Below are 57,671 nucleotides of genomic sequence, written 5' to 3'. Positions count from 1 at the left end.
TGCGATAACTGCTGAGAAAAATCAGACATTAATTTGTTCCGAGACCTTTATGCGACAAATTCACGCTTATTTTGTCTCAATGGCAATACAGTAATCAACTTCTCTCTGGTTTGCGCGATTAAATCTTCTGTGGTTTTCCAGTCAATACAGCCATCGGTGATCGATATGCCGTATTCCAAGTCAGCAAAGGCCACGCCGTCAGACTTTTGATTACCAGCATTCAAATGGCTTTCTAACATCACACCAATAATAGACTGGTTACCTTCGAGAATTTGATTCACCACGTTCTGACAAACCAAGGGTTGGCGACGATAATCTTTTGCCGAGTTTGCGTGGCTGCAGTCAACAACCAAACCGGCACTTAAATTCGCCGCTTGCAACTCTTCTTCGCATTCAGATACGCAAACTGAGTCATAATTTGGCTGTTTACCACCACGTAAAATAATATGGCCGTCGGGGTTACCTTGAGTTTGAATAATACTCACTTGGCCTTGTTTATTAATTCCCATAAAGCTATGACCAGATGCCGCAGATTTTAACGCGTTAATGGCAATACCTAAGCTGCCGTCGGTGCCATTTTTAAAGCCGACAGGCATCGACAAGCCACTGGCCATTTCACGGTGTGTTTGCGACTCTGATGTACGCGCCCCAATCGCACTCCAGCTAAACAGCTCGGCAAGGTATTGCGGGCTGATAGGATCAAGTGCCTCGGTAGCAACAGGTAGTTCAAGTTCAGCAAGCCAAATCAACAGCTCTCGCGCTTTGCGTAAACCCGCTTCGATATCAAAAGTATCGTTAATATGTGGGTCGTTAATCAGGCCCTTCCAGCCTGTAGTTGTGCGCGGTTTTTCAAAATACACGCGCATAACGATAAACAGGGTATCTTTGCACTGTTCATGCAGCTCTTTTAGGCGCAATGCATATTCTTTGGCCGCTTCAATGTCGTGAATGGAACAAGGGCCGCAGATCACCAATAGGCGATGGTCTTTGCGATGAATAATGTCAGAAATGATATCTCGCGACTGCGCAATAACATTTAGGGCATGCTCTGAAACGGGCAACTCATTCGCCAGCTCTTCAGGTGTCACCAGTACTTCTTCAGCACTGACATGACGATTATTTAGGGTGTCCTTTAACATGTTTCTCTCTCTGTTTAACACTGCGAAAAGGTCGCGAAAACTATAAACGAATAATGAGAGTTTTTGATTCTCGGCCAAGCTGTAAAGTTTAGCTTACATCACGTTATTTTTATTATTCTCACTCTGCGTTGACTTTTTAACAAGTTTTGATATGCGAAGCAAGCAAAAACCCACATAACTAAACAAAAGTACGATAAAGTCCAATGGCTGCTAACCACAGTGTGAAATAACTTGTTACAACTCAATGCGATATGACTCATTAATACAGCGCTAGGTAACCTAACCGTCTGTTGTAAATCGTATTTCTCTAGACTAAAGTAACCTTCAATAACAAAAATAATACACATTATCTATTTGTGAGAAAGGATTCATGCTCGAACTCAATCATATCCGAAAGTGTTTTTCTAACGGTGATGAGACCGTCGTCGCCCTCAATGACGTATCACTATCTATTAAAGCTAATGAATTCATTGCATTTATGGGAAGTTCAGGCTCGGGCAAGTCTACTCTCATGAACATTCTAGGTTGCTTAGACACCCCCAATGCTGGTGAATACGTGTTAAACAATCAGAACGTAGCCTCAATGACAGATGAAGCTCTGTCAAAAGTACGCAATGAACATATTGGTTTTGTTTTTCAAACCTTTCATCTGCTACCCAAACTCGATGCTATCGGCAACGTTAAATTGCCATTGCGCTACACCCAAATCAGCGATCACGATGCAGACCAGCGCGCCATTGAAATGCTAGACAAAGTGGGCCTATCGCACCGACTTTATCACCGCCCTTTTGAAATGTCGGGAGGCCAGCGCCAGCGCGTTGCCATCGCCCGAGCACTGGTAAACAAACCTTCAGTGATCCTCGCCGATGAACCCACAGGTAACCTCGACAGCAAAACATCTGATGAAATCATGCAGCTATTAACCGAGTTACATCAGCAGGGGCAAACTATTGTGATGGTCACTCACGAAGAAAATATCGCTGAGTACGCCCAACGGGTAATCACGATGAAAGACGGTGAAATTGTCAACGAGGTGCATAAACACGCATGAAAATTCGACCTTTATCACATTTAATTACACTCACTACGACCTTGTTGATGAGTGCGAGTGCGTTCGCAAACAGCCCGTTATTAATTACCGGTAAAATTGCCTCGTCAAAGATCCAATATGTTACTGCCCCCAAAACCGACCGCTTTCAAATTCAAATTCAATGGATGGCCGACGAAGGTACAATGGTGGATAAAGGCGAATTAATTGCCGTTTTTGATTCAGGTAGTACAGACAGCCAACTCGAACAAAATGAAGAAAACCTGCAAACTCAGACGCTGGAGTTAGAGTCTCAAACCATAGAATTAGACCAAGCTGTGCTCGAAGCAGAAGGTGCGCTCACCGTCGCCGAACTAGAAGTGAAAAAAGCCCGTATTGAAGCTGAAATTCAAAGTGACGATATTAGCGAATACGACAAAGGTGAATATCAAATTGTACTTGAGCGCGCTTTAGTCGACCGATTTAAAGCCGAACAAGCCTTAAAAAAAGCAAAAGAAAACCGTACCAATACCTTAGAAAAACTCAAAATTGAAATTATCAAAATAGAAGACAACATCACTTACTATAAAAACTTGCTCTCTGTACTGCAGGTCAAAGCCCAGTTTGCGGGGATGATTTCTCATATGTATCACCCGTGGGAAGGCGAAAAAATTACCGCAGGGTCTACGTTACAAGTCGCCATGAAAGCTATGGCCGTGCAAGACACAAAAGCTTACGCAATCGAAGCGTGGATTCACGAAGTTGACGCTGTTCGCATTCACAAAGGGCAAACGGCAAACATTACGCTCGACGCCTACCCTGGTAGTCATTACCAAGCCAAAGTCACACGAATTGCTTCTCAGCCAGAGAGCAAAAACAATTGGGGAAGCGGGTCGTATTTCCCTATTCAACTTAGCTTTGTTTCACCTCCACAAGAAAAGTTATTGCCGGGAATGAGTACTCGCATTGAGTTAACAGACGACATGGAGGTTAGCCGTCATGAAAATTAAGCACCCCCTTTCTGCACTGTGGTTCGGCACAAGCGTGCTTTTCCTGTCGGGCTGTGGCGAGCCTCCACAAGCGACTACGAATACAGAAATAACACAAGCCCCGTTAACGGCTAGCGGTGAAGTAGTAAGCTTAAATTCCGCCAGTATTTCGCCTCCTTCCATTCGCAGTATGTGGCAGATGAAAATTCAGTTTATGGCTCCAGAAAACAGCATGGTAAAAGAAGGCGACGTGCTACTTAAATTTGATGGCCAAGACCTTCGTACCAAAGCCATCGAACAAAAAAGCCAACTTGATGCCGCGGTGAAAACCCGTGAACAAACCCAGTTGGAAAACGAAGCGCAACGAGAAGAGCTTAAATTAGCCTTAGCTGAAGCCGAAATGAACTTTGATAAAGCAAAGCGCTTAGTTGAAATTACCGACGCGGCCACCAAGGAAGTGGAACGCAAAAAGCAGCGTATCGACTACGAAATTGCCAAAGAAAACTTAGCGCTTGCGCAGAAAAAATACGAGCAATTCAACACCTCTATTGAGGTAAAAGACAAAGTGTCATTGAGCAAAATACAACGCTACGAGTCGTTATTACGTGAAACCCAAACCAGTATAAAAAAACTGACTGTTACCGCCCCTAAATCAGGTTTAGTCATGTACAAAGCTGATCGAGGTGGAGAAAAAGTGGCCATCGGCGACACTGTGTGGATGGGGCGCACTGTATTAACGCTACCGTCATTGGATAAATTAGCTATTAAAGCGGAATTCGATGAGCCAGACACCGCAAGACTCAAGATTGGCGCAGAAGTAAAAATTACGCTTGAAGCCTATCCTGAACTGCCTTTCAGAGGAAAAATCATGTCGTTGGGAGAAGCCTATTCAGAAAAGTCGAGTTCGAACCTCTCTATTGTATTCGACGCACAGATTTCTATGGACAACGCCAACCTAGACATTACCCGCCCTGGTATGAAAGCCAAAATTGAAGTCTTGGAGGAAGCATAATGAATATACGAACTCCCCATCTACTCTCTGCTTTTTCCATGGTTTTGCTATTTGGTTGTGGTGACAATACGCTGCAATCATCTATTCCCACTTACACAGTTTCTGAACAGGCGTTTACTGTGGCAATTCCTGTAGAGGGAGAAATAGAAGCCTCTAAAGCCGAAGTTATCAGCGCTCCAGGTCAGCGCCCCATGACCATTGCGTGGTTGGAAGACGAGTACACTCAAGTGTCTGCTGGGCAAGTGGTTGCCCAATTCGACGGTGAACAACTAGGGCTGGATTTGCGCAAAGAAGAATTAGAGCTCTTGCTGCTACAACAAGATTTGCACTTAAAACAACTCTCTCGCGAACAGGATGAGCTGGACGTAAAAGAGGACAAAGCCCTCGTCAGCAAAGAGTTTCAATTTGCCGATACCTATGCCATTGATGACGTACGTCTGTATTCTCGTTTGGAAATCATCGAGAAAATGCAAAACAAAGATTACTTATCGGCTAAAGACGACTATCTCGACTGGAAAAAAGACAGTGTCACCGATCAAAGTGACAGTGCCATTAGCGTGTTGAATATTAAGAAAAAAGGCAGTGAAGCAAAATACGAGCAAATCAACTCTGCATTAAACGCCTTAGAAGTACGCGCTCCCTATGATGGCATGTTGGTGTACGAAAAGAACTGGCGCGGAGAAAAACCAGCGGTAGGGCAAGTGATTTTCCCCGGCAATGCGATTGCCAAAATACCCAACTTACACGAAATGAAAGTCAGTGGTTACGTGCTCGATAAAAACGCTGTGGGCATAGCACCGGGTATGACAGCAGACATCACGCTGGACGCATTTCCTGACAAACATTTTACAGGGAAGGTACTCACCATGGCGGCGTTTTCACGCACCATTAGACGCGGTGATCCCACCAAGTATTTTGAGGTAACGTTGTCTTTAGATGACAGTGATACCACCTACTTTTCACCCGGTAGAAAGGCATCAGCGATCATCGCAGGTTCGTTAGACAAACAAGCACTACTGGTCCCCACTCAGGCAATTTATAACGAAGACGGGCAAAATTTTGTCTACGTACAATCGGGCTTGAGTTTTAACAAAACCGCTATCACGGTAAACAAGCGCAATTTGAACTTTGTGGAAATCACCGACGGGCTTGAAGCCGGTGACCGTGTTGCCCTGTCTTACACGGAGCTACTGTAATGATGACGGAACTTAAAGACATTAAATTTAAACTCTTGGTCGCCGATGCCGCCAAAGAGTTATTGGCACAAAAGCTGCGCACACTTCTCACATTACTGGGTATGATTTTTGGCGTAGGTGCCGTAATTGCCATGTTGAATATTGGCGAAGGTGCACAGCGTGAAGCGTTAAAAATGATCGATTCGATGGGGCTACAAAACCTCATCATAGAAGGCAAAAGCTACACCCGAGAAGAGCTGAGAGAAATTCGCAAAGACTCTCAAGGCCTCACCATGGGTGATGTACATGCCGCAATGGAAACCTTGCCATTTGTTTACGATTACAGCGTAGAAAAAAAGATAAAACTGTTTTCTCTTTATAGTGATCACGCCAAGTCAGAATCGACGGCCGTTGGTGTAAACGAACGCTACTTTAACCTTGCCAACTTAAAGCCCGCGTTGGGTCGCGTACTCACCGCAGACGACATCGCTCGTGTTGCCCAAGTAGCAGTATTAGGCAAAGATGCCGCAGCCAGTTTATTTCCGGCAATCGCGAATCCGGTTGGTGAGTTTGTGAAGGTCAATCACGCTTGGTTTCAAGTTGTCGGTGTACTGGACGCCCCTGCCCTCAATAAAGACAACTTCCAAGGCGTACAATTAGGCGGCGATAGAAACCAAGTATTTATTCCCATATCAACCAGTAAGAAGAAGCTGGGAGACGAAACCTTAGCCAGTGAACTAGATGTCATCAAACTTGCTGTGGAAAAATCTTATAATCCAGCTATTGCGGCAAAAGCGGTAACCCAACTGCTCAATTACCGTCATGGCGAAATGGATGACTATTCCATTGTAGTGCCCGTTGAATTACTTGCTCAGCATGAAAACACCCAAAAAATATTCAACATGGTAATGGCCTGCGTTGCAGGAATATCGCTGCTAGTGGGCGGTATTGGGATCATGAATATCATGCTGGCTAACGTATTGGAGCGCACCAAAGAAATAGGCCTACTCAGAGCCGTCGGCGCAACACAGCAAGATATTAAATTTCAGTTTATTGCCGAAAGCTTTGTAATATCAATTGTCGGTGGCGTCATTGGCGTAGTGTTTGGTTTGGTGCTGTCGGAAGTCATTGGCTTTTATTCTGACTGGGCAGTCAGTTGGTCACTCACTGCGATTATATTATCACTCTCTATTTGTATGGTTGTGGGGGTGTCATTTGGTGTTTTCCCCGCGATTAAAGCGTCAAAACTCAACCCTATCGAGGCCTTACATTCAGATTAAAATCGCGCTTTGTACGTTAAAGCTGCGTAGATACTTACCCCCTAGGTTAGGTATACTGCGCAGCAATGTACTGTAGCGGTAGCGATCAGCCTTGAACAAAACAACCAAGAAACTAGAAACCAACTTAGTTAAAGCCCTCACCATTGCCTGCGATGAATTCAAGCGGTGGGATATCGGGTTTGATTGGCTTACCCACACTGCTCGCTTTAACCTGTTCCCCGGAAGCTTAATGGTCACGTTAGTCTTTCTCACTGAACAAGAGCAAGCCGCAGTGTTGGAAAGTGGGCTCGATAAAAAAATGCGTACTATCATCCAAACTCAGCTGTTAAAAGCAGGAATTAAAGTAAAAGATATTCGCCGCCATGTTCGACTCGACAATGAAGAAATCTGTGCGGAAAAAGACGGCGGTAATTGGCAAGCTCGTCTTGCTCGGTACAGTGTGTAGCCGCTTATTTCCCTGATTTTTGGCTTTATTAATTCAAGGCATAGACAGTGAAGAGAACAATAATAAGTACAGTCGCAATCGGTGCTATTGCATGTATAACTAGCTACTTTTGGCAGCCTAAAAATGACCCAGCCCTAAACTCTGCAGAGGTTGCCTCAACAACTGAGACACTTCACAAGTACACGGAAGAAAAGCTACCAGTAACTCTTTCAAATCAAACAACACCCAATAATGAGCAAAATTCATCGGTACTTGCGACAGAACTCGTTGACGTTGAAAGGCCCCACTGGAAGCTTTCACCGCCCTTACAATCGCATTTAGGCGCGTTGATCACCCAAGCGAACAGTGGAGACAGAGATGCGGCGTATTTGGTCGCGATGAACTTGCGCTATTGCTACTACGCTCCGGAATCACTTGAACAATTTGAACAGCAATTGGAGGTGGACTTCGAAGCTAATGCTGATCCCCGTCATATCGACAATATGACCGCACGTTTTGAGTATTGTGATGGTACAACTAAAGTTTTACGGCAATCTTTTATCAGCTATCTGAATTTCGCTGCTCAGGGCGGTCTGGTATCGGCTCAAGAAGTATTGGGGAAGATGACACCTGCTTTGTATATGGAGTCACAAGGGTTTGGTCAGCTTGAACGTGAGCAATTTATTACTAAGCGGGAACAATTTATACAACAACAAATCGGCTATCTTACACTGGCTTCACAAGCTGGAAGCTTACGGGCTCTCACTCAACTAGCGAATATGTATCACTCGCAAAATTATGGCAAAGATGGTTATACCAAGGCGTATGCCATTAACGACGTCATACTGGCTTTAACCGACGATAACAGCTTGTATAACCGCTACCGTTTTTTTCAAGACAGGCTTTACCCCCAACTTTCTGTGGACGAAATTGCCACTGCCAATGTGATGACCGAAGAATGGTTAACGGCGATACGCCAACACGGCACCATTTATTCACTGTAAACAGAACCTCTCGTGACCACCGTATTGTCTGGAACCCGGCTACCAGCAATCACATTAACACCGGGTAATATGGTTACATTGTTGCCCAATATGGTATTTGTGCCTATTGTGATGGGGTTGGCAATTTGTAGCCCTGAAATTCTGTCACTGGCGGAGACTGGATGAGTGACTGCTGCGAACACGACATTGTCGCCCACTACTACATTCGCGCTTAGCACGATCAGCGCGCCGTCCAGCATCACCACATTATCACCCAACCTCACATTGTCATCAGCGGTAATGTTAACGCCGTAGTCACAGAAAAAATGCGCACCAATTCGCATCCCCCTTGCATGAGGTAACAGCTGAGCCTGAATTTTAGCCACTTGGTTTTTATCTTTTGCATGCTGTAACCGAAAACACAACGATTTAGCCCACGCTCGGGCATTTACCAACGCTTTGTCATGGGTGAAATAAGGGTCGCCACTGCGCATTTTGACAAATTCTGGATGGTCTGGGGGGCAAGGCTGCATAAAACGGAAGATAGAAGCAAATGTTTCGTTAGTGTACCGAATAAAACAGCGAATTTCGCCACAATCTTCTGACAGTGGCGAATCTATCTACTCGCTTATTAGTGACGCACGTACTTGTTAATGTAAGGCGTAAGCGCCTTGGCCCATATTTCATAGCCTTTGGCTTTAGGGTGAAGTAAATCAGGCATGATTTCTTCACTCAAAGTCCCTGAAGAGTCTAAGAAACCATCGCCAATATCAGCGTACATAATGCCTTTTTCTTCGGCCAGAGCTTTCAACAAAACGTTTGCCGCATTGTTGTTTTTCCGTAATGCATCGTCAGGTGACGCGCTGCGCGGGAAGATCCCCAGCAGCAACACTGGCGACTCAGGGATTTGCTGCTCTAGCCTGTCTAGAATAGCGGCAACACCATCGCGTATCGCCTCAGGAGTGTCCAAACGATGGCCGGTATTGTTAGTGCCAATCATCATCACAGTAAGCTTGGGTGTTACCTTGCCTAGCGTGCCATGGTCAAGACGCCACAACACATTCTCGGTACGGTCACCACCAAACCCCAAATTTAAGGTATCAATGTCACCAAAGTGTTTTTCCCACACGGCCTGCCCATCAGATTCCCAACCATGAGTAATTGAATCACCAATCATCACCAGTTCAGCCGTACCTTGTTGGGCTTGTGTTACTTTTTCTTTGTGACGGGGTAACCACCAAGACTCAGACCAATACTCATTCAATGTTGCAGGCGTGACCGACAAATTAGTTGGGCAAGAGACAGTCGCTTGCACATTGTTTGCTATCGACACATTCGCCACCGCAAGTTGCCCCTCACCGCCAGTTCTCAAAGTAAAGGCTCGTTGTATTTTGGAAGGGTCAGACTGGTTCTCAACCAAGCACGACAACGGAATTGCGATAGATTGCCAACCTTTGCCTTCCTGCTCTATGGCCCAATCACGTAAATTAACCCCCTGCCGACAATTGATGCTGCAGTCGGTTAACACTGTTAATGTGCCTTTTTTCATACTGTCGATACGCAGGTCCATCGACAATACCCCATGGCTCATATAAGGCGTGAAGTCGATAGTGCCGCCAGCAATATACAACCCAGACAACCAGCTATCTTTGAACGAGAGTTTTAAGGCATCTTCCTGAACGTCTTTGTCGGTGGTTTCCAAGGTCACGCTACCATCAGGCAATTGGGCAAAAGCGCCACTTAAAATTTGGTTGCGTTCGGCGTTATTGATAAACACATTAAACGGTTGTAATGGGCGACCACTGTACAAGCTGAGTGCTTGTTGTGATGGGTCGAGTAGCCCTTCTACGTCTTCATTTAACTGAGGCAAATTAGTGTTGCTACTGTAATCTAACCCATAGTTGTATGGGAATAATGGCGAATAATCGTCATCTCCCCAATTAAGCGCATCTTGTAATGGTGTTGCGGGCCATGAGAACGCCAAACGACCACGAAAGTCATAACGCGCTTCACCGGTAATATCGCCTATCAGCACATCGGCAATACCCGCGCCCTCACTACCGGGCAACCACGCTGCCACAAAAGCATCTGCGGCGTTGATGTAAGGCGTTACCCACAATGGACGCCCCGACAGGAAAACCGCAACAACAGGAATATTTTGTGCTTTTAAGCGCTCCATAAGCGCTAGTGTGACTGTGTTGCCGGGGGAGTATTCTAAGGTGTTAATGTCGCCTTGTCCTTCGGCGTAAGGGTCTTCTCCGAATACCACGATCGCCACATCGGGCTGTGCCGAAAACTCACCGTTTTGAGAGACTTCTACCGTACCACCAGCAGAAGTCACTGCCGCTCTCAACCCTTCTGCAATACTCGTGGCCCCTGTATAGTCGTCTGTTTGAGTACCTGTGCCTTGCCAAGTCACAGTCCAGCCGCCACTTTGCTTGGCTAAGTTGTCTGCACCGTCACCCGTCACTAAAATTCGCGCATTGGCGGCGATAGGTAAGACTTGCTGATTGTTTTTCAATAACACCAAAGATTCACGCACGGCCTGACGAGCAACTTGTCGATGAGCGTCACTACCCACCACTTCATTTTTGCCCCCTAAGGCGCGATCTAACGGCCCTTTGCCCTCAAACATGCCCATGCGCTTTTTGACCAACAAGATACGAGTTACAGCCTGATCTAATCGCGCTAAGCTGATATCTCCCGCATTCACTTGCTCTAACACTTTGTCATACATGCTACGCCAATCGTAGGGCACCATGTACATGTCTAATCCGGCATTAAACGATGCGGGGCAACTATCATTTGTGCAACCGGGTAACTGACCATGGCCGTTCCAATCGCCCACCAAAAAACCGTTAAAGTTGAGGTGATGACGCAATACTTCATCAAGTAAGTATTTATTGCCGTGCATTTTGTCGCCATTCCACGCAGAAAAGCTCGACATAACGGTCATAGCACCGGCGTCTAAACTGGCAAAATAGCCCGGTGCATGAAAGCGAATAAGGTCGGCTTCGGACATCACCGCATTGCCCTGATCGTCGCCACCTTGCGTTCCACCATCAGCAATAAAATGCTTCACCGACGCCATTACGTGAGTATCATCTAAAAACTCTGCGCTGCCTATTTTGCCTTGCATCCCTTCAACAAGGGGGGCTGCCAGCGCAGCCACGCGCGCGGGCACTTCTGAGTAAGACTCATACGTTCTGCCCCAGCGGTCGTTGCGCGCCACCGCTACCGTTGGCGCAAATACCCAATCTATGCCGCTAGCACGGACTTCTCGGGCAGTAATCTCGCCGATCTTTTCCATCAAGTCAGGGTTGTTTGCCGCACCCAGACCAATATTGTGGGGAAAGATAGTCGCACCTTGTAGGTTTCCATGCCCATGTACCGCGTCGGTCCCCCAAATAACTGGGATCGCCACGCCAGATTCACTCGACGCCGTGGCCTCGTAGAAAGCTTGAGCGAAAGTTGCCCAATCTTTCGCTGTAGCCCCGTCTTGTCGATGAGGCACTGAGCCGCCGCCATTCAATATTGACCCAATGTGATACTGCTTCGCTTCCTGCGGGGTAATAGTTTGAATTTCGGCTTGTAGAATTTGCCCAACCTTTTGCTCTACACTCATGCGTGACAATACATCAGCAACAAATTGCTGCTCTTCATCGGTATACACAATTGGTGATTGTAAATCAGGCCACTTAGGCTGGGTTTCGGTGTGAGTTTCACGGCTGCTGCAAGCCATCAAAAGCGCCGTTGCAGCCATCGCAACACAACAACTAACCAGTGTTTTTTTCATAGCATTTTCCTTTCTAATCGGCGCGTACCCATGCAAGTACGCACCGTCACTATCGCCTTATAGTTGCACTGTGATAGGTTGTCCGCTGAATGTCACAGATGTGGCCCCTTCAACACTAAAGTCATCCGCACCATCTTGTTTGCCATCAATAATACGAATGCGGTATTCACGAGACTTAACCAGTTCTGGGAACTCACCTTCTCTCGCTGCAAATTCGACGGTTCTTGCGTCATCATTCCATGTAATGGACGTCACACTGAACTCCCCTTTTTCATAGTCATACGACTTACCGTCATCTTGATAAAGGCGATATTGCCCATCTTTACCGGCGTAAATAGTCAGCAAAATGGGAGCGTCGGGTTGCTCATAAACCGTTTGGATAGCCGCACTTGTGGGGATAATTGCCCCTGCACGAACGAATAACGGCATACGAGTCAGTGGTGCTGCTGCATCTATCGTTTGCCCACCTTGATGTTTCTCGCCAGTGTAGAAGTTGTACCAGGTTTCACCTTGTGGCAAATAAACATCGCGTGAAGTAGCGCCGGGTTCATAAACAGGGCTAACCAAAATCGACGGGCCAAACAAATACTCATCGTTAAGGTTAATGGCGGTTTGATCGTCTGGAAAGTCCATCACCAAACCTCGCATCAAGGTACCGTCTTCGTGATACTGTTTACCTGCTTCACTGTAAATATAAGGCAACAAGCGATAACGCAAGCGTGTGTAATACACCATCGCGTTGTAAACATCAGACCCTTCGTCGGCAATATTGTAAATTTCGCGATAAGGGTTTTGGCCATGAGACCGGAACAGAGGTACAAACGCGCCAAACTGGAACCAACGTAAATTCAGTTCTTGCCAAGGCTGAATATCTTCCTCATTCAGGCCAGAAAAATGCCCTACTGCGCCTTGCTCGGTCCAGCGATATTTGTCTTCTGGGGTAAAGCCACCAATATCCATGGTCCAGTTCGGCATACCCGCTAAGCTCGCGCCCAATCCTGCGGCAATTTGCTCTTTCAAATTTGACCAGCGTGGCACCGTATCGCCACTCCAAATTGCTGCGCCTGTACGTTGAATACCGCCAAACCCAGACCGCGTTAAAATAAACGCGCGCTTTTCAGGGTCGGTTTCGCGCTCTCCTTTGTAAACCCCTTCCGCATTTGGTAATGCATAGGAGTTAAAGTACTCTGTCGCATGACCAATCGACAATGGCGACATGTTCACTTTGCGCTTGGTAAAAGACAAATTAGAGTGAATATCAGGCTCTGAGGCGTCTAACCACCAGGCATCAATACCCAGCACGTTAAGATTATCGCGAAGTTGGCGCCAAAAAATCGCTTGCGATTCTTGAGGGTACGGGTCGTAAAATCCGTTGAGGTACCCTTTGCCTATCCAGTCTTTGTTTTTCTCAACCAATACATTGTGGTTGAGCATATACCCTTTGGCATCTAACTCTTTGTAGTTGTCAGTGGTAGAGTAAAACTTTGGCCACACTGAAATCATAATATTGGCGTTCATGGCATGAACGTCATCAATCATTTTCTTCGGGTCAGGAAAATGCGTTTTGTCGAACTTATGACTTCCCCACGCGTCTTCAGGCCAGTACGACCAATCCAACACAATATTATCGAGGGGGATTTCTCGCTTGCGGTATTCTTTCACCACATCAACGAGCTCTTGCTGATTGGTATAACGCTCGCGGCTTTGCCAAAAACCATAAGCCCATTTAGGCAATAACACTGCATCGCCGGTTAACTCTCGATACCCACTGATCACGTCGTCGTAGTCAGTACCCACAACCACGTAGTAATCTATGGCTTTGCCACTCTCTGAAGCCAACGACACAGAGTATCGCTCACTTTCGGGAAGTGGTGGAACGTGTTCCAATTTGAAGTAGCCACCTTGAGAGTCCCAATCAATCTCGATAGGTACAGGTTCATTCGCTACGAAGGTATATTTCGTGTCGTGATACCACGGGTTCCAGTTCATTCGCCAACGGTCGAGCAACAACTCACCGTTAATACGCAATTTGGCATAACCACTGGAATACATTTTCAGCACCTGTTCACCGCTTACGTTAGACTGAAGGCTTCCTTTCCACACCACTCGGGGTTGCGACACCTCTCCCAATGCTTCTGGGAATGGCACTTCACGGGTGTTGTTGTTATCTAAGAACTGATAGTCAGGGTCGGCTTCAACTTGCTTGTGTAATAGCGTATCGCCGTCGTAATAATAAGCGGTTAACCCACCTGGATTGCCGTTTTCATCTAACAAGGTAAAGCCATCACTGAGTGACAAAGGAGCGGTTGGGTTACCCAGAAAAGTCTGCGACGCATTGTCCCACAAAATTCCGTAGTGCTTGTCTGACACCAGCATTGGGATGGTAATTTCTAAATTATGGGTGGTCATAAACAAATGCTCACCGGCGTAATTCATTTGTCCATTTTGGTGCTGTCCCAAGCCAAAAATGCCTTCTTGGCTGCCTTTATTCCATTGTTGCCTCAAAGCAAAACTGTTTTCGTCGCCCCCGACAGGGTCAGCGGTTACTGCTGAAAACTCCCCGCCATTAACAGGGGTTAATACCGCTTCACCTTGCGCGTTGTACACGGTTACCGCCCCTGACTTAACATTAATTTTCGCGCTGCCGTTAGTGGTGGTTAGCGTGACTATATCGCCCGTTTGGGCAACGTCTACTTGCCCTGTAGGCTCGGCAACCACTTGTACACTTTCTGGTAATGTCGACAAGTCTTGATGGGGCAAACTGGTAACGCGAAATATCCCATCTCGATATGCCTGAACACGTACGAGTTTAGCTTGGCCTGTAGTAGGCTTAACCACCACGCCGTGAGGAATTTGTTTCACTTGTTCACTCGTAATTTGTGATTGTGCGCTTTGCGACGTAGGGGCTTGTTCACACCCTGCCAGACCTAGCGCGAGAGAAATCGCAACGGCAAGACTGCCCATGTGTTTACGCTGAATATTCATGTTTCCGATACTCCATTCTGAAAAAAATAAAATTAGGTTAAAGCGCGTAAGTCGCCATGCGTACTTTGAGCACGTGAGGCCGAGAGGTAAAATTGAGCCCCCAATCGGTTTGATCCCCATTCCAAACTCGTTCAAACACCCAGGTTTGACCGTCGAAATGGCCTTCCTCTACCCGCTCTATCATTGTGTGCTTACCGGTTAACTCTGCCGACGCAGATAAAGTGACTCGCGCTCGGTAAGCGGTGATTAGAAACTCGTTATCGCTGAGTTTAATAATGGCTGCACCGCCAGACGCTGGGTGATTCCCCGTGGGCGGATTTATCCAAAACATTTCTCTGCCATAGGTGACTTCTACATCCCATAAGCCCAAATCCGCGTGTTGGGTGTATAGTGAGGCGTCGGTTTTTGCTTCGGAGGTGGTGCCCTTTGCATTCCACACATCACCACTCGACTGACTGTCGTGAGGTTCGGCAAACCCCCACACTGGATGCGAAAAAGACAAGGCTGCCCATGCTTCCTGCATAGGGGCAAATAAGGCGTAATTCTCTGCAAAGGGCGCGATGACCTCATCGTTAACCGTTTTCGCACCAAGGGGGTAATTGGCATAGTCGGTGTAATCCATGCCGAATGGCGCAAAACCAATTCCTTGTTCGCCAAGCATGCTAAAGAAGTATCTCGCATAGGGCTGATCATTCCCTATTTCGGCTACAAACAGGGGGTTGTCCTCTCGGCTATATAGCTCAAGCACTTTGGTAACGGTTTTGTGATCGCGAAAGTAAATATCAGGAGAGATCATGTCGATGTGCGGCGCAGCAATTTTCCACACGTCGATCACATTGTCTGTCGGACCGCCCATTGAATAGCCGTCACCAGGGTTGAACGGGTTACGCAGTGCAACATTCACATTCATAGGTAAGTCTTTCACTGCTTTTCCCGCAGCGGCAATGTCGTCGACATAGCGCCCTATGTGCCAAGCATGAAAATATTCATCAGCTTGCGCGCCAAACACATCGCGCCAGGTTCCTGCTGGCAACGACATCGCAGACTGCAATGTGTCAGGCACAGGCTGTTCAAACAGCGCCTGAGCTTTGGCAGAAAAGTCCCGTTTACTGCCATAGGTACCCACTTCATTCTGTACTTGTACCATGATCACCTGATGCGTTGGGTCTGCATCACGTAGGTATGTCATCAGGCGAACGAACGCTTTTTTATCTGCAGCTAGGGTTTGTTCACCATGCGGAGACAAGGAATTTAGGGTTTTCCCCTCTTTGGTCACAACCCGAGGAAAGCGCTGATTATCTAATTTAACCCACGCTGGCGCATAATGTGGTGCGTTGTTTTTCCACGTGGCAAACCACAACAGCACCAATTTCACATCATGGGCTTTGGCTTGTGCAATTAATGTATCTAAATAACTAAAATCAAACTGGCCTTCTTCCGGCTCAATTTGCTCCCATGCTACGGGTATTCCAAGGGTATTGGCCTGCATTTTTTCTACCACAGGCCAAACATCTTTTAACGCATGGGGATAATTGGCAGAATTATTTGTTTGCGCTGCCAGCAACATAAATGGCTTACCATCAACCTGAAACTGATGACGCCCCTGCTCGGTAATGACCCGTGGCAGAGGGTGTGAAACTGACTGAACTCCCGTTTCTGCGGTGCTCGAAGATGGACTTGTACAACCGATGGAAAAACAAGTCACAACAACAAAAAATAACAAACGTGTTGGTTGAAAATGCACGATAACCCCACTTTGAAAAACAAATTTTCGATTGAGGCCGCAGTATTATCACCGCGGCCAATAACGCTTAGAAATTGCCGCGAAGCGACAACGCATAACGCACATCATTCACGTGATAAGCCCCATAATGATTACCGGGACCGTTCTGCTTCATAATGTTTTTGGTGACTGTGTCGGCCAAGTTATTGGCTTCTAGCACAACCGAGAAGTTATCGTTGATGCGGTAAGACACCGACCCATCCAAATAACCGGCTGGCGCATTGAACAAAGGCAAAGCCCATGAGCTGTCGTCAGCTTGATAGCCGTTTGCTCGGGTCGACATTAAGAATTCGTCACGCCAGTTATACGCTAAGCGCAGCGACCAATCGTTTTTCTCATACATAGCAACAATGTTGTACGAGCGCTTAGACAGACCTTGGTAAGGCATAGTGCCGTAGGTGGAATAGTCGGTATCTCGTGGCTCTGCATCGCTGCCAAGTTCCGTACTACTGTCGATATAGGTGTAGTTGGCTTGAATACCAAACCCGTCAAATGGCGCGGGTAAATCGGTGAAAAAGTGGTTTAAGCTCAGTTCTAACCCTCTAATATCCGCACTGCCTGAACTCACTGGCCATGTGGCGTTATAAGTATAGCCGCCATACTCTACTTCACTGAGTTGATACACCTGATAACCGTCAATGTCTTTACTGAATAACGCGGCATACATTGAGTTTGCTTCGTCGTAGTACCATTCAAGTGACACGTCGAGTTGAATCGAGGTCATCGGCTCAAGGTAAGGGTTAGTGTCGGCACTAAGCGTCAGGTCGTAGTCATCCGCGGTCAACTGTTCACCGGCCTCTTGTTTAGACTGGCTCGACTCTTTTACTCCCGCATTCAGCGTTAAATTCGCGCCCATCGCGCTGAAGTCAGGCCGTGCCATGGCTTTTGATGCAGCAAAACGCAAGAGTAACTCTTCGGTAAGCTCCATTTTAAAGTTAAAGCTCGGCAATATTTCGCTGTAGGAGTTTTCGGCGTTTAAGTCTTCGTAAGCGCCGTTGCCAAACAAATCAACATAGGGATATTGCAAGTGACCGTGCGCAACGTTTTTGGTATGCACATAACGTACACCAAAGTTACCCGAGGCAAATTTGCCGCCGAGTTCTAGCTCGTAGTCAGCCATCAAATATACTGCTGTGCTTTTCTCTGTCTGATTGTTTTGCCATTGGTCATCGGCCAGATCGCGCTGACTCCAAACCGCCCAACTCGACCAATCGGCATAAGTAAACTTGTCTTGTAACTCCTGAAAACTATTTGGGTAACCACTGGCAAAAGACACGTCGGGCGCATAAACGTTTGCCGGAGAAGGCACTTGACCGCCAAAGAAGTTATTAAAAGAATTGAGGTGCAACTCTGATTCATCTGGGGTGATATTTTCGTAGCCTTCAACAATGGCACTTTGTAGCCAACTCACCGCTAATGGGCTCCAGTTATACCCACTGTCTGCGTTGTTAGCTTTAGATTCACTATAACGGCCGCCAAACCGAACACTTGGGATCATATCAACTGCGGTAAAACGGGTGGCATTAAACTCCAACGCGGTCATGTCGGCTTTGCGGTCATATTGATTGTCCATGGCAAAGTTCCACACATAGTTTGCCGCTGTCGCCAAATAATCCGCGTCAGATGAAATGGTTGGTAAACTACCGGTGAGATCCACATCGATATAGGGCACGCGAATCTCTGTGGCAACGGTAGAATCTAACCCCACTGAGGTAGACTCTACACGCTGAACCGATGCTTCCACAGACCACTTGTCAGATGTCCAGCGGTAGCGCAGTGCAAAATCTTCTGTTTTGGCATTTTGCTTGGATACCCGCACATCAGACCCCATGGGAATCCCCCCGTCCTGATACAAGCGGCCAGTTTCGAGCACGTTGTCTTCGCCAAATACAGAATCTGCACTGGCCTGAACTGCGTACGGGTCATTGCCGACGAAAATCGCATCTTCATTCCATTTCATGTCATAGTCGCTGACAAAATACGTAAACGTGAACTCATGAGCCTCGGAGGGCGCCCATTGCAATGCAACATAACCACCGGTGCGTTCGCGATTAAAGTACATGGTGCGCCAGTCTGCGCCTCGGGGAACATACACGGTTTCACCTTCATGGCCTTCAATATCGTCGCGATAGAAAAACGGTCGAACATACATAGAGTCATTGCGGGTTGATAGCTCTGACTGGGCAATATCAAACAACACGCCAAAACGGCCTTTGTCGGTGTCCCAATTATTTGAATACAGTGCAGAAAAAGCCGGTTTCACCTCTTCGATCAAATCTCCGTAATTGGCGGTGAGAGTAAACGCCATCTTTTGACCGTCTTCTTGCAAGGGTAAGCGCGTTTCCAAATCGATGGTGCCACCAATGCCGCCTTCAATTTGATCAGCCGAAGGACTTTTGTAAACGTTAACAGCACTCAATAATTCGGGTGGCACATCGCCAAAACTCAACGTACGCCCGCCATTTGCACTGAACGTACTGCGCCCGTTCAACTCACTGCGGATCTGGGTTAAACCACGCACAATAACGCCGTTCCCTTCCACCGAGAAATGCTCCGGATCGCCCTGCGTCATATAACGGTCAATCGCCACGCCCGCTACGCGTTGTAGGGTTTCGGTTACACTGCGATCGGGTAATGCACCAATGTCGTCAGCACTGATACCGTCCATAATTTTGTCAGAGGCAAATTTGGTTTCTTTGGCCGAAATCACACTAGACCTTAGCCCTTTCACCTCAATAACTTCGGTGTCGTCGGTTTCTTGTTCTTTGGTTGTCGACTCTTGTGCAAATGACAAGGTGCTGTGTGCTAACAAGCCCAGTGCCCCCATTACACAGCACGACGTTTTTGTGCGCTTAAATAATTGACTCTTGTTGTGCGCGACTAACATGGATTTCATCATGGTCTCCCAATCACTTAGTTGAGTAAACAGACTGTTCCAGTGCAGTCTGTTGTGTGCATATGCGCAGTACTTTTACTACTCGACCGACGCGTTTTTTCGTTTAGGCGTAATTCGATAAGACTGGTTTGCAGCCAGATGCAACAGCAATCGATTGGCTTGCTGCTTGGGAAACACCTGCTGCCCAGCGCTATCGGTTACGTCATAAACGCCAGTCTCAGGAAAACCAATACTGACTACCTGTGACCGTTTAGAATTAAGTGTGAGCAGGCTCAGTTGATGACGTTGCCACGCAATGTCTACCTCAATGTCGCCGTGTGCCTTCAGCCCTGAAATACGCCCATTGGCCCAGTCTGAAGGCAATGCGGGCAATACATCCATAGCGCCCTGACGGCTTTGTAATAGCATTTCCGTCATGCCCGCTGTGGCACCAAAATTTCCATCAATTTGAAAAGGGGGATGACTGTCCCACAAGTTCTCTAAGGTGCTGTGTTGCAATTGCTCTATCAGCAGTTTGTTAGCCCTATCGCCATTGTGTAACCGAGCCCAAAAGTTAACTTTCCACGCCTTACTCCACCCAGTGCCGCCATCGCCTCGTGCATTGAGGGTGACTGCAGCCGCTTTTGCTAACTCGGGTGTACTGGCTGGTGAGATGCGGTTGTCAGGATGCAAAGCAAAAAGGTGAGAAACGTGTCTATGTGCCGATGAGGGGTCATCCAGGTCCGCTTGCCATTCTTGTAATTGCCCCCACTTGCCTACTCGAAGCCCCTTATCCATGCGCGCGAGGGCTTGTGACAAGGCCTCTGCTTCCGGTTCAAACCCCAACTGTTTTGCGGCGGCATAAGTATCGCGGAACAACGCATACACGATTTGCTGAGACATTGCGGCGCCTTCAGTAAAATCGCCGTGTTCTGGAGAATAGGAAGGGCTAACCATTAACGTGCCGGTATCAGGCTTTTGAACCAAGGTAGCCAGCCAGAATTGAGCGGCCCCCCACATGACGGGCCACGCGCGCTCACGAAGAAAATGGGTATCTAGGGTGTACAGGTAATGCTGATAAAAATGCCACGCTAACCAGGCGCCGCCCTCGGGTTGCCAAAAAGCAGTAGGCCAAGAGATAAGCCCAGTAAAGCCCCAAATATTGGTGTTCAGCAACACGGTCCAACCGGGCGCATTAAACAGGGCTTTTGCCGTGTGCTGCCCCGGCTGCTGAAGGGCAGTAACAAAATCAAATAACGGCTCTGCGGTTTCACTCAAATTGGTGCTTTCCGCCAACCAGTAGTTCATTTGCAAATTAATGTTAACGTGATAGTCGGCACTCCAAGGTGCCTGTTCATATTGGTTCCACACCCCTTGTAAGTTAGCAGGCAGAGTTCCTGGGCGAGATGAGGCAATTAACAGGTAACGACCGTATTGATAGTAAATCTGGCTTAAGGCCAGCCGCTGCTGCCTTGTTGCCGTGTTGTTCTTTACTCGCGATAATAAATCGTCGGTTGTTAACTCCGGTGCGTTTGGCGTTAAACACAAGGCTACCCGAGAAAACAATGCGTTATGATCGGCTAGATGAGCAGAACGCAATGCGTCATAACCCAGCGCTTTCGCTTGGCCTATTGTCTGTAACAAGGTTTTGTGGGGGTGTACGGTGCGGTAATCAGGGTAACGGTTAACGTAATTAGTCCCCGCCGCCACGTAAATATCAACCTGCTTAGCGTGAGATATTGCCCAACCGCCCGCTTGCTTCTCACTTTTACCCCCAACAACCGATACCGACATTTGCAGTTCGTAAGCCAGATCATTGTCGTTCAGAGCGCCAGACGTTACTAAGGTATCCTGCTCCCAACGTCGGTTTTGGGTCCGGTTTTGGGGTAGTTCGGGAAACAGTGAAAACGTTAGTCCTTGTTCACCTGTGGCGGTATAACGCATTACCAATACGTTATGCGGGTAGCTGACAAAATACTCACGTGTGTAGTGTGTGCCACTGGCCTGATAATTTACCCCCGCAATTCCTGAGTTGAGAGCTAGATCACGGCGATAATCAGACACCTCAGCGTGGGCAGCACCATCGCTCGGCTCAGAGTGATGGGTGATCACAATATCAGCCATAGATTGGTAACTACCGTATCCAACAGGATCACGGCCTAATTGTGCCGCAACAGCCTCCGGTGTGAGCTTTCCTTCTTTGGACAATTGGGCTTGAGTTTCTCTTAATGCATTTTGGTAATCGGTTACATTAACAGGCAAGCCAAAATCATACCCTTCTCGACTGCCCGGCCCGCCGGTCCAGAGTGTTTTTTCTGCGAGGTTGATTCGATCTTCTGTTATTCCTCCTAATATGGTTGCCCCCATATAACCATTGCCAATGGGTAAGCTATGTGATTCCCAGTCTGTACCGGGTTCATCGTACCAGAGGCTCGGGTTAATACATGATGCATTCACCTCGTTTCCCGATGCATGGCAATGCATACCTAACACAAACAACGACATCGAGAGTGCAGACATGCACTGTTTCCATGAGCTTGCCAAGCGACAAGTGGAAACGTTTACACCGTGAGACGAATAACAAGCAACCATGGAAAAACAGTATTAGAAATAACGAATAAACGGATGGTAACTGTCACAATTTCGTTAATCAAACGTTAACAACCAAAGTAACAGTTTTGTTAAAAGTGAAATGAAAAAACGCAACAATTAAACGTTAGAAGGGCATAAATAAAAGCTCAACAACACTCCAAATGCCCTCAAAAGCACGACAGTTTCTACTCTTAAATAACGGCTTTATCGATTTACGCTTACAGCGCACGATAAGTAAAATTGGTCAGTGTTGCGGTACCGCTACCTGCGCAAAACAGTCCTATTCGCAGACTGAGAAAACCACCAAATACATTGTGATGTATACCTGACACTTCCATTCGCGTGGGATGAGTACGCCAGGATTTACCGTCGTCAAAAGAATATTGATAGGTAATAACATGGTGATCATTGATCAGACGTAAACGCAATGTCGCTGTATTAGTGGTAACCCGCGCCCACGGGTGCTCTTCGGCGTACTGATAGGTTTTTATGTCAGCAGCGGTAGCACCTAAGCCCACAAACGCTTTATGGTTATAAAAGAGTAATAGACCGGCTTCTGCGCCCCCAACAAGTTCAATCGTCACCTCAGCCTGATATGCCCTGTCGACTGGTGCACATGTAATTGGTGCGCTATCTGCTGGAGAGGTGCCGGAGGCAGAAAATCGCAAAGCGTTGTTTTGATAAACCACTCGCTTCATCTCATCGTTACTGGGGCGATGAAAAGCCCACTGTAAACCAAACTTGTTGTGGCTAAAATCATCAGACAACTCAGCCCCTGCACGCTGATTTTGCACGGGTATTGGCATGGGTAACGGGCTAGACAAGTCTTTGCCTTTGGCTACAAACCAACCGTCTTCTGTCCACTCAATCGGTTCAAGTAAAGTTTGACGCCCCAAGGTTCGATACCCGTTTTCATAGCCGTGATAAACCATCCACCAGTCGCCCTGAGGCCCTTCAACCAAGGTTGCATGACCTTTTGACCACCAAGGTTCGTCCTCAGATAAGGTTCTGACTAACGGGTTATGTGGGCAATGCTCCCACGGCCCGTGAATTGAGCGAGAACGCGCAGCTATAACCATATGCCCAGTTACTGGCCCTGCGGTTCCCCCCACCGCGGTCACTAAATAAAACCATCCATTACGACGCAGTAATTTGGGCCCTTCTGGCGCGAAGTTTTCTGTGATCCAATGCTCTGGATACTGCCACGGTGAATAGGCTTGAACTAGCTCACCGTCGGTCGCCAGCCCGTCATCGGTCAGGCGAATCTTGCGAATACCGTTAACAAAAAGGTAGCGCTTGCCATCTTCCCCCACTGCGTGACCGGGGTCGATACACCCAGGAATATTTAGGTCGATAGGGTCGCTCCACTTGCCAGCGGGGTCATCAGCCCAAATCACATAAGTTGACCAAGGCTTGCCAGCCGGTGCCGCCGGAATATAAACATAATATTTGTCGCCGTGTTTACACAAATCCAGCGCCCAAACAGTACCAATATTTTTGTGTAGTGCTGGACCAATAGGGAGCCAATTAACAAGATCAGTAGAATGCCAAATAACAATGCCGGGATAAGCGTCAAACGACGAAAACGTCATGTAGTAGTCGTTGCCATCTTTGAGAATAGTTGGGTCGGGATGATCACCCGGTACAATGGGGTTTTGAAAATACCCATTGTTTAAGTCTGCACGACGCTGCCCTTCAACGCCTTTTCCCCACTTTATTTCTTCCCGATGACAAGCCTTTGCTTTCGCAACAAAAGGCAATGCCGTGGTACTCGCCGCGCCGACCAAACCCGCTTTTAACAAATTTCTTCTGTTCATCAAGATTCACCGCTCTACTTAATTTATTGGGTCGCGCCTAACACCAATGCATCTATAGTTTCTTGATCGGCAACCGTTAAATCGTTGCGATTGAACAACCCCGACGCAAAATTCCCTGTTCCTCCGTTATCCCAATAAAAAGGCACCAACCCATAAGCGGTCGCTTGCTGCGTAACATAACGATGGTAATAGGCGCGAGAAGCGAGATGTTGTTGTAAGCTTTCACCGCTGAGTTGCCCGGTTCGACGGGTTGCACAGTACTCACCTAAAATCACAGGAATGCCTTGGTCGACAAATTGGCTTTTCATCAGCCCGAAAAAACGATCTACGGTTTCTTCTTCACCCCAGATTGCGTTGCGTTCAGAGTCTTGTGTTGAATGGAATGCGCTTCCCCAATAGAAAAATTGCTGCCCCCAGTCTTCATCTTGCTCCATCAGCGCAAATTGGTAAGGAGTGTAATAATGCACCTCCATCATTAAGCGCTTCTCTACACTGTCGACAGGCATGGTTTGCCATAGTTGATTGGTTAATTCGATATCTGTTTTTGGCCCTTGAACAAGTAAAACGCGATAGGCATTCTTACCGCCCGTTGACCTAACGGTGTCGACAAAAGTTTGATGATACGAGAGCAACACAGCTTGTTGCGATGCGGTTTCTACGTGAGGCTCATTAGCACTAGCAAAGATAACATGCTCATCAAACTCACGTAGTAAGGTAGCAATTTGCTGCCAATAGGCTTTTTGTTTCGCATTTACAGCGGCTTGTGCTTGCTCAGAAATATTGCTTTCCAGCCACCCTCCGTCCCAATGAATATTTACGATTACGTAAAGGTCGGCGTCGACGATAAACTGCACCACTTCTCTGACGCGAGCTAACCAATCTGGGTCGATTTCAGCAGTAGTTTGATCAGCGTATTGGTCCCAAGCTACGGGCAATCTAATTGCATTGAAGCCACTGTCTTTCACTAATTGAATTAACCCTTGGCTTACTTCCGGGTTACCCCAAGCGGTTTCTCCTCCTGACGCCTCCATCGTATTACCCATGTTCCATCCCAGAGTGATGTTAGCGGCTAATTGTTGAGCATTGCTGTTCATTCCGTTTGCGTCATCGGGTAGTGGACTCACATTGTAATTTGGGTAACTAACACCCTGATTTTGACTGCTTCCCCCTGTGCTAACAGTTTGGTTGGAGGGCGGAGCTTGTGTACTGCCACCACTCCCTCCGCACCCATGTAAGAACAGAGTGACCATCGCGACCCCAATTATTTTTTCAAACCGAGCCATAACAATTCCTTATTCTTTATGCCCTTGGTACTCAAACGCCCGATACACCGCAGGGGCTAAAGACGCTTGACCATTCCCCGTTGCATACATCCCCACATAAGTGCCAGTAAAGCCACCGATGGTTTCAGAGCTAATATAACGGGCACTCACCGCGTCTATTATTTTTTCAACTTCGCCTTGCCGATAACCAAAGATAAATCGGTCTTTTTGTGCGCTCACTGTCAAGGTCACCGCACCGGCAGTCAGAGGATAGCGGCCTGAACGATACGTAATATCGCCAAATTGAAATGCCACTTGCACATAGCGCTGCCCTTGTTCACTTTTAACGTAGACATCGAAATGCGTACCATTATTGAGTAAAGACAGCCCTGCTTGTTCATTGCTGGCTTGAGGTGAAAAGTCGAGCTCTACACTGGCAGTAAAATCCAGTGCTTGCAGACGTCGCCCCACAAAGGCCACACCTTTTTGATGCGGATCACCTAACGTATGTTGGCTACCCATTAACGTAAGTGTGCGTTGATGGGTGTCTTGTGAAAACAACGCGTGATTGGGTAACTGAACGTAATTCCACGACAAGCCGAGAGGCTGCGAAAAATCAACCAGCGATGAGTCAGTCGCCAATGGCATTAACGGCAAAGTGCTTACACGCATGTCCGGCGTTATCGTGCCGTTGCCGTTAACCTGAGGCCACCCGAATTGCGGCCATGAAACCGGTGCTAAGCAGGTTTCTCTTCCTAAAGTGTGGTGTACCCCTCCAGGCACTACTGAACGATAGCCGTGAAACACTATCCACCATGAACCATCGTTAGCCTGCACCATATCGCCGTGCCCTAACCCTTGTAGAGGATTTTGCTGACCGGCGCGATTCACATGCGTAACGATGGGGTTTGCCGGATTACTGTAATATGGGCCGGTTATTTGGTGACTACGGGCAATTGTAATGGAATGGGCTTCTTCAGTGCCGCCTTCTGCAGCGAGTAAATAATACCAGCCGTCTTTTTTATAGATGTGAGGGCCTTCAGCGTAGCGTCCGCCTGTGGTTGCCCAAATGGGGCCATGTGCAGCGATCACTTCGCCAGTTTGAGGGTTTATTTGGTACAGATGAAATTCTGAGTTTACCACGTAAACACGACCATCTTGGTCGAAGAATAAGTCGGGATCAATGCCCGGTATGGGCAACCATATTGGTGTAGACCAGGGGCCTGCTGGGTCAGTCGCCGTCATGATAAAATTCCCGCCGTAACCCACATTGGTGGTAATAATATAAAACACCCCGTCGTGGTAGCGCAGCGTGACAGCAAAGATATTCACTCCATCAGGCATTTGCTCAGGCGACGCGATCACATGGCCTACTTGCTCCCAATTAACTAAATCACGGCTGCGAAAAATGGGTATAGCGGGAAAATACTCGAACGTACTCGAAACTAAGTAAAAATACTCTCCCACTTTCACCACACTGGGATCGGAGTAGAACCCAGGCAGTACAGGGTTTTGATAGGTAACGGGTAAGGTGGAATCTATCGGAGCTGTAAATGGGTTTATCGCAAGAGGCTTAGGCGCAGGTAACGCAGTAGCCCCACTCTGTATTCCTATGCTCAATAATAACCCAATGAAAATACGTTGTAGGAAAGAGGTACACACGTTGCCACCCAACTCGCTGCTGATGTTAAAAAATTGTCAGCAAAGATAGCACTGGTCGAATTTACACCACCATTATCAAAATACGTATTACCGTTATGAGATCGGCTAGCAGACAGAAAAATCAGGCATAAAAAAACCCGCAACAAGTGCGGGTTTTTCAGAGTTAACAATAACGCAAGGATTAGTAATCTTAGTTAAGCTTCTCTTTGATACGTGCAGATTTACCTGAACGCTCACGTAGATAGTAAAGCTTAGCACGACGAACTGCACCGCGACGTTTAACTTCGATAGAAGAAACCGCCGGGCTGTGTGTTTGGAACACACGCTCTACGCCTTCGCCGCTAGAAATTTTACGAACGGTAAAAGACGAGTGAAGACCACGGTTACGCTTAGCGATAACAACACCTTCATATGCCTGAAGACGCTCTTTGTCACCTTCAGTTACGCGAACTTTAACAATTACTGTGTCACCTGGGCCAAATGCAGGAACATCAGATTTAAGCTGCGCTTCTTCAATTTTCTTGATGATATCTTGACTGACTTTGCTCATCATATCCTCTCATCCTAGTTAACTGTCATCTTGCTGCAACGACGCCTGAAATACTTCTAGCAAGCGTTGCTGCTCCTCAGTCAGAGCTAGGTCGTTTAATAACTCCGGACGACGCAACCAAGTTCTACCTAAAGATTGTTGCATTCGCCACTGTCTGATTTTTTCGTGATCACCACTCAACAACACGCTGGGAACCGCTTTACCATCAAGTACTTCTGGGCGTGTATAGTGTGGGCAATCTAACAAACCATCGGTGAAAGAGTCTTCCACTGCCGACGCTTGATGACCGAGTACACCCGGAACCAAACGCGACACGGCGTCCATCAACACCATGGCGGGTAGTTCACCACCACTGAGCACGTAATCACCAATTGACCATTCTTCGTCAACGTGTGATTCGATAACACGCTCGTCAATACCTTCATAGCGACCACATATCAGAATTAATCTGTCATGCTGAGCAAGCGATGAAACGCCACTCTGGTCCAGCTTTTTCCCTTGTGGGGAGAGGTAAATCACTTTACTGCTTTCGCCACCCGCCTGTTTGGCTGCGGCAATTGCGTCTGTTAATGGCTTCACCATCATTAACATCCCAGGACCTCCGCCGTAAGGGCGGTCGTCAACCGTTCGATGACGGTCATGGGTAAAGTCTCTTGGGTTAAACAAGTCGACGCTCAATTTACCTGATTTAACTGCTCGCCCTATCACACCTTGTTGGGTGAAAGGAGCAAACATCTCAGGAAACAAACTGATGATGCCGAACCATTTTTCCACGGCGATTAAAACCCTGGATCCCAGTCAACTGTTATGACTTGCTCTGCCTTATCAACCGATTGAACGACGTTGTCTAATTCAAAGGGCAATAATCTTTCTTTTTGACCAAAAGCGTCTTTCCCACGAGCCTTAACGAGCAGTACATCGTTAGCCCCTGTGTTAAACACTTCTTTCACCACACCCAAGTCGTAACCTTGCGTAGTTACTACTTTCATGCCGGTGAGCTCTCGCCAGTAAAACTCATCTTCGCCCAATTCAGGCAGTTGCTCAGACTGAATAGTGATATCCAAGTTTTTGATGCGCTCGGCATCATCTCGGCTATCAATACCTACCAGCTTTGCAACGATGGCTTTACCATGCGGTCGCCACTGATCAACCTGGTACTCTTTCTCGTCACTCAGTAACCACGGAGCGTAATCAAAAATACCGGTTTGTGTGTCGGTATAGCTGTTGATCTTGACCCAACCTTTCACACCGTAAGGTGCACCAATTTTGCCAACAACCAAGGTGTCAGACGCTTGACTCATCTATACCTCTTTCACAATGCAGCAACTTATGCAGCTGCTTTTTTAGCTTCTTTAACCAAAGTAGAAACGCGCTCTGACAAGCTCGCGCCAACACCTACCCAGTATTCAACACGATCAAGATCTAAACGAAGACGTTCAGCTTGACCTTGTGCAGTAGGGTTGAAGAAACCAACGTTTTCGATGAAACGTCCGTTTCTTGCGCGGCTGCTGTCAGCCACAACTACTTGATAAAATGGACGCTTTTTGGCGCCGCCACGCTGTAAACGAATAGTAACCATAAATGCCTCAAACTCGTTGTAGCGTTACCGTTAACTCACTTTCTCAGCCGACGAATATTTCGCCACACTGGGAAAGGCCGCGGAATTATACGTATCTGCCGCATAATTGCAAGGCAAATCATGAATTTTGCTATACTCCCGCGCAATTCAACGCAAGGTACAATAATGTGACTGTAAAAACGCGAGATGTATTGGTTTGGTTGGGGTTACTGCTAAAACCCTATCGCTTAAAAGTAGTGGGCGCGATTGTGGCGCTGTTTGTTGCCGCAGGAACCTGGTTGGGGCTTGGTCAGGCCCTGAAAATGGGCGTAGATAACAGTATTGCCAATCAAACCCTCGACGCTATTAATCACGCCGCTCTCATTGTGTTAGCACTCAGTGCTGTGGCTTGCATAGCAACATATGTGCGTTTTTATTTAATGACGTGGTTGGGCGAGCGCGTTACCGCCGACATTCGTACTCAGGTATATCAGCATTTACTCACCTTGCCTCCGGCGTTTTTCGCAAAAACGCGAACTGGTGAAGTGATTTCTCGTTTTACTAACGACACTGGCGTTATTCAATCGGTAATAGGCATGGGGCTGTCTATGGCTATTCGTTCCACGGTTACATTTATCGGCGCGCTAATATTAATGTTAATCAGTAGCCCTATGCTCACGGGCTGTGTACTGCTAGCCGTGCCTGTGATTCTGGTGCCTTTGCGTGTTATTGCACCCAAAGTGCGCCGTTACGCCCGCTTAAGCCAAGATAAAATTGCCGACTTAGGGGCGCAAATAGACGAAACACTACATGAAATTCACGTGGTACAAGCATTTACTGCTGAACAACGAGAAAACGCTTTTTTCAGCCGCCGTATCTACGCCTCTTTAGCGGCAGCAGCCAAACGTATCCATTATCGCTCGTTACTGATTATGGTGATCATGCTGGTCAGCTTGGTTGCCATTATCACCATCGCTTGGATAGGCGCCCGACAAGTGCACTATGGCTCGCTGTCTGTTGGCGAACTCACCGCATTCTTATTTTATGCTGTTATGGCTGGCAGTAGTATTGCTACGGTAAGTGAAGTAATTGGCGAAGTGCAACGCGGTGTCGGCGCAAGCGAACGCTTGCTTGAACTGCTCGGTACGTCGAACCCACTCGAAGACGGCGCAACCGCGTCGATTCCCGCACCACTTCCGCCACAGATACAATTTGACCACGTCGAGTTTGGTTATGACAACCACCCTGCACTCTTTAGCGACTTTACGCTCTCTATATCTAGCGGCGAGTGTGTTGCTCTCGTGGGCGCGAGCGGCGCTGGCAAATCCACACTGTTTCAATTACTCAGCCGCTTTTACGACGTACAACAAGGCCGTATTCTGATCAACCAAACGCCGATTAATACCCTGAGTTTACGCGCGCTTCGACAACTGATTGCCACAGTTCCACAAGAACCGGTAATTTTCGCCACTAGCGTGCTTGAGAATATTCGTTATGGGCGTGAAGACGCCACAGAAGAAGAAGTGATCAAAGCCGCTACAGACGCCTATGCCATCGACTTCATTCAGGAGCTACCCGACGGTTTGCAAACCCAATTAGGTGAACGCGGCGTGAATTTATCCGGAGGCCAGCGCCAACGTATTGCCATCGCCCGAGCCTTGTTGGCAGACCGCCCTATTTTATTACTCGACGAAGCCACAAGTGCATTAGATGCAGTGAGTGAACACAAAGTACAGCAAGCACTCGACGTGTTAATGCAAGGTCGCACCACATTAGTGATCGCCCATCGATTAGCTACCGTAAAACACGCCGACAGAATTGTAGTGATGGAAAATGGACGCCTTGTTGCGGCCGGAAATCACGAAAGTTTGCTGAAAAGCGACACAGTGTACAAGGAGTACGCCGAGCTGCAGTTGCTAAGCTGAGCGCCGTGTGATGCCATATAACATTAAATTTACACAGGGAAAGTATGAGCCAAAAACACGCATTTTCGTGTAAGGCGAGTACTATTTAATCACGATACCATAATGAAAACCATTACTAATTATAAATTTCTATTAACTATCGCACTCTCATGCTCGTTATGTTTAGCATTGCCTGCGCAAGCACAAAGCTGGGAAGGGCAACAAGAAAAGCTGGTGGTACTCGAACCAATCAAATTTGTGCGTGCGCAAACCAATATTGAAGCGGTCGGCACTGCAGAAGCATTCAAATCTATTGTGCTTTATCCGGCTGTTGCCGATGAAGTGACCGAAGTGAATTTCGTGCCGGGGCAAAAAGTTACCAAAGGCGACGTGTTAGTAAAGCTCGATAACCGCCGCCAGATAGTGGCCGTTACCCGTGCTAAACTACAACTTGAAGACGCCGAACGCACACTAAAACGCTTACAGGAAAGTCGCTCTCGCGGCGCAATTGCAGAAAGTGAACTCGACGTGGCGCGTGTGGCCCGCGACTTAGCAAAAGTTACCCTCGACGAGGCCAATGCCGACCTCGAAGACCGTTCTATCATCGCCCCATTTGACGGGGTAGTTGGCCTCACCGATGTCGAGGTGGGCGACCGCATAACGGCAACTACCGCGATCACAACATTAGATGACCGTACTAAGTTATATGTTAACTTTCGCGCGCCCGAATCCTCTGTTGACGTATTGCTCGAAAAACCCAAAGTTGTGCTTCAACCCTGGACACAACGCAATGAGCGCCTCAATGCCGAAATAGCTCAACTCGATTCCCGTATCAGTGCTGATGACCGCACGCTAGGCGCTCGTGCCGTGCTAGATAACAGTAGAGACAAATTTCGCCCCGGTATGAGCTTTCGCGTTAACTTGTCTATCGATGGTGAAAAATACGCCGCCATTCCAGAAGCAGCCTTGCTGTGGGGTGCAACCGGTGCTTATATTTGGACTGCTGAAAGCGGCAAAGCTGTACGTAAAGATGTTAAGGTGCACCAACGACTTCGCGGCACCATCCTCGTTGACGGCGACCTCGGCGAAGATGACTTTCTGATTGCAGAAGGGATACAGCGTTTGCGTGAAGGTCAACAAGTCACAACTCAACTCGCTCGGAGTACCAGCGAATGAGTCAAGTGCCTCAACAACTGAACGACCTTCCCTCTCTGTCAATACGACGACCAGTACTGATTATTGTACTTAATTTGCTTATTGCCATTGCTGGTTATGCAGCCCTAAACGGGTTGGAAGTACGCGAGTTACCCGACGTTGACACACCAACTGTAACCGTAACGGCGAATTACCCCGGCGCTTCACCAGAAACCGTAGACTCGGAAGTCACCAGTCGACTAGAAGGTGCAGTGGCTCGAGTGAGTGGTGTTAAGAATATTTACGCCCAAAGCGAAGAAAACTCTGCCCGTGTGCGAGTAGAATTTCGGCCGGGTATCAACCTAGAAGACGCGGCAAACGAAACCCGAGAATCGGTGAGCCGTGTACAACGCCAATTGCCCGATGAAGTCGAGCAATTGTCTATCATCAAAGCTGACAACGACGCACAAGCAGTGGTGAGCTTAGCCGTATCGAGCGATACACTAGATTTAGAAACCTTAACCGAACGCGTAGACACCGACCTAGCGCCGCTGTTTTTGAGTATTCCCGGCGTTGCTGATGTTAGCTTGAACGGTGATCGTGAGCGCGTATTACGGGTTTCTGTAGACCCTCTGCGATTAACCAGTTTTGGTTTATCAATGACAGAAGTGGGCGACGCGTTAAGCCAAGCGCCCTTTGATGTGCCTGCGGGCAGTATTCAATCTGAAGACCAAATGTTGATCGTGCGTGCTGATGCAACCTCAATCACCGCGCAAGATGTTGAAGATATTGTGATATCAGGCGACACCCGTGTGGGTGATGTAGCCAGCGTATACTTCGGCCCTGCCGACGCAAGTTCAATGGTACGTTTAGACGGCACACCCGTTATTGGCTTAGGCATTATTCGTCAGGCAAGCTCAAATACCATCGAAATATCAGACGAAGTACTGGCGTTGGTGAATAACCTTGGCGATCGCTTTGCCGATATGCATATTGTAGTAACATCCGACGACGCTGAGTTTATTCGTGACTCGGTGCAGGAAGTTGTGGTGTCGCTCGGGTTAACCGTAGTGTTAGTGGTTCTTACTTTGTTGGTATTTATTGGTAGTTGGCGCGCCACCCTAGTACCAGCCCTATCGATTCCCGTTTCCTTGATAGGCGCCCTTGCGATCATGTGGTGTTTAGGGTTCTCAATTAACATTCTTACCCTACTGGCTTTGGTACTTGCCACAGGTATGATCGTAGATGATGCCATTGTTGTATCAGAGAACATTCAGCGCCGCCGAGGTATGGGCTTAGGTGCTCGTGCTGCTGCGGTATTAGGTACAAGAGAAGTATTCTTTGCAGTTGTAGCCACCACGGCCGTGCTGGCATCAGTGTTTATCCCTATTGCATTCTTGCCATCAACAGCAGGCCGATTATTCCGCGAATTCGGTGGTGTACTGGCAGGCTCGGTGATCATTTCTTCGTTTGTCGCCCTGTCGTTGGTGCCCGCGTTAACCGCCCGTTTACCAGTGAAAAAAGACACTGGAAAACCCTCTTTATTTAGCCGCACCTTCGGCAAATTAGGCATGATATGTTTGGGCCTATATCAACGTTCATTAGTCTGGTCGCTTAAATACACTTGGTTGATCATTGCATTGAGTTTGGCTGCTGCTGCGGGAGCCTACTACACCATGCAAAATATCGACAATGAATTATTACCAAGCGAAGACCGAGGCCGTATTCGTATTTTTGCTAGAGGACCCGATGGCTCAGGGTTGAATTTTATGGACCGTCAGGCGCATAAAATGGAAGAAGTACTGATGCCTTACGTGGAAGAAGGCACGGTAGAGTCGATTTACACCGTTGTGGGGCAATGGGACCCAAACATCGTGTTTATCACCGCTCCACTGAAGCATTGGGACGAGCGCGACAGTTCTTTGCAAGATATCGTTAATGAAATTCGCCCAGCGTTGCAAAGTATCCCCGGCGCCCCCGGTAACGCCTTTGGTGGCAACAGCTTGAACTTGCGCGGTCAAGGCGGCGGGTTAGAGCTAGCGTTAACGGGCGATACTTACGACCGCATCTATGACGCAGCCGTTGACTTTGCAGCAGCTATAGAGGAACGATTACCTCAACTTGGCTCGCCACGCATTGGATACGAGCCAACACAGCCACAACTACGTGTGAACATCGACCGCCGTAGAGCAGAAGAGCTGGGAGTGCCACTGAGTGACATTTCAAGCACACTCACCGCAGCGATCAGTGGTGATGACATTACCGATTTAAATGTCGGTGATCAGGCTATTCCCATCATTCTGCAAAACAACCAACGCAATGAAGTGAACCCTTCTGATCTCACCAACCTTTACGTGAAATCTGACAATGGTTCGTTAGTGCCTTTATCCAGCCTAGCGTATATTACAGAAGAAGGCGTTGCCGCTGAACTTGAACGACAAGCACAGCGTCGTGCCATTAAAGTTGAAATGGAGCTACCTGAAGACATGGCGATCAATGAAGTGGTGTCTCAGTTGCGTACATTATCTGACGACGTACTGCCCGATGGCATTGGCTTGCTCTTCTTAGGTGAAGCCCAAACCTTTGAAGAAACCGAAAAACAAGTCGCCATGACATACGTACTCGCCTTTATTATTGTGTTGCTAGTATTAGCAGCTCAATTTGAAAGCGTAAACAGTGCTGTGGTGGTAATGCTTACCGTTCCGTTCGGTATTGCGGCAGCCATCTATGCCCTATTCTTCACCGGTACCTCTATCAACGTATACTCGCAAATTGGATTGGTGATGCTCATCGGCTTGTTGGCTAAAAACGCTATCTTGTTGATAGAGTTTGCTGACCAACTGCGCGACCAAGGTCACAGCGTTTACGACGCGATCGTTGAGGCCGGCAAAGTGCGTTTACGCCCCATTATGATGACACTCGTGTCGACAATATTGGGGGGATTACCACTAATCCTATCAACCGGAGCCGGTGCAGAAGCGCGTAATGCTATAGGCTGGGTGGTATTTGGTGGGTTAGGTATTGCAGTGGTGTTTACACTCTACCTTACGCCAGTGCTTTACTTACTCATTGCACGATTTACCAAACCTAGAGCGGATGAAACCCGCCGTTTGGAAGAAGAGTTAGAGGCTGCAGAAGCTTAAAACAACAACGGGGTATCAAAGATACCCCGTTTTTTTATCTTCTACTTAGCCCTTTTTCAAACAGTGGCCATGTTAACCCATCAGGCACATAGATAGCCTTCACACCAAGCTTCCCCACTTCGTCGATATTTCGCATTTCGTCATCAAAGAACACCATATCTTCGTAAGCGATACCTAGCTGTTGGTGTAACTTGTTAAAATGCGCCACTTTACTACTGGGGTAAATTTCTTCTTGAACAAACACCCCTTCTATCCCGAGTAATTGAATCAGTTGTCTTGCCCAATCAGGTGCACTGGTGCGTGAGGCCAATGCCATTGGCAAGCCTGTATCTCGGCATGTTTGAATAATTCCTAAGACATCAGGATACAGATAAATATGGCGGCCTTCTGCATCAAAAACGCCTTTGTGCGTTTTATTAAACGGCGGTGTAGTGTGGTCGCACCACAGCCCACCCGCATCCCACAGGGTAAAATCTAAATCAAATACCACTAGTTTAATTTTGCTCATTTGGTCGCTCTTGCCCCATGACTTCTCGGTTAAAGCCTGTTTTCAAATAATACAAAGCTTTGAATGATATAAGTAGGCGTTAAAGCATAATTCTAAACAAATAAAATGAAACTTTCCCCGAGGTTAAGGGGAACACTATTCCGCACTGTGCGAGCCTGAGTTATCACTCGGTTTATCCCCTTGGGCACGGGGAACACAATTTATCTGCGTCATCACGCGCCGAATAGTACGGTTCATCCCCGTGGGCACGGGGAACACCGGAATAACCGGCGCTGTGTGTTGTGAGATCACGGTTCATCCCCGTGGGCACGGGGAACACAAAGCCTGAAGAACAAAGTAAAATGGCAATATCGGTTCATCCCCGTGGGCACGGGGAACACGTTTAATAGGCCCTAAAAAGTGATTTAACGTGGCGGTTCATCCCCGTGGGCACGAGGAACACCTGTCCATATCATCCGTTCTGGAACTTCCAATCGGTTCATCCCCGTGGGCACGGGGAACACACGTGTAAAAATCTCACCATGCATGGAGGCGTCGGTTCATCCCCGTGGGCACGGGGAACACAGTGTTGCGAAAGGTAAACTCGATGGTGTCGCCGGTTCATCCCCGTGGGCACGGGGAACACTAGCTCTTCTGCACGTGCTTCATCTTTGATTTCGGTTCATCCCCGTGGGCACGGGGAACACCTGTATTGCTGCAATATTCAGTGGAACTCTGTCGGTTCATCCCCGTGGGCACGGGGAACACTGTTGAGCGCGTTTTCAACGATTGCTTGTCGTCGGTTCATCCCCGTGGGCACGGGGAACACCATAGCGCTTCCAAGGTTTAACAAATTCCACACGGTTCATCCCCGTGGGCACGGGGAACACAATCACCAGCGAGCGTCTATCGTCGCATCATTCGGTTCATCCCCGTGGGCACGGGGAACACTGGTTAACGCCGCGATGACGAATTTTGCATTGCGGTTCATCCCCGTGGGCACGGGGAACACTAAGAATTATTCATGAAAATGTTATTTATGACCGGTTCATCCCCGTGGGCACGGGGAACACCACAAAGCTAACGTCATCACGTTTTAAACCAACGGTTCATCCCCGTGGGCACGGGGAACACAAAGGTCTTTAATGTTTCAGGTGACCTCTTCGCGGTTCATCCCCGTGGGCACGGGGAACACTGTACCTTGTGAAACCGCCACCATCGGGTAACCGGTTCATCCCCGTGGGCACGGGGAACACATATTTGAAGCCTCAACGGGTTCAAATATTGGCGGTTCATCCCCGTGGGCACGGGGAACACGCTTCTTCTTCGGTATACAGCGATTCCTGAAGCGGTTCATCCCCGTGGGCACGGGGAACACTCCAATTATAGATAATTGATCTATAAAGGAAATAACCCAATTGAAAAATCTACCAGATTTTTAAAGATCTAACTAAGTAAAAATCACTCTTGTTCAAGAGGTAAAAATCGCACGAGTCTTAACCCATCAACGTCAATAGGTTCTCGCCTGTTTGTACCATAGGTTTGAAATTCAAAGCCAGATTCGTTGTTGGTTGACCACGCCATAACCACATTGCCGTCATCAGCGAGTTCGGTAACCTGAAACCAAATCATCTCTCGAATTCGCCTGGAAACATTGCCAACGTAAACACCCGCCCTCACCTCTAAAAGCCACACCGCTAAGCGCCCTCTTAACCTTGGTGGCACCGCTTCTGTAACTACGGTAATCATTGCCATAATTTACCCCGTTCGGTGGCCATCGTTACCAATACTTTTAGGTTCGGGTATTGCTGGAGGCTGACTATCTTCAGGCGCCTCGGGAGGCGCAATCTCTCCAGCACTCAACACTTCTTCTATTAATGGAATAAGACGGTTGAGCAACTTGGTTTCACGGAAAATATTGCGGCAGGCTATGCGAACTTCCGTATCTGGGTTTCGGGGGTGTTTTGAGGCTATCTTGAACGCTTCTGGTACAACAGATTCAAATTTGATGATGTCAGCCATATCATATACGAAGGATAAAGGCTTACCTGAGTGGATAAAACCGATTGCAGGTGCATATCCAGCCGCCAAAATGGCCGCTTCTGTTACACCGTATAAACAGGAGGTTGCTGCACTGATGCATTGATTTATGACATCGCCTTTTTCCCAGTCTTTGGGATCATACCTGCGGCCACGCCATTCCACACCATATTGCTTCGCAAGCAACTCATAGGTTTTGCGCACACGCGCACCTTCGATTCCGCGTAACTGATCAACACTTCGGCGTTCTGGTGCAGGCTCTCCAAAGCGAAGTTCAAACATCTTACGAACCACTTTGAGTCGCAAGTTTTCATCTAGTGCGAGTTTTGCCTGATACAACAACTTGTCTGAACGCGCACCGCCAGGCTGCCCTGCGGCATATAACCTCACTCCAGCTTCCCCAACCCAAATTAACAATGTACCGACCTGAGCTGCCAGTTTTACTGCCGCATGGGAAACTCGTGTACCCGGTTCAAGCATAATACACACAACCGAGCCAACAGGAATATGCATCCGCTCGCCATTTACCTCATCGATGACCACAAACGCACCGTCCTTGACATCGATTCGCCCCATACCCACAAAAATCATAGAATTGCGATCTTTAATTGGGATAGGTTTCAGGGGGATGAATGCCATGTTTACTCCTTTAACAGGGGATTCTTTGATGTATTAGCTGCTATCAACACCTTCATTTGCTTAATAGCTAGCTCATTCAATTTTACAATCCGCTCAGTTTGCGTCATACCTTGCTGTATAAAATGCGCATTCATGGATTCCATATTGGCAAGGCAAACTAATTGATGAATATTGGCGTGATCACGCATGTTGCCACTTAGGTTAGGATTTTCCTCACGCCATTGCTTTGCCGTGACACCAAAAAGCGCCACATTGAGTAAATCAGCTTCGTTGGCGTATACACAGGCTATTTGTTGATTATCGAGCGTTTCCGGAATGAGGTGTTCCTTTACCGCATCGGTATGAATCAGGTAATTCACTTTTGCGAGATTGCGCCGAATATCCCAGCCTAGCAGCTGGAATTCTTGCTCTTTTAAACGCTGGAACTCTTTAATGAGGTAGAGCTTAAACTCCACCGAAATCCAACTGGCAAACTCAAAGGCAATATCTTTTTGTGCATAGGTTCCGCCATAGCGACCGGCTTTAGAGACGAGTCCAATCGCATTGGTTTTCTCTATCCACTGTTTGGGCGTTAGTGTGAAACTATTCAACCCTGCTTCTTTTTTAAAGTCATCGAATTCGATGACTTTAAAAAGAGGGTTGTTGAGTTGCTCCCAAATACCTAAAAACTCGATAGTATTTCTATTCCGCAACCAATTTCCGATTATCACACCGGTTCGGTCTTTATTTTTGAACCGGGCAATATCAGTAATACAAATGTACTCATCACCATTTTTATTCATAGTGGCAATGGTTTGTTCTAGTACTTGAAGTTTGGGTTTCATAAACGTCCCTGTATAGTTTTTTACGCTCGTTTAATCATCATTAATCCGCAGCCCATTCCTTTGGCTCTGCCAAATCCCTTGGCGTATTGATTAATGAATTTTAGTGGGTCTTGAACTGTTAACATGCCCTGATAATCAACGCTTGAAAACTGTATCTGATGACGTTTTTTCTGAACCTTATGCTGGGTATAGCCATCAATGGACGGTTGGAAATCTAGAGTAATCCCCCATTCATCCAATCTTTTCTCGTTGTTCAACCAGCTAATCGCAGCCTGTTCCATATGTATCTTGAGCGATTGTGCATCCGATAGTTCGTCCTTGACGTTATACTTCGCCTGCATCATCACATCATGGCGGCGCTGCTTTCCATCCTCACCTTTTACACAAACTGTAGGGTTAACTCTTAGCTTGAATGATAGCTGCTGTCCCTTGTCTAATTTAGGCTCAAATACTTTTGTCACACACGAAAAGATAGGTGAAATTGCTTGCGGTTCAGTTTTGGATAAAACATAAAACTCCGGCATGCCCGTTGCGCCCATTTCTTCCCTATACAGAAAAGATCTTTCTGTATCACTTGAAAACAACTGCCAAATTAACTGGTGTGATGCGTACACTCCGTTGCGTTGAAGCTTCGCTAACTCGTGGGCAGTTTGCGGGCTCGATATCATTGTGACCTTTGATAAATACATTATTTAGCCTCCCGCAATGTTAATTGATGCATAGTTCGCTGCTTGAACTGCCATCGTCCTCGATGCACAGGCTCATCCCAGGGCTGATAAGACTGAGTGAGCTCATCGTCAAACTCCGTCGCATTGCCCTCCCAGAAATAAGTTACGAAGCCGTTAGCACCAAGCCAATATTTGTCTGATTGTTCTGAAACAACAGGGGGAAAATCGGTATCTAAAGCTCGCTGCAACGTCTCAGTTTCAAACGTTTTAGGTGAAAGAGGTAAACCAAGAGGACAAGATTTACGTCCCAAGTAGAGGGGAAATACCGGTTTTGCCAGTGCGTCTTTTATGGCTGAAAGCGTTACTTGTGTCTCTGCTCTTAACCAAACTGCCACTATCCAAAGCCCATCACAACGGTAATCTCGGCTGGATAACACCGTATTCAGCTTTGCTTCATTTAACTCGCTCTTGCGGGTTAAATGGGTAACCCCTCTTTTCTCTGATGGCACCTGTGCCGTATGATAATCACGCAAAATAGAGCTGGGCACACATTGTTTCACGCCAAACGAAACACTTTGCTGCAGCGCTTCGAGTTTTGCCTCATTATCTCTGGTAATACCCAATGCAGCACCGAGTAAACCTAATAATGCCGAACGTGTGGGGGCGATTGCCGTAGCTCTATCTCCTCCTACTGCTGGTACGCCCCAACTTGCCATTGGTCCATAGAGCCGAAAGACTAGATATTCTTTCATTGTTACGCTCCAATTACTTTGCAACGAATTCTAGTAATTCGTTTAATGTACCTTCGCCCTTCACAGCGTTAATTGTGTAACGCGCATCCGCACACTTGCCGTAAACCGCGTCAAAATTCACGGCCTGTTTTTCTATTGCAGTAATTGCCGCTTCGGCCATATCTTCGTCCTGTATCGGCTTAAGGTATGATACTGACAATGAACGAGGTTGTTGTTCACCTATTTCAGCCATGACATAACTGGCATAAGCGCGTGAAGCAAAACTGTTTTGCTTGCCTTTAGGTGAGACTTTTACTGCCGCTTCAGTCAGTGCTTTTATGGCACTGTCGGCCAAAGCCTCATTACCACCAAGATTCTCGACTAGTTGAGATTTGTTAATGCAGATATAGCTGTAGAACAAAGCAGCAGCAAAGTTAGCTTCACCAATGTGGGCTGAGCCAGTATCTGTTTTACCATCGTTTAAGTCATCCACTGCGGTAAAATAGTCATCTTCCACCAATACCTTGTGAACACTGATTGAGTGGGCAACCTGACAAGCTGCTTCTACATTGAATTCAGGGCTAGATGCCAGCATTCTGCCGAATAGCGCGATATCGACCGAAGTACGATCTGCTTTTAGCAATTTCAATTCATCAACAGTTGGCTCTCGCTGCTCATTGCAAAGTAGATCAGCCAATGCCAATACAGCTTGTTTTTCAGCTGTACTGATATGAGCAAGCTGTTCTATTTCTAATGGTTTGTCTTTTTTGACCTTACCAAAAACCCCAGCAATAGATGAAGCCCATGACGTAGCCTGCTTATCTTTTACACCTCCCGCTACCAAGGTGTTAAATACTTCTTCACCGAGCTTTTTGGTGCGAATGCCAATTTCGCCAGACATGGCCTCTTCAAACAACTCAGACACGCGCCAGTTTCTCTTTAAACTTTGTGAACTCACACGTAAACGATCAAATCCGCCCATTTTTGCTGTTTTAGGGCGTCCTAGGTCATCACGGTTTAAGTTTGACGGTGCATATGAAGTTAGTAAGTGAAGTTGAATAAATTTGCTCATGTGATTAATCCTTTTTCAAAAAATAGTTATTCAGGCTCTTTTGATTAGTTTGCCTGGTAGTAATCCATTGCCCAGCGCACCGCTATGCGTTTGTCAGCTTGTCTGGGGTAATTTGACGTTAGTTCCTGATTCCAGTAACAGATATCTTTGGCTAACTGTGTCACTGATGCCTTGCCTTTCAACTGTTTCAAAATTCGCCTAATTCGGCGTAAAAACTCTTCTGGCGTTTGTGCCTGTTGCAATTGAGCGAAACGCATTTCGCTCACCACTGGCTTATCCCCATCGCCCTTTTTCCCGGCTAATTTAGCGAAGCTTTCGGTATTGTTGTCTGACACAGAAACAAGAGCGCCGGCAACCGCTGCCCAACAAAGCATGTTTTCGCTAACTTGCTTGTCACTTCCTTCAGATATGTCATTACTTAACGATAACCAAAGCGATCTAAATCCCTGTGAGAGCAACACCGCATCAATAGATTCAGCTCTTTTTAATTCGGCTTTCCAAGCGGTTGGTGCAGCCTGGATACCCTCTTTTTTCAACTCACCCGCACTGGCATACATAGATTTCCACCAGCGGAGCGCTGTTGATACACCACGTTGAAGTAGCTCTTTATCCATTAGTTGGTCTCCTTAATCGGCTCAATTTGATGCTCCTTTTCAAAATTTTTAAATGATTTTGAGTACAGCCCTTTTAACAGGCTTTTTCTTGCTGCAATTCGCTTCGCCATGGTGCGTTCAGAACCCAGGTCAGATAGCGCATATTCATCGAATAAGGACAACGCAACATTCCTGAGCGTAGATATCCAATGTTTTGTATCCATTGAACTTAAAAACTGAGACTCACTACTCATCAACTGTTGCACGGCGATAAAGAAATCGGGTTGGGTTTGTTGCCAAAAGGCGGTATCAATAAAGCTAAAATCACCTTTTGCATCACCGGGTTTATCAAACCACGCCGCTTTTATCTGGCTGCGACAATGCCAAAGAGCATCATTCGCTATACTCTGAAGTTCTTTAATTTGGTCAAGAATATGTTGTTGTTTAGCCGATGGAACCTGATAAAGCGGCATGGTTTCTGAGTACCAACCACGGGCTTTCATGTTGTCCATGTCGTAGCCAAATATCCATAATCGGGCTTGAGCTGTTACAGCTTCTAAAATGTCATCGTTCACCAAATTATTAAAAGAACGAACTACACTCGCACACATCTGCTGAGTTTTGCCTCCATCAGGCGAGCCCGTTAGCGTGAGTACGTCCCAGATCTTATAGGTAACTCCCCCTGGCTGGCCTTTGATCGACAAATCTTCCTGGTCCGGCTTTTTTAAGTCGCGTTTGTAGGGCGTAAGAGGATGTGACCACGATCCCGCATAATTGGCACCATAATTCTGAGTCTTATACAGTTTCACCAACTGGCTACAAGACTTGCCGGTAAGACTGCATTCACCAGCCACATCTTCAACTATTAGTCTTATACGTCGAGGCATCGCCCAGAACATATGTAGCGGGTGCACATCTTTTTGATAAGTTTCGCTCCCCTTCTTTGCACTGACTCGAGTTTTACCTAACCATGGGAATAATGTGTCGCTATCAAAATCTGGCTCAGAGTAACTCTCATCTTTTGGAGTTATGTTGAGCCAAAGCTTCTGCCAAAGCGATGCGCGTTCTTGCTGCGGCATCACTAGCGTAGTTAAAGGGCCGCCACCACGAAGCCCCGTACGATGCCCCTGCCCACCACTAGGTGCATTTATCTGTAGAGTAAAAAGCGCCAAAACCGCCATGGGTAAAGACATGGCCTCACCAATCCCCCTTTTAACAAAGTGGTCGGTATTGAGCTTTAAGCCATTTCCACCTGGCGCTTCAATGAGTAAACCCGAAATTGAGGTTGGCTTTGCCTCATCCAAATTGTCAAAGTCTTGCATGAAAAGCGGGCCATCACCTGTGGCATTGAACGCATGTTCGGCTTTTGAAAATACTTTTTGAAGCACTTCTTCTGTTGGTGGTTCAAAATAGCTATCTTCCCATTCGAACTCATCATCAGGCGCGAAACAGGTTTGCAATAACCCAATCGCAAACTGATACGCGGCGCCCTGAAAATCAGCTCTGGGTAATGCAAAGTCGATGACTTCTGGTTTTTCAATGGCGGTTATCGGCAACGTTTGTTCAGTGATACTTCCATCTGGTTGTTGCACCTTAAATACCAGCCAAGGATCTTTAAGTAAGTTCATAATTCTTCCTTGATTATTTTTTGATAAAAACCAGATACCGGAGAGTAACCAAACCGCTCATCCTTCTCCGGTATCCAGCATTGTTTAAATTTAAGTACTGGGTATTTAGCGTTTAGCCTATCCAATAGTTCCTGATATTTTTCCGGCACCGGGCTTAAATGGTCTGTGTACTTATTTTTTGCGAGTTTCAAAGTGCTTAACTGTATTGCATGCTCTTTATGCTCGCACCAAAAAGTTAACTGTTCCTGCTCATCTACCTTTAACAACACCACCTGTACTTCTTCCCGCTCACTGAGCCGGGTATTAATTTCAACCTCATCTTCTTCCCAGCGTCCGCGGCGCGTTATTTGATATCCCGTTTCCCAGTTTAGCTTTCTGGCAAATGCCTGATTCTCTCTCGCTCTTTCATCACCCAGAACCCTTTGTTCCTGTGCTATTAAGCTAGCTGGAATTTGCTCTCGCCCTTCGTCGCTATACACCGCTTCGATTAACTGTCTGGCATCCTGCGGCATACGCATGGAGCCTAATTTCTGTAACTCTCGCATGCCCAACCATAATCGGCCTGCTGAGGGGTATACATAGCCGGTATTTCTGAAATTTTTACTTACCCACTCTTCATTCGGGTTATCATCCCAACGTGGAGAATTTACGATGAGCTCGGGTTGCCCGCGCTGGTCTGATATACCCGGTGTAAACTTACCCTGCTTGTCTCGGGAGTGACGGTGTAATCGCCCTGCTCGCTGAATCAAATCATCAATTGGGCAAATGTCAGAAATCATCAAATCACAGTCTGCGTCTAAACTTTCCTGAAATACCTGAGTCGCTATCAGCACCTTACCGGCTCGAGAACCTGCTTTAGAATGCTTGCCGAATACATTCAGAACTTTTGCTTCAATAAGATTTCTATCATTTAGGGTGAACCGGCTATGAAATAAAATACAATCATCGGGGTTACTCATTTGAGCAGATAATAGTGAGTATGCGGCTAAAGCATCATCAACAGAGTTGCGCACCCATACTACGCAGTCTCCACTTTCTATGGTGTTGATAATGCGCTCAATACAACTCACTTGATCATGGAGAAAGGTCACCGTTACATCTCTACTCACTGCTTCCCGACTTGGCATCGTATGTTCTTGCACTGGATTTTCTGTTCCGGGCGCAACGTGAGTGGCAAGAGGAAAATCAGAGAAACTGGTTTTCTTAGGGAAGATCACATCGTTCCCTGATGCCGCTTGCCATATTTCTACCAGCTTCTTACGCTGTTTAAGGGGTAATGTGGCCGTTAATAAAATAACGCTACCGCCTTGATGTAAATGCAGTTTTAGTAGTCCTTCCAGCAGTTCAAACATGTATTCGTCTGCTGCATGGACCTCATCGAAAATCAGCACCTTATTGTGTAAGCCTAAAAGCCTTAGTGATTGATGTCTTTTGGGTAGCACCGCCAGTAGTGCCTGATCGATAGTGCCGACACCTACCGGCGCAAGCAGCGCTTTTTTTCGAGAGTCGGCTAGCCACCTATGACATTCTGCGAGTGCGGTTTTGTCTTCTGCGTTGTAATCAGAGTTATCTTTGCCTGATGTAATGACCGTTTGCTGAAAGAGCGGGTTCATCTCTCGAGCGCCATGAGCCAACACAATACTGGGCTTTTTTGCCACTGATTCATACATACTCAGGTAATGTTCAGTCACCCGTTTATACATAGCATTGGACGTAGCCATTGTGGGTAACCCAAAATAGAAGCCGCTCGCCACACCTCTTTGCATAAGCCGATGAGTTAATGTGAGCGCTGCTTCTGTCTTACCAGCCCCAGTCACGTCTTCGAGTATGAATAGCTGTGGAGTATCCGTGATCTCTACTTTTTCAGCCCAGCTCTGCAATGGTGTGGGTTTAAAACCAAAACTATTTTCAACTGAAAAGAAAGGCGCAACCTTGAGTGAGCGAATGAGCTGTTTACTCTCAAGTGCCCTTTTGGCTTGCTTTCTAGCCACTTGCCAATAGATGTCTAACGGCATCTCGTCTGAAACATAGGGAAAGTCTGCTTGATCTGAACCAATCCAATCACATAGCACGGCTATACCTGCAATGTGCCAACTGACTTGCTTTAGTTTTGCAAGCCAGTTTGAGTCATTTTGGCACATGACCTCGGAAAACTCTGGTTGAAACAGTGTGATTAGATCTAAAGTAAATGCTTCTGAAGCATTTAGATTTTGGCTCTCCGTAAGTCCTTCAATTCCAGGCTCATCCAGTTCTACTGGCACACCGTGGTGCCCTAACATACAACCCATGATGATATTTAAGGGCTTTGTTAAATACTGTTGCTGTCTTCTATTTAACCCTTTCGCTTCTGTACATCGTTCACAGATTTGTTTGCGCAGTTTTCGCCAAAACCAGGTACCCAACCTGTCATGACGATAATGTGTGCCGTCGTAGCTCTTTCGACTATTGGGTAAAATGAGTTGTGATGAATTATTTGAAAATAACGCCTGAAAAGCAGATGCAAATTTTCCCAGATCATGCATCGCCATGAAAAAACTCATCATGGATGTAAATTGCTCTCGAGGTATGGCCAAATAGTCACTTAATTCATTAGCAAGTTTAGTATCAGTGTCCAGCCACTCATAACATACCGCCGCCACATCCAAACAGTGATAAGGCAGCAGATGATAATCTGCGCCAGGTTGATCACTGTCTTTTTTGGCTTTTCCCCAATATTGAAAATAGGGAGGAAACTCATTTTCCATGCTCTGTCCTGTCTAGTGAATGAATCGACTTTTAATTAATTTTTCACAACAAAATCTTGTTCACAATCCCGTAAATAAAACCAGTAAACTTACTTGACTGGTTTTCAAACTAAGGGCATTAATTTAACTAAATAACCAGGGTTTAAGGTCATCTTCGTTGACCAATACCAACTGCTGTTGCTGAGGTGTTTTAGCCAATGAGTCGGTTCTCACTTGCATTTCTTGGATCAAATACTGCGCGAGTGCGGCTTTGGTCGTTATTTGTAACTCACCATTTTGCATTTGATAATCTTGCTCTATGATAGCGCGCTGCTCTGGAGTGAATCGCGGATCGGGCTGGAAGCGCAACACGACTTCGCTATTCCATGCAGAATCATGTTCACGATGTTTATTGGCGCTATCCATTAGATCAGGCACACCACGAAAACGACTGAGTACGAAATCCCGAAATTCCGCTCGCATTTCACAATAACCTCTGAGATGCCAGCGTAAGCCGGTTTTCACAAAGGTATGCGGTTGAATAATTCGCCCCTCCTCATTCGGGTTGCTCAGTGACACATATTCAATATCAAGACGACATTGCTGTTTAACGGCGCACACAAGCCCCCGCATAATCACTGGCGTAATCGACCGTTTGGGTAATCGTAAAGCCGCGTGTGTTATACCGTGTTCGACGAAACAACTTTGCTCTTGTCCTGTATGTAACCAATCTAGATATTCGGTTACGTCTCCGGAAATGTGGCACAATACGAAACAGTCTTGCGCTATATGAGCCTTTGCTGAAGAGTTATAATGTAAATTTGAAGGGTGCTCTGCATTGTAAGCAGACAAGTACTTTTTGGCTTGAGTGGTACTAATTTGAAAATAATGACTTAGATCTTGGCTATTCACTTGTCCTTGCCAATAAGCTAGCAACTCAACAAACCAAAAGTATTTTAATGTGCTTTTATTGTTCATTACATATTACCTTCCCTTGTAATATTTCTGTTAACGCTACGCCTGTTAGAGCAAAAAGTCTTGTTCTTTTTCCATCTAATCGACCAAAGAAAACACCGCTCTCATCATGCTCTCAAAATGTGGGTTATACGTTAGGCGCGCGTGAATTTTCCCTTCTTCGGTGTGGCCCCAAGGGCCATACCACACCGTTTCGCCAGCTTCGCACTTGGCTTCGTCGTCGCTTGACTGCCCATTGTCACAAATACCAAAAGCAGCGTTAATGCCAAAGTCAGGGTTACTTGGCTTGAACAAGGCACTCATATGTGAAGCCGCTGAAATTCGCTGCTCTGGTAATTTCATTGATTGAGTTTTAACGTGGCTTATTTGGGGTGGTGTTTCACCATACCAAATCAAGCCTTTATGTGGTGAAGTAAACTGGGTATCGAATTGCTCAGCGACATAATCCACATCTACCACACTGTCTTCTTCCGCTACCACCATTAAGGTCGGCACTGCGACAGTGTGATGTTCTAACTTATCTGCCAACGCATATACGCTGTCTTGATAAGCTGCAAAACCCTGCATCGCTACCGAGTTATAACGAGAGGGAATGTATTCGGGTTCTACGTTCGGCCACGGGAAAATGCCCGTCATATAGGGGGCTAAGCGGGTTACGGCGAATCTCGATTTAAACGCCGGTGAAATTAACACTAACCCTGCAATATCATATTCAGTACTGGCGATAGTGACTAAATTAGCGCCGGTGGAAAAGCCGCCTAAATATACCTGTTCTAGTTCCTTTGACATGGCTTCTATATGCGCGTTAGTGACTTGCTGCCACTCACTGTAATCGGCAGTTAACATGGCTCCGGGTTTCACGCCATGTCCGGGCAGTAAAATCCGTCTTACGCGATAACCAGCAGCGCATAACTCGTCGGCCATATCGGTAAAAAAATACGGCGAATCACCAAGGCCATGCACCAGCAAAAATCCCGCGGTTGCATCTTTTGGTCCACACTCTTGCGGGCTATTGATGTCGATTTCGCGTTGTGGCGCTTGTGTAACGGCTACGCGATTTTCAGCAACCCAATTGCGCAACCTTGCTTGATAGTTGCTAAAGGGTACTGGGTCTTCTAGTGGAAATGGAGTGGCAGGTTGAAACTGTGGCGTAGAGTGACTCTGACATCCCAGCAACACTGCGGCGACAATACCTAGGAGTGCGGCTCGCATTAAAAATTCCTTGTTATCACATCATTTAACGCGAGCTTAATGGTTTAAAATAAATAGTGGCTAATGACTCGCTGCTGATACCGTTATATCAGACTGTACATTTTGCGTCAGTGATTTGGCCAAAATTTTATGGGTTAACAGCGAAAGAAGCTCTGTTTCTTCATCGCAACGCTCGCCATCAACGCCAGTAATGTTCATTGCGACTTCTAGTGCTAAGTCGGCATTAACGTTTAAATCTTGTTGCAGTGAGCGTAGAAAGCGTGCGCTTTCTTCTGCGTCGACAACTTGGCGTACTTGATAAATTGCATCATTCAGAAATGCATCGACACTAATCGGGCTCTCCCATTGCAAATTGCCGATAATTTCGTCCAGATAGTCCTGTTCAGTGAGGGTAATTTTGCCGTCAATCTTATAAAATAATACCGCCATTTTGATCAACGACTGATTAAAAGCTTGTTGCTCAGATATTTGCATTGTTTTTCTCCTGAGTGATTTGCGCTCTGTTCAGCAATCCGGCTGCACAGTACATTATCGCAATCGTGTGACTCTGAAATGACACTTCACGCCACACTTGTAAACAACTTGTTAATTATAACCAATCTTTACAACGAGAAAAGACCTTTTGGCTATAAGCGTTATCAAGTACCTTGAGATCGACCATATAGACCACTTTTATTTTAAAAAGTGCGAAGAAATGTCGCAGAAATCGATGTAAATAAGATGGCGTGAATGAGAGTGGGGTTTGGCGTTAGTCTCTCGACTAACGCAAACCTAAGGTAATATCGTTGATATAAAAATTACCGGTAAAAACGGCATCGGCTTGACCATTTGCATCAAGGGCGAAAAACTCTTTGTCTGAGTCGGGCAATGCTTGATACCCGCCAATCACCTGATACAGCCACACCTCTGGGTCAAATTCGAGGGCTTGTTTGTCATAATAACTGAGCGCAGACAACGGCTGCCCCGAATCTATCACGTCGCAAAAATAGTTTTCTACCGCTTGCTGAAGTGGGTCGAATTCCAGCTCTACTGTAGACTGCTGTTCAACTTCAATTTGCTTGTTGGCATCTTTTGACTCCTCCGCCCCTTTGCGACGGTGAAGATGGGTCAACGACGCCACAATCGATTGCAGTTCAGCCTCATGCCCAACGTGATTCACGTCGGCACTGGCAGGTTTAATTAGTCCCGCTGACTGATTAAACAAAATAGGCACATTGGTTAAATTAGGGTAATTACCCGGTGTGAAATCTGGGTGCTGCTCCATGTGCAACAAGTACCCTTTCAATAACCGTGTTCGGCCTTGGAATTCGCGGAATCGACCGAGCAAGTCAAGTAATTTGGCTTGCACCACAGAGAGCTCTTGCACAGCCCGTGCGAAGCTTTGCTGTAGTGATACCACCAGTAAATGGCGAAGCTCACGATTGCTTCCCGCTATTTCACTGAGCTCGTCAAAACGGAAGCACTCAAGCTGATTGAGCAAATCTGACACCTGCCCTTGAGCAAGCTCATTTTCCCTAATTTTGGCATCAACAGAAGACACATAACCGAACTCGTTATTGATGCGGCTAAACATCACGCGCACTGAATTCGCCAATAATTCGGTGAGCTGATACACATGCTCAGTAAGGTCGCTCATATGCGCCTGAGATTCTGTATAACGGTTGTAGTGCAGGGCTTCTTTATAGTGCTCTGCCAAGGTTTTCAAACTGGCCAGCGACGCACCAATATTGGCATTAATCGTGCGGTTGCGTTCGTCTTGTAAACTGCCCTCTAACAGGGTGCGAACGGCGCTTTTCAGGCGCAGCTCGCCTTGCGGATCTGGCCGCCATAACACGCCTAACTGAACAAGCTGCTCCAGCACTTTCGGGCTTTGGGTTTTCTCATCCACACTGCCGTTCACATACGCCTGCATGATGAGTTCGCTATGGCGGCCGAGGGCGTTGAGTAAACGCGTGCCCGCCTGCATTAGCACCTGGCTCATAACAGGCTACCTTGTTGAATAGCTGCGTCGGCTTGTTCGGCTAAAGACAATGACTCTGTCTCATCGATAAATTTGATCACTTCATACAAATGCTCAATTTTACCGGTGGCTAAGTAAATCTGTTTCTCTGGGTTTGGCTTTTTCAAATAGCCCAGTTCAGTTAAACGCTTGAACACTTGTTTAATTTGACCATCGAGGTTCACACTGGTTGAACCAAATAAGCGATAACGCGATATCTTTTCAAGTTGCTCAGCGTAAGCCGGCGTATCTTCAATCACACCTTGTAATTCATTCAAGCGAATGGCATTACCCATACTCACAGGAATATCAGATTCACTGGCTTGTTGCACTAATAGCAGCCATTCAACCAATGGCACTAAGTGTGATGCAGTGTCTTGAAACTGCTGTAGCAGCACTTTGCGCTCGTTTTCTCCTAAGGTGAGATAGGCCGCAAAAAACACATCGCCTTCGGCTGTGGTGGCCAAAGTGCGATTTAACAAGTTGAGATGCGGCTCTAGTTTTTGCGCATTGTCACGGCTCTTGAGGTAGCGCCACGCTTCTTCGTCGCTTACCTGACAGATAAACTGCCCTTCCAACAATTGGCTAAGTACCTGGCCTTGTTCGGTCATCATGCTGAAACCTCCTGCTGACGGCGCGCTTGAAGACGAGCACTCACTGAGCTTGTCTTAGGTTGAACAACTTGTAACTGTCGAGAAACTTTGTCGATTAAATAGCGGTTTTCGAATAATGTGAGTACTTCTGATTCTGGGTTCGGGAATGCCCCAACCACACTGATGTTGTTGTTCTGACAAGCATCGAATATTTTTTTCACGTTCGATTGGTGCAAAGTGCCTAATTCATCAATTGGCCAGTGAATGGTTACCGCATCATCACCGCGCAATAAACGCGTAAAGGCGAGTAAGAACTTACACAAAATCAGATAAGCCATACCATGGCTCGACGATTCATTAAGCTGGCGGTCGGTTCGGATCACCAGGTCACTGTTGCCTTCGCGCAGGTGCAATTCAATATCGAGTAACTTACTCACTCCACCGGTTAACGCCGCACGACCAAGAATGTCGAGCACGCGACGCATGCTCAAACCAAATTCTTCATCGGGCAATTGACTCGCGCCAGCATTGATCCATTGCTCGTAATGTTCGCGGAATTGCTCTAGCTCCGGCCAAAATTCTAGTTCGCTGATACGAGAGCGAATTTTCACTGCTGAATCAGAAACACCATCAAGGAAGAGCTCACTGTCGACTTCTTTGGTAATACGACGACTTTGCGACACAATACGCTTGTCGATATCGGCCAAAACGAAATAGTACTGTGACAAATCAGTACCGAAGATACGGCCTTGTTCACGTAAACCTTGCAGTTTTTGTGGCACGATCACATTAAGTAACTGAGCGAGGTGGTTTACCATACGGCGATGGTCAATACTCTTCACGCCCTGAGCATTCATAACCGCACATTCTTCGCGAGCGCGCTCCCAGGTATCCGACAATCCGGTACCAGCCTGAGCAGCAATAAGTTGGTCGAAACGCTCAACATAGGCTCTTACATCGGTAAGTAGCCCTTCTCGCTCTTGCATTAGCTCTTGTGCTTGCGACAAACGCTGGTTAATGCTGACCTCGTCTTGGCTTGGCACGTCGGTTTGTTCTGAATTAGCCAACGTAAGCTTGTTCAAATTACGAATTAAGCTTTGTACTTGTTCTAACTGTTCGCCAGCCACTTTAACCGTGTGTTCAAGCTGAGTTTGCTTGTCTTTGAGTTGCTCGCGTTTTTCTCGGTAAGCGGTTTGATGCTGAGCGAGTTCACGTTCAGCTTCACCCAATGCCTTACGAGATTTCGACAAGGCGTTTTGCCAGGTTACCTTGTGTCCAACGAACACGGTTTGATACCAACGCTCGTAGTCGGTAACTTTGTGACGCTGAGTTTCTGTTTTGTAGATAGACTCTTTGAGTGACTTTTGACGCTTTTTCAAATCGCCAATTTCATCTATATCCACACCGCGTTGATCTAACTCGCTTTCGAGCCATTTCGCCATCGACTCGCGCTCTTTGTTGGCACTGTCTCGTACTTGGCGCATTTCACTGTCGAGTTGCTCTAATTTCGCCTCGGTGTCTGCAATCAGTTGTTGCCAGTGGAAACTATGCTCCGTTTCGGCTTCGCGCTGCTGATCTTTCATATCATCGCGCTCTAGTTCAAACTGACTCTTGGCCTTTTTCTGTTCTTGTTGATTCGCGTCTAACCGCGTTTTCGCTTTTTGCTTACGGCCAGCCAAAGCTTGTTGATACTCACTGAATAAAGCATCGCGATCGTGCTGCGCGCGTTTACGCGCTGATTCACTGCTGCGAACGGTATTTTCTTTCTGCGTCATAGCAAGTTCAGCGTTGCGCACGCCTTCACTGGCTTTTGTGAGTAATGACTCACATTCATTTTGTTTAGCTAATGCTTCAGTGAGTGCGGTTTGCGCCTGTTCTAAACGTTGCTTTAACGCTTGTTCGTCATCGGCATAATCTGGTGTATCCAGTGAATGTAAATCTAACTCAATGCCAAATAGGCTAGCACTGTCGTCACGTTTTTGCGGGTGTAAGCGGGTACTTTCCAATAACTCTGGGCGAATAATTTTGCCCACTGAGTTTTCCCAATCGGCTAAATTCCCGCGTAAAAACTCGAGCAAAGAGCCTTCGCCTGGGTAAAGTAAGCCGTTAATTTTCTCTACGTTTTGCTCGGCTACGCGATAAGCTTGACGCGCTTTTTCCAATGCAGTGGAGGCTTGTTCACGCGCTTTCACTTCGCGCTGATAATCTTGTTGCGCCTGGCGGTGTTCGTGACGGGCAGCGTCTTCAGCAATACTTGCCTCTTTGGTTGCTGCATCAAGTAAATCTAACTGAGATTGCTCAAATTCGTTGTAACCCGCGTTAGCCAAAGACGCTTTAATTTCCGCTTCGGCAATTTGGTATTTGCTCAGTTGCTGCTGGTGTGCATGCTCTAAATCAAGCAATTGCCCACGAAAATTATCTTTGATCACCTGTAAGGCATCGCGTTCTTTTTGCTGCTGTTCGCTGCGGGTGTCTGCGGCTTCTTGTCTCGCGGCAGACAACTGCTCAAGGTGCAAACTGGTTTTTTCACCTAGCTCAGCAACACGGCGATTATACGCTGATTCTATGTCTTGGTGCTGCTCGGTTAGCAGCGCATAACGGCTTGATACATTGTCTAGTTCGTTCTGCCATTGAGACAAATTCGCCACGTCTTCTTTAAGTTGCTCGATATCTTGCTCTTGCCACTTTTCAAATTCTTGCTCAACCGCATCCAGCTCTTCAGTGTATTTGTCTACGTCTGCACGGGCTGAAGAGATGGTTTGGTTGAGATGGTCGCGACTTTCTTGCCAAGACATGTCATTTTGCTTACGCAAAAATTGGTTTTCTTCCAATTCATTTTTGCTGGTTTCTAAACGCGCCGACAAGTAGGTTTTGTCGTGGGCAAATACCTGCTTCAACCCAGACAATTGCTGCTCTGAGGTTGTCAACGCCATATCCGCTTGTTCCAGACGTGTAAACTCAGGGCGAATCTTGTCAAATGCCTTAATCAAATGGCATTCGCGGATCCAATCATCAACCCGATTGCGGCTGAGATTAGAAGTAGGAGGCGTTACCCCGTCTTCTTCCAAAATAGCAGCGATCATGGCTTTGATGGTTTCCATCTTGCCTTCTTTTGAATGCACCGCTTTGGCTAATTTTTCAATATGGCGGATATGTGTACTTTGCTCACACAAGGTAAATACCTTGGCATAACCCAATAGCTCTCTGGCATTACTGCTTTGGTTAAGTACACCGTGATCATTTTGCAAAATGGCACGAAAATCTTTTGTGGTCAGTAAGCTCGTCACCAACACATTGTTGCGTTTCATTGCTCTGGCCAGTTCAGCGCTGCTGGTGCTGGCATGTTTGCCATCTTGTTGCTTGAACAAATAATCGTCGATATCAAATGGCTTACCAATAAAGCGATAATTTACACCTGTGCCATTAGACGTTAAAACAGCCTGACACAAGTCTCCTTCAGCGCGAGCAAATTCATAAATAATGAAGCTTGATGTGCGAGGCAAATACCACTTTTCAAAACTGTCTCGGGTGGCTGGTACTACTCGGCTTGGGTATTCGCCGTAAAATACGGGCACCAAGCGCTGTAACGTAGTTTTACCCGATGCGTTGGTACCACAAATATTGGTGTGCCCATCAAGTTTAAGCTCAACCACACCGGGTAGATGGGTGTCGATGAGAATGATTCGTTTAAGACCGGCCATAAAATTCCTGTTTGCTTTATTCCCGTTTTATTCTCATTGTTAGCGGGATACTTTTGGGATAACACGGGTTGTTTCTGAGCAAAGTGTACGCCGAGAAACAGCCTGACTGACAGCACCAAACCATCAGCAAAATAGCGCTCCAGTGTATTATGAATTCACTCACTTGCACAGAGTTAAAGCGAGGTAATTCGCGGTGTACACGTTAGTTTGCCGCTTTATTAATCAGCCTTTCACACCCGGCGCTAGTTGTGCGTTTTCTATGTGAGACAACACGCTCAGGTTTTTCAACGCAAGTTGGCATCCCTGACCGCGAATGCGGTAGTTTTCTGAACAATCCACCTGCCAATAACGCAACAAATAGCCTGCTAATGCCGCTTTCATCGTGACCGTTTTTAACCCCTCTTGCATACCGTAATCTAACGCTATTGCTTCTGGCACCGCAATATCAGGGTGCGGCATAAACACTAGATCAACCGTTGTTTGCCAATTTTTATCAGCGGTCGAACACTCAGCCTCGGTAATGTCGCGATGTACCAAGTCAATATGCGTAAAGCGCGTACAAACAAAGTCGCGAAAGCTCTGGGAGTTCACATCAAAAGCGCGTACATGCCAACGATGGCCGTTATTCACCAGCGCATGGGGAATTAACATGCGCTGTGACTTGCCCGAGGACAAGCTGACATATTCCACTTCCACTGGGCAGCGCAAATGAATCGCTCGCATTAAACTGGCAATAATCGAGGCATCTGGGTTAATTAACGCGACGGCCTCTAAACACTGATGGGAAGGCTTCACCCCTGCTGATATACCGTCACCGAAACCACGACTTAAACTGGTGAGTATGGCGCTGGGATCATGGGTAAATAAAGGCGAAAATGTGGCTGTACGCCAATACTGCTTAGTGGCGTGATCGAGCTGCATATTTTGTGGGGCCAGCTCGCGATAAGTCGTAAAATCTCGGGTACTGGCGGCCAAGCCGGTAGCAAAACGCTGAATTAAATCTTGACGACACACGTGGCCAAAATACTGCAAACTAAAATCAATAAATGCCAAGCGCTGACGCTGACCGTGATTGAGCTCGTCTAACCCTGATTGTACTGACATAATAATCCGCTTCATTCTCACAAAGAAGCAATCATATTGATGGCATCATTATGATTATGTCAAGGTTTTTTATCAAAGTGGGCCGGTATGATGGAGCAGTAAATAGACGATGAATACGTCAATAATCGCTCCGCTATTGCTGTTGCACGGGGGCTATATTCTGGCCAGTCATATACACTTTTGCCGCGGTGTTTTTTCCAAATTGGTCAAGCTTCACGACCAGGCCTCCTAAATCAACAGTATTTGAACGATACCCACGATCAATACAGTCTCGGTCTACAATGTCGCATTGCGCTGCGATCAACGTCAGTAGTTTAGCGTTCAAGTACCCCTCAAACTCAACATGATTTACCTTCACCTCCCTCGACTGTTTTGCGCGTTGCCTAAATTCTTCACACACTGGTAAATCACAGTTTTTAGGGTTAGGCACAACTTCTGTTATTAGCACGGTTTCGTCTCCTGAAAGGCGTGCTAGTAGCGCTTCACTTGAGGTAAAGGAAACGCCGGTGAAAACAGGCTTAACCCCTTTTTTATGGGCGAGCGCTATCAAGTTTGAAAGTGGCTGGTACGTCCCCACTAAAAGTAATGCCTCTATTGGTGAGTTTTGTATTTTAGAAAAAGCCTGCTCAACGTCGTTGGTATTGCGACGAAAACGCGCCCTCACCACTGGCGATATACCGTACTCCTGCAATAATCGCACGTAGTGTTTTTCAAGAGCTAACCCAAACTCGTCGGCCTGAACAATTAAACCTATTCGGCTAAAACCTCGTTGTCGCAGTAAATAGTCTAGCTGAGTGGCGGCTTCGAGTTGATAACTCGCTCGCAGAGTGAAAACCCTGTCTTCTTTTTTATTATTCCCGAAATTTGCGCCCGTAAATGGAGTGATAAGGGGAATATTAAATTGCTTAAGCATCGGCAAAATGGCGTGTGTGGTTGGCGTACCCACATAATTAAATAACGCGAGAGGCTCTACATCTGTGAGAAACTGCTTGGTATTAGCCACTGTATAGTCAGGCTCGTAGCCGTCATTGAGTTTAACCATTTCAAAGCGCACGCGTGCATTTTTATTGTGGTTATCAAAATACAGAGCAGCCCCGCGATTTAACGCCGTGCCCAGCTCTGTTGAACCTCCTTCTGTCGCGTTTGATATGCCTAAGGTCACGGTTTGATTAGCTGACGATAACGTACACCACCCCATCAGCAACACCGTGGTCATCAATTTAGATACTGCGTCAATCATGTGTTAAATGGCGTGTTCTATTTTAACGATGAGATTCCACCGAGCGATATAGAAAGTATAGAAGACAACAACTCTGAGGCACAAAAATGTATGGTCCGCCTCGTTATTGCAACAATAAATTTCGATAACGGGGTTGGTTGTGCGCTAATGTATTCGGAGTCTAATTAGGCGCTTTCGCAACCCGCTCCACGATGAGTTCCGCGCTGGATTATCCTCAAAAAGCCCATAGCTTTTATAAGCTGCAGACTGTTGAAAAAGCCCTAGACGAAAGTCTGGGGCTTTGATCTAATAGGCATAGTGAAATTCGGAGTGTTCACCATGCTAACCCCAAAATCCCCACAACAATACGAGT

Annotated in this window: 43 protein-coding genes and 1 CRISPR repeat array (1 of these 44 running past the window's edge); of the genes, 10 read left to right on the top strand and 33 right to left on the bottom strand. The window is 46.9% G+C overall.

Going from position 1 to position 57,671, the window contains the following annotated elements; translation table 11 throughout:
• Nucleotides 1-29: the start of a bifunctional chorismate mutase/prephenate dehydrogenase gene (tyrA, locus tag ACXAH6_RS14185; protein ID WP_474877841.1), read on the bottom strand. 1,108 nt of this gene lie to the left of the window's left edge; only the first 29 of its 1,137 coding nucleotides appear in the window; its start codon is at nt 27-29; its stop codon lies beyond the left edge, outside the window.
• 18 nt (nt 30-47) lie between these two features.
• On the bottom strand, nt 48-1,139 hold the full coding sequence (locus ACXAH6_RS14180; RefSeq protein ID WP_474877840.1) for a 3-deoxy-7-phosphoheptulonate synthase: 1,092 nt from the start codon (nt 1,137-1,139) through the stop codon (nt 48-50).
• Between the two features lie 370 nt (nt 1,140-1,509).
• Here ACXAH6_RS14180 and ACXAH6_RS14175 point away from each other — a divergent pair, with 370 nt between their 5' ends.
• The 7 genes from ACXAH6_RS14175 to ACXAH6_RS14145 all read left to right on the top strand — a co-directional run bounded on the left by ACXAH6_RS14175 (nt 1,510) and on the right by ACXAH6_RS14145 (nt 8,050).
• Nucleotides 1,510-2,190, top strand: coding sequence for an ABC transporter ATP-binding protein (locus ACXAH6_RS14175; protein ID WP_474877838.1), 681 nt, complete (start codon nt 1,510-1,512; stop codon nt 2,188-2,190).
• On the top strand, nt 2,187-3,176 hold the full coding sequence (locus tag ACXAH6_RS14170; RefSeq protein ID WP_474877836.1) for an HlyD family secretion protein: 990 nt from the start codon (nt 2,187-2,189) through the stop codon (nt 3,174-3,176). Before ACXAH6_RS14175 ends, ACXAH6_RS14170 begins: the two co-directional genes overlap by 4 nt.
• Nucleotides 3,166-4,167, top strand: a complete 1,002-nt coding sequence (locus ACXAH6_RS14165; RefSeq protein ID WP_474877834.1) for an HlyD family secretion protein — start codon at nt 3,166-3,168, stop codon at nt 4,165-4,167. Before ACXAH6_RS14170 ends, ACXAH6_RS14165 begins: the two co-directional genes overlap by 11 nt.
• Complete coding sequence (locus ACXAH6_RS14160; RefSeq protein ID WP_474877832.1) at nt 4,167-5,363, top strand: efflux RND transporter periplasmic adaptor subunit; 1,197 nt, start codon at nt 4,167-4,169, stop codon at nt 5,361-5,363. The genes ACXAH6_RS14165 and ACXAH6_RS14160 overlap by 1 nt, the downstream gene beginning before the upstream one ends.
• Nucleotides 5,363-6,622: an ABC transporter permease gene (locus ACXAH6_RS14155; protein WP_474877831.1), complete on the top strand. Its 1,260-nt coding sequence runs from the start codon at nt 5,363-5,365 to the stop codon at nt 6,620-6,622. Before ACXAH6_RS14160 ends, ACXAH6_RS14155 begins: the two co-directional genes overlap by 1 nt.
• Nucleotides 6,623-6,713: 91 nt before the next feature.
• Nucleotides 6,714-7,067 carry a Fis family transcriptional regulator gene (locus ACXAH6_RS14150; protein ID WP_474877829.1) on the top strand — a complete coding sequence of 118 codons (354 nt, stop codon included), beginning with the start codon at nt 6,714-6,716 and terminating at the stop codon, nt 7,065-7,067.
• Nucleotides 7,068-7,114: 47 nt separating this feature from the next.
• Complete coding sequence (locus ACXAH6_RS14145) at nt 7,115-8,050, top strand: hypothetical protein (protein WP_474877827.1); 936 nt, start codon at nt 7,115-7,117, stop codon at nt 8,048-8,050.
• Here the strand turns inward: ACXAH6_RS14145 and ACXAH6_RS14140 are convergent.
• The 13 genes from ACXAH6_RS14140 to rpsP form a co-directional block, all read right to left on the bottom strand.
• The gene (locus ACXAH6_RS14140) at nt 8,038-8,562 is read right to left on the bottom strand and encodes a maltose acetyltransferase domain-containing protein (protein ID WP_474877825.1); all 525 of its coding nucleotides are present in this window, start codon (nt 8,560-8,562) and stop codon (nt 8,038-8,040) included. The two genes, ACXAH6_RS14145 and ACXAH6_RS14140, sit on opposite strands and share 13 nt — an antisense overlap.
• Nucleotides 8,563-8,660: 98 nt before the next feature.
• Entirely contained in the window at nt 8,661-11,825 is a 3,165-nt protein-coding gene (locus ACXAH6_RS14135; protein WP_474877823.1) for a glycoside hydrolase family 3 N-terminal domain-containing protein, read from the bottom strand.
• Between the two features lie 57 nt (nt 11,826-11,882).
• Nucleotides 11,883-14,810 carry a glycoside hydrolase family 31 protein gene (locus ACXAH6_RS14130; RefSeq protein ID WP_474877822.1) on the bottom strand — a complete coding sequence of 976 codons (2,928 nt, stop codon included), beginning with the start codon at nt 14,808-14,810 and terminating at the stop codon, nt 11,883-11,885.
• Between the two features lie 37 nt (nt 14,811-14,847).
• Nucleotides 14,848-16,554, bottom strand: coding sequence for a DUF5597 domain-containing protein (locus ACXAH6_RS14125; RefSeq protein WP_474877821.1), 1,707 nt, complete (start codon nt 16,552-16,554; stop codon nt 14,848-14,850).
• A 67-nt stretch (nt 16,555-16,621) separates the two neighbouring features.
• Nucleotides 16,622-19,492 carry a TonB-dependent receptor gene (locus ACXAH6_RS14120; protein WP_474877819.1) on the bottom strand — a complete coding sequence of 957 codons (2,871 nt, stop codon included), beginning with the start codon at nt 19,490-19,492 and terminating at the stop codon, nt 16,622-16,624.
• A gap of 75 nt (nt 19,493-19,567) precedes the next feature.
• Nucleotides 19,568-21,988: a glycoside hydrolase family 95 protein gene (locus tag ACXAH6_RS14115; protein WP_474877817.1), complete on the bottom strand. Its 2,421-nt coding sequence runs from the start codon at nt 21,986-21,988 to the stop codon at nt 19,568-19,570.
• 290 nt (nt 21,989-22,278) lie between these two features.
• Entirely contained in the window at nt 22,279-23,877 is a 1,599-nt protein-coding gene (locus tag ACXAH6_RS14110) for a family 43 glycosylhydrolase (RefSeq protein ID WP_474877815.1), read from the bottom strand.
• Nucleotides 23,878-23,900: 23 nt separating this feature from the next.
• The gene (locus ACXAH6_RS14105) at nt 23,901-25,160 is read right to left on the bottom strand and encodes a glycoside hydrolase family 5 protein (protein WP_474877814.1); all 1,260 of its coding nucleotides are present in this window, start codon (nt 25,158-25,160) and stop codon (nt 23,901-23,903) included.
• 9 nt (nt 25,161-25,169) lie between these two features.
• Nucleotides 25,170-26,801: a glycoside hydrolase family 43 protein gene (locus ACXAH6_RS14100; RefSeq protein ID WP_474877812.1), complete on the bottom strand. Its 1,632-nt coding sequence runs from the start codon at nt 26,799-26,801 to the stop codon at nt 25,170-25,172.
• Nucleotides 26,802-26,991: 190 nt separating this feature from the next.
• Nucleotides 26,992-27,351 (bottom strand): 50S ribosomal protein L19, encoded by a 360-nt coding sequence (rplS, locus tag ACXAH6_RS14095; protein ID WP_474877901.1) that lies wholly within the window; start codon nt 27,349-27,351, stop codon nt 26,992-26,994.
• Nucleotides 27,352-27,369: 18 nt separating this feature from the next.
• On the bottom strand, nt 27,370-28,131 hold the full coding sequence (trmD, locus tag ACXAH6_RS14090; protein WP_474877900.1) for a tRNA (guanosine(37)-N1)-methyltransferase TrmD: 762 nt from the start codon (nt 28,129-28,131) through the stop codon (nt 27,370-27,372).
• Nucleotides 28,131-28,652, bottom strand: coding sequence for a ribosome maturation factor RimM (rimM, locus tag ACXAH6_RS14085; RefSeq protein WP_474877810.1), 522 nt, complete (start codon nt 28,650-28,652; stop codon nt 28,131-28,133). The genes trmD and rimM overlap by 1 nt, the downstream gene beginning before the upstream one ends.
• Nucleotides 28,653-28,678: 26 nt before the next feature.
• Nucleotides 28,679-28,930, bottom strand: a complete 252-nt coding sequence (rpsP, locus tag ACXAH6_RS14080; protein ID WP_474877808.1) for a 30S ribosomal protein S16 — start codon at nt 28,928-28,930, stop codon at nt 28,679-28,681.
• A 167-nt stretch (nt 28,931-29,097) separates the two neighbouring features.
• On the opposite strand from rpsP, the gene ACXAH6_RS14075 reads away from it, so the two are divergent.
• The 3 genes from ACXAH6_RS14075 (at nt 29,098) to ACXAH6_RS14065 (ending at nt 35,090) form a co-directional block, all read left to right on the top strand.
• Nucleotides 29,098-30,834 (top strand): ABC transporter transmembrane domain-containing protein, encoded by a 1,737-nt coding sequence (locus tag ACXAH6_RS14075; protein WP_474877806.1) that lies wholly within the window; start codon nt 29,098-29,100, stop codon nt 30,832-30,834.
• A 102-nt stretch (nt 30,835-30,936) separates the two neighbouring features.
• On the top strand, nt 30,937-31,989 hold the full coding sequence (locus ACXAH6_RS14070; RefSeq protein ID WP_474877805.1) for an efflux RND transporter periplasmic adaptor subunit: 1,053 nt from the start codon (nt 30,937-30,939) through the stop codon (nt 31,987-31,989).
• Entirely contained in the window at nt 31,986-35,090 is a 3,105-nt protein-coding gene (locus ACXAH6_RS14065; protein ID WP_474877804.1) for an efflux RND transporter permease subunit, read from the top strand. The genes ACXAH6_RS14070 and ACXAH6_RS14065 overlap by 4 nt, the downstream gene beginning before the upstream one ends.
• 34 nt (nt 35,091-35,124) lie before the next feature.
• Here ACXAH6_RS14065 and ACXAH6_RS14060 read toward each other — a convergent pair whose 3' ends face one another.
• The 18 genes from ACXAH6_RS14060 to ACXAH6_RS13975 all read right to left on the bottom strand — a co-directional run bounded on the left by ACXAH6_RS14060 (nt 35,125) and on the right by ACXAH6_RS13975 (nt 57,319).
• Nucleotides 35,125-35,598, bottom strand: a complete 474-nt coding sequence (locus ACXAH6_RS14060; RefSeq protein ID WP_474877802.1) for a magnesium-dependent phosphatase-1 — start codon at nt 35,596-35,598, stop codon at nt 35,125-35,127.
• 168 nt (nt 35,599-35,766) lie between these two features.
• Nucleotides 35,767-36,955: direct repeats of the CRISPR family, unit length 29 nt; unit sequence CGGTTCATCCCCGTGGGCACGGGGAACAC.
• Between the two features lie 83 nt (nt 36,956-37,038).
• On the bottom strand, nt 37,039-37,332 hold the full coding sequence (gene cas2e / locus ACXAH6_RS14055) for a type I-E CRISPR-associated endoribonuclease Cas2e (RefSeq protein WP_474877800.1): 294 nt from the start codon (nt 37,330-37,332) through the stop codon (nt 37,039-37,041).
• A 3-nt stretch (nt 37,333-37,335) separates the two neighbouring features.
• Nucleotides 37,336-38,256: a type I-E CRISPR-associated endonuclease Cas1e gene (gene cas1e, locus ACXAH6_RS14050; protein WP_474877798.1), complete on the bottom strand. Its 921-nt coding sequence runs from the start codon at nt 38,254-38,256 to the stop codon at nt 37,336-37,338.
• Nucleotides 38,257-38,258: 2 nt separating this feature from the next.
• Nucleotides 38,259-39,080 (bottom strand): KilA-N domain-containing protein, encoded by an 822-nt coding sequence (locus tag ACXAH6_RS14045; RefSeq protein WP_474877796.1) that lies wholly within the window; start codon nt 39,078-39,080, stop codon nt 38,259-38,261.
• A 20-nt stretch (nt 39,081-39,100) separates the two neighbouring features.
• The gene (gene cas6e, locus ACXAH6_RS14040; RefSeq protein ID WP_474877794.1) at nt 39,101-39,769 is read right to left on the bottom strand and encodes a type I-E CRISPR-associated protein Cas6/Cse3/CasE; all 669 of its coding nucleotides are present in this window, start codon (nt 39,767-39,769) and stop codon (nt 39,101-39,103) included.
• Nucleotides 39,769-40,500, bottom strand: coding sequence for a type I-E CRISPR-associated protein Cas5/CasD (gene cas5e, locus ACXAH6_RS14035; protein WP_474877793.1), 732 nt, complete (start codon nt 40,498-40,500; stop codon nt 39,769-39,771). Before cas5e ends, cas6e begins: the two co-directional genes overlap by 1 nt.
• A gap of 13 nt (nt 40,501-40,513) precedes the next feature.
• Complete coding sequence (gene cas7e / locus ACXAH6_RS14030) at nt 40,514-41,551, bottom strand: type I-E CRISPR-associated protein Cas7/Cse4/CasC (RefSeq protein WP_474877791.1); 1,038 nt, start codon at nt 41,549-41,551, stop codon at nt 40,514-40,516.
• A gap of 44 nt (nt 41,552-41,595) precedes the next feature.
• The gene (casB, locus tag ACXAH6_RS14025) at nt 41,596-42,165 is read right to left on the bottom strand and encodes a type I-E CRISPR-associated protein Cse2/CasB (protein WP_474877789.1); all 570 of its coding nucleotides are present in this window, start codon (nt 42,163-42,165) and stop codon (nt 41,596-41,598) included.
• Nucleotides 42,165-43,772 (bottom strand): type I-E CRISPR-associated protein Cse1/CasA, encoded by a 1,608-nt coding sequence (gene casA / locus ACXAH6_RS14020; protein ID WP_474877788.1) that lies wholly within the window; start codon nt 43,770-43,772, stop codon nt 42,165-42,167. The genes casB and casA overlap by 1 nt, the downstream gene beginning before the upstream one ends.
• Nucleotides 43,769-46,516 (bottom strand): CRISPR-associated helicase Cas3', encoded by a 2,748-nt coding sequence (gene cas3 / locus ACXAH6_RS14015; protein WP_474877787.1) that lies wholly within the window; start codon nt 46,514-46,516, stop codon nt 43,769-43,771. The genes casA and cas3 overlap by 4 nt, the downstream gene beginning before the upstream one ends.
• Nucleotides 46,517-46,639: 123 nt before the next feature.
• Nucleotides 46,640-47,473, bottom strand: coding sequence for a BrxR family helix-turn-helix transcriptional regulator (locus tag ACXAH6_RS14010; RefSeq protein WP_474877785.1), 834 nt, complete (start codon nt 47,471-47,473; stop codon nt 46,640-46,642).
• A gap of 75 nt (nt 47,474-47,548) precedes the next feature.
• Nucleotides 47,549-48,682, bottom strand: a complete 1,134-nt coding sequence (locus tag ACXAH6_RS14005; RefSeq protein WP_474877783.1) for an alpha/beta hydrolase — start codon at nt 48,680-48,682, stop codon at nt 47,549-47,551.
• Nucleotides 48,683-48,742: 60 nt separating this feature from the next.
• Complete coding sequence (locus ACXAH6_RS14000; RefSeq protein ID WP_474877781.1) at nt 48,743-49,156, bottom strand: tellurite resistance TerB family protein; 414 nt, start codon at nt 49,154-49,156, stop codon at nt 48,743-48,745.
• 286 nt (nt 49,157-49,442) lie between these two features.
• The gene (locus tag ACXAH6_RS13995; RefSeq protein ID WP_474877779.1) at nt 49,443-50,663 is read right to left on the bottom strand and encodes a phosphoenolpyruvate carboxylase; all 1,221 of its coding nucleotides are present in this window, start codon (nt 50,661-50,663) and stop codon (nt 49,443-49,445) included.
• Nucleotides 50,660-51,295: a condensin complex protein MksE gene (locus tag ACXAH6_RS13990; RefSeq protein ID WP_474877777.1), complete on the bottom strand. Its 636-nt coding sequence runs from the start codon at nt 51,293-51,295 to the stop codon at nt 50,660-50,662. The genes ACXAH6_RS13995 and ACXAH6_RS13990 overlap by 4 nt, the downstream gene beginning before the upstream one ends.
• Nucleotides 51,292-54,975: an ATP-binding protein gene (locus tag ACXAH6_RS13985; RefSeq protein WP_474877775.1), complete on the bottom strand. Its 3,684-nt coding sequence runs from the start codon at nt 54,973-54,975 to the stop codon at nt 51,292-51,294. The genes ACXAH6_RS13990 and ACXAH6_RS13985 overlap by 4 nt, the downstream gene beginning before the upstream one ends.
• 222 nt (nt 54,976-55,197) lie before the next feature.
• Nucleotides 55,198-56,079, bottom strand: coding sequence for a WYL domain-containing transcriptional regulator (locus tag ACXAH6_RS13980; protein WP_474877774.1), 882 nt, complete (start codon nt 56,077-56,079; stop codon nt 55,198-55,200).
• 133 nt (nt 56,080-56,212) lie between these two features.
• Nucleotides 56,213-57,319 carry an ABC transporter substrate-binding protein gene (locus ACXAH6_RS13975; RefSeq protein WP_474877773.1) on the bottom strand — a complete coding sequence of 369 codons (1,107 nt, stop codon included), beginning with the start codon at nt 57,317-57,319 and terminating at the stop codon, nt 56,213-56,215.
• Between the last annotated feature and the right edge of the window lie 352 nt (nt 57,320-57,671).

The organism is Alteromonas sp. ABE4_545, assembly GCF_056161325.1.
This window is presented reverse-complemented; position numbering and strand designations above follow the sequence as displayed.

What these genes read in the sequence shown, in the direction of transcription:
- ACXAH6_RS14180 (WP_474877840.1), bottom strand. Translation starts at nt 1,139, where the DNA reads ATGTTAAAGGACACCCTAAATAATCGTCATGTCAGTGCTGAAGAAGTA.
- ACXAH6_RS14175 (WP_474877838.1), top strand. Translation starts at nt 1,510, where the DNA reads ATGCTCGAACTCAATCATATCCGAAAGTGTTTTTCTAACGGTGATGAG.
- ACXAH6_RS14170 (WP_474877836.1), top strand. Translation starts at nt 2,187, where the DNA reads ATGAAAATTCGACCTTTATCACATTTAATTACACTCACTACGACCTTG.
- ACXAH6_RS14165 (WP_474877834.1), top strand. Translation starts at nt 3,166, where the DNA reads ATGAAAATTAAGCACCCCCTTTCTGCACTGTGGTTCGGCACAAGCGTG.
- ACXAH6_RS14160 (WP_474877832.1), top strand. Translation starts at nt 4,167, where the DNA reads ATGAATATACGAACTCCCCATCTACTCTCTGCTTTTTCCATGGTTTTG.
- ACXAH6_RS14155 (WP_474877831.1), top strand. Translation starts at nt 5,363, where the DNA reads ATGATGACGGAACTTAAAGACATTAAATTTAAACTCTTGGTCGCCGAT.
- ACXAH6_RS14140 (WP_474877825.1), bottom strand. Translation starts at nt 8,562, where the DNA reads ATGCAGCCTTGCCCCCCAGACCATCCAGAATTTGTCAAAATGCGCAGT.
- ACXAH6_RS14135 (WP_474877823.1), bottom strand. Translation starts at nt 11,825, where the DNA reads ATGAAAAAAACACTGGTTAGTTGTTGTGTTGCGATGGCTGCAACGGCG.
- ACXAH6_RS14130 (WP_474877822.1), bottom strand. Translation starts at nt 14,810, where the DNA reads ATGAATATTCAGCGTAAACACATGGGCAGTCTTGCCGTTGCGATTTCT.
- ACXAH6_RS14120 (WP_474877819.1), bottom strand. Translation starts at nt 19,492, where the DNA reads ATGATGAAATCCATGTTAGTCGCGCACAACAAGAGTCAATTATTTAAG.
- ACXAH6_RS14115 (WP_474877817.1), bottom strand. Translation starts at nt 21,988, where the DNA reads ATGTCTGCACTCTCGATGTCGTTGTTTGTGTTAGGTATGCATTGCCAT.
- ACXAH6_RS14110 (WP_474877815.1), bottom strand. Translation starts at nt 23,877, where the DNA reads ATGAACAGAAGAAATTTGTTAAAAGCGGGTTTGGTCGGCGCGGCGAGT.
- ACXAH6_RS14105 (WP_474877814.1), bottom strand. Translation starts at nt 25,160, where the DNA reads ATGGCTCGGTTTGAAAAAATAATTGGGGTCGCGATGGTCACTCTGTTC.
- rplS (WP_474877901.1), bottom strand. Translation starts at nt 27,351, where the DNA reads ATGAGCAAAGTCAGTCAAGATATCATCAAGAAAATTGAAGAAGCGCAG.
- rimM (WP_474877810.1), bottom strand. Translation starts at nt 28,652, where the DNA reads ATGAGTCAAGCGTCTGACACCTTGGTTGTTGGCAAAATTGGTGCACCT.
- rpsP (WP_474877808.1), bottom strand. Translation starts at nt 28,930, where the DNA reads ATGGTTACTATTCGTTTACAGCGTGGCGGCGCCAAAAAGCGTCCATTT.
- ACXAH6_RS14070 (WP_474877805.1), top strand. Translation starts at nt 30,937, where the DNA reads ATGAAAACCATTACTAATTATAAATTTCTATTAACTATCGCACTCTCA.
- ACXAH6_RS14065 (WP_474877804.1), top strand. Translation starts at nt 31,986, where the DNA reads ATGAGTCAAGTGCCTCAACAACTGAACGACCTTCCCTCTCTGTCAATA.
- ACXAH6_RS14060 (WP_474877802.1), bottom strand. Translation starts at nt 35,598, where the DNA reads ATGAGCAAAATTAAACTAGTGGTATTTGATTTAGATTTTACCCTGTGG.
- cas2e (WP_474877800.1), bottom strand. Translation starts at nt 37,332, where the DNA reads ATGGCAATGATTACCGTAGTTACAGAAGCGGTGCCACCAAGGTTAAGA.
- cas1e (WP_474877798.1), bottom strand. Translation starts at nt 38,256, where the DNA reads ATGGCATTCATCCCCCTGAAACCTATCCCAATTAAAGATCGCAATTCT.
- ACXAH6_RS14045 (WP_474877796.1), bottom strand. Translation starts at nt 39,080, where the DNA reads ATGAAACCCAAACTTCAAGTACTAGAACAAACCATTGCCACTATGAAT.
- cas6e (WP_474877794.1), bottom strand. Translation starts at nt 39,769, where the DNA reads ATGTATTTATCAAAGGTCACAATGATATCGAGCCCGCAAACTGCCCAC.
- cas5e (WP_474877793.1), bottom strand. Translation starts at nt 40,500, where the DNA reads ATGAAAGAATATCTAGTCTTTCGGCTCTATGGACCAATGGCAAGTTGG.
- cas7e (WP_474877791.1), bottom strand. Translation starts at nt 41,551, where the DNA reads ATGAGCAAATTTATTCAACTTCACTTACTAACTTCATATGCACCGTCA.
- casB (WP_474877789.1), bottom strand. Translation starts at nt 42,165, where the DNA reads ATGGATAAAGAGCTACTTCAACGTGGTGTATCAACAGCGCTCCGCTGG.
- casA (WP_474877788.1), bottom strand. Translation starts at nt 43,772, where the DNA reads ATGAACTTACTTAAAGATCCTTGGCTGGTATTTAAGGTGCAACAACCA.
- cas3 (WP_474877787.1), bottom strand. Translation starts at nt 46,516, where the DNA reads ATGGAAAATGAGTTTCCTCCCTATTTTCAATATTGGGGAAAAGCCAAA.
- ACXAH6_RS14010 (WP_474877785.1), bottom strand. Translation starts at nt 47,473, where the DNA reads ATGAACAATAAAAGCACATTAAAATACTTTTGGTTTGTTGAGTTGCTA.
- ACXAH6_RS14005 (WP_474877783.1), bottom strand. Translation starts at nt 48,682, where the DNA reads ATGCGAGCCGCACTCCTAGGTATTGTCGCCGCAGTGTTGCTGGGATGT.
- ACXAH6_RS14000 (WP_474877781.1), bottom strand. Translation starts at nt 49,156, where the DNA reads ATGCAAATATCTGAGCAACAAGCTTTTAATCAGTCGTTGATCAAAATG.
- ACXAH6_RS13995 (WP_474877779.1), bottom strand. Translation starts at nt 50,663, where the DNA reads ATGAGCCAGGTGCTAATGCAGGCGGGCACGCGTTTACTCAACGCCCTC.
- ACXAH6_RS13990 (WP_474877777.1), bottom strand. Translation starts at nt 51,295, where the DNA reads ATGATGACCGAACAAGGCCAGGTACTTAGCCAATTGTTGGAAGGGCAG.
- ACXAH6_RS13985 (WP_474877775.1), bottom strand. Translation starts at nt 54,975, where the DNA reads ATGGCCGGTCTTAAACGAATCATTCTCATCGACACCCATCTACCCGGT.
- ACXAH6_RS13980 (WP_474877774.1), bottom strand. Translation starts at nt 56,079, where the DNA reads ATGTCAGTACAATCAGGGTTAGACGAGCTCAATCACGGTCAGCGTCAG.
- ACXAH6_RS13975 (WP_474877773.1), bottom strand. Translation starts at nt 57,319, where the DNA reads ATGATTGACGCAGTATCTAAATTGATGACCACGGTGTTGCTGATGGGG.